Raw genomic sequence first — 44,626 nt, forward strand, 5'->3', positions numbered from 1 at the left:
TTAGTAAACAGTATTAAAATTTAAATTTATGTGTGGAATTGTTGGTGCTTTTGAATTAAAGCCGTTCTCCTCGGAGAAGTTGAGACCGCAGGTGTTGGAGATGTCGAAACGTATTCGTCACCGCGGACCAGACTGGTCAGGTATTTTTACCAGTGAAAAAGCTATTTTGGCGCATGAACGTTTGGCTATTGTTGATCCTAAATCAGGAAGTCAGCCGTTGTTCAGTCCAGATGGAAATGTCGTGCTTGCCGTCAATGGTGAAATTTATAATCATCAACAACTCCGAAATACACTACCTAATTACGAATTTACCACACAGTCGGATTCAGAAGTTATTTTGGCATTGTATCTGGCAAAAGGCTCTTCGTTTATAGAAGACTTAAATGGAATATTTGGCTTTACCTTGTATGACGCGCGCGATAATTCCTTTTTAATCGCACGTGATCACATGGGGATCATTCCTTTATATTATGGTAAAGATGAAGAAGGGCAGTTGTTTGTCGCCTCCGAATTGAAATCGTTGGAAGGATTTTGTGTAGAAATAGCGCAATTCCCTCCGGGGCATTACTTGTCAAGCAAAGAGGGACGCGAGCCCAAGAGATGGTATGTACGTGATTGGGAGTCTTACGATGCAGTGAAAGATAATGAAACTGATTTAGCTAAATTACGTCAAGCACTTGAGGATGCAGTACAACGACAGCTTATGTCAGATGTTCCTTATGGTGTTCTGCTATCTGGCGGGCTCGATTCTTCCGTTATTGCAGCCATCACGAAGAAATTTGCGTCCAAGCGTATCGAGACAGGAGGAGAAGAAGAAGCTTGGTATCCACAGTTACATTCTTTTGCGGTAGGACTAAAAGGTGCCCCCGATTTGATTGCAGCGAAAAAGGCAGCAGACCACATCGGTACGATCCATCATGAAATCAACTTTACTATCCAGGAGGGTTTAGATGCTATACGTGATGTCATTTATCATTTAGAAACCTATGATGTAACGACTATTCGTGCTTCAACACCGATGTATCTTTTGTCGCGGGTCATCAAATCTATGGGTATCAAAATGGTATTGTCTGGTGAGGGATCTGATGAACTTTTCGGCGGATACCTCTATTTCCATAAGGCACCCAATGCGCAAGAATTTCACGAAGAGACAGTTCGGAAACTGAAAAAATTGTACCTGTATGATTGCTTGCGCGCAAATAAATCGCTGGCAGCATGGGGAGTAGAAGGGCGTGTGCCGTTCTTGGACAAAGAGTTTATGGATGTTGCCATGACGCTTAATCCGGCAGATAAGATGATTAAAGATGGGCGGATGGAAAAATGGGTAGTCCGGAAGGCTTTTGAGGATTACCTGCCTGAAAGTATAACTTGGCGACAAAAAGAACAGTTTTCTGATGGCGTAGGGTATAGTTGGATTGATACGTTGAAGGAGTTAGCAGAAAATAAGGTTTCCGATGTCGAATTTGAAACAGCTGCTGTGCGTTTTCCTGTTAATCCGCCAAAAAATAAAGAAGAGTTTTTGTACCGTTCTATTTTTGAGTCACACTTCCCGTCAGAAGCTGCGGCCAAGACGGTACCCTCTGTGAAGTCAGTTGCGTGTAGCACGCCGGAGGCGTTGGCATGGGATGCTTCTTTCCAAAATATGAACGACCCATCTGGTAGAGCTGTTGCCCATGTGCACAACGATAGTTATGAAAAGATATCACAAACGGCTGTTTAATAAAGGGAAGATTAATCAACCTGATAATAAATACATAGAGATGCCACGAGTGGACGTCTCTATGTATTTATTTTTTTAAGTGTAGATCAAAATAATGCGCAATTTTCTCATACATATGTATGCGATCTTTACCCATTACATTATGCTCGTGTGTTGGATAGAGAAAATAATCTACCTGCTTGCCTGCCTTTATACATGCTTCTATAAAATCCATGCTGTGCTGCTGTACAACAACGGGGTCCTGCGCTCCATGGATAATAAGTAAATTTCCCTTTAACTGCTTTGCCTTATCTATAAGTGATGTTAAGGCATAACCATCCGGATTTTCCTGGGGAGTATCCATATAACGTTCACCATACATAATTTCGTAATATTTCCAGTCTATTACAGGGCCTCCTGCAACCGCTGCGTTAAATACTTCGGGATGGTAAACCATCAAGGATGTGGTCATGAATCCTCCGAAGCTCCAGCCGAAAATCCCTATGTTTGTCGTGTCTACAAAATTTTTTGTTTTCAAATAAGTAATTCCACAGAGCTGATCGGCCATTTCAGCTTGTCCTAATTGTCGGTGGGTCACTCGTGTGAAATCCCTTCCGCGTGCATCCGAACCCCGATTATCCATGGTAAACACGATATAACCTTGTTGTGCCATATAAAGATCAAAGTAACCTGCGCCGTATAACCATCTGTTTTGAACCAATTGTGCGTGTGAGCCACCGTATAGATATACCATGACAGGATACTTTTTATTGGGATCAAAATCGTTGGGGTATATAATGCGCCCATTTAATGGTGTTTTGCCATCTGCAGAAATCAGGGAAACAGGCTCGATTTTAGGGAGTGTAACCTCTCCTTCAAAAGGATTTTCCGCAGTTAAAATATGCTGTGCCGTTTTACCGTCTGCTTGTAAAATATTTATCGTATTTGGTGTCGATATGTTTGCATATTGGTCGAGCACAAACTTGCCTGTTGAACTTATGGAAGCGTTGTGTGTTCCCTGCGCTTGGGTTAGTTGTTTTGTTTTTCCCGAGGGGATTTCTACTTTGAAGAGTTGCCGATCCAATCCATTATTTGTAATACCGATATAGGTAAGACTGTTGCCTTTAGGAAGAAAATCTCTTACGTCTTCGACGATGACATCTTGAAAACCTAAATTCTTAATCAGTTTTCCATCTGTATTGTAAAGATATAATTGATTATATCCGTCTTGATCTGTTTGATAGAGAAACTGGTTGGGTTTGTTGGGTAAAAATAATAAAGCATGTTGCGGTTCTACCCAAGTAGAAGATTGTTCTTCAAATAATGTCTGTACAAGATCTCCTGTTTCTGCATTATACTTGTTTAATTTAAGGTGGTTTTGCTCGCGATTCAGTACACCTACGTATACAAATTGACTAGAGGGATCCCAAGTACATATCGTTAGAAATTGTTCTTTGGGTTCTCCGGTTTTCAGCGTTGTTTTCCGTCCGCTCTTACTATTGTATACAACCAATGTTACTTCCTCACTCTTCATGCCGGCCATTGGATAGCGGATATCCTTTACAGATGCCACTCGTTCCTGCCATTGGATTAAGGGGTATTTTGTAACCATGGTTTCGTCCTTCCGATAGTATAATAATTTATCATTGTCGGGGCTCCACCACATACCTTTGTTGATTCCAAATTCTTGACGATGTGTATAGTCGCTTCCGTTGACGATGCCATCGAGTGTATCCTGTGTTACTTTCGTTTGCGCTCCCTTTTGATCTATGATCTCAATGTTGTTTCCAATGAGGTAAGCCGTCTTACTGAAATCAGAAGCTATTTCGATATTAGTGCCCTCATTGGGAGCTTTTGTGAGTATAGCGGCCTTATTGTCTTTTAATAGATAGCTAATAGTATATTTCCAATTTTTTGCGTTAATCTGAAATGCAAGCGTATTTTGATCTTTCCACTGGTAGTCGTAAGGGAAATATGTTAATATTATTTCGTCTTCAGTGCCAAGCGTTTTCTTGATGGCTTCTGCTATTTGTGAAGTAGTCACTAATGTTTTGTCCTGCCAGTTTGATTTGCTGTCCCGGATAAGGAGGTTTTGATATTTTGCATCGAGATAGGTGAATGCATCCGTATCGGGTATCCACTGTGGGGCCACCAACGTTTCCGGTGCAAACTGTCGAGGGCCAAATACGGTCTCTTCTATTGTAAAATTACGTTGTGCGTAAGCAAACGTCGAACCGAATAGGAATAATACGAGGAGTTTTTTCATTTTTTCTTCATTAACGGCTGCTAAATTAGAAAAATGAATGCAAACTAAAACGTAGCAATTCCTTCGTTTAAATAAAGTTACAGAGGCCTAATCCATATATTGCGGAAACTCACCGGATCGTTGTGATCCTGTAAGATAATAGGGCCGCTGCCATGTGCCTTCATCTTTGGTAAACCAATATATTCTGTCGTGCCCTCGATCTGTGTATTATTCTGTATCAATACACCATTATGTAATATGGTAACGCTACCTTTGCTGATTAGCATGCCATCTTTATTAAAGCGTGGGGCTTTATAGACGATATCATAATTGTGCCATTTATCTTCTGTTGCTCTTACCTCCACCAATGGAGGGTTCTGTTTGTATATGCTCCCAGCTTGCCCGTTGACATAGGTGGGGTTGTTGTCGTTGTCCAGCACCTGTACTTCATATCTGCCTTGAAGAAATATGCCACTGTTTCCACGTCCTTGACCTTCGCCTTTTACCATCTCCGGACTTTTCCATTCTACATGGAGTTGAAAATCTTCAAATGCTTGTTTGGTCTGGATGTCACCTGTTTTAGGTTTAACCGTTAAAATATTGTTTTCTACAATCCACGTAGCGGGTTGTTCGGGATTATTACGGCTTACCCATTGGTCTAGATCTGTTCCGTCAAAGAGAACGATGGCATCACTGGGTACCTGGTTTTTAAGTGTGACAATAGGAGGTTTAGGGGAATAAAACTCTGTATCTTCCGGCTTGAATTTTGTCTGCGCCATACTGCCTAAGGATAATGTCAAAAATAGTAACGTGCTTCCGAATTGAATATGCATGGGATGAATATTTTTTGGTGCTTATAGTAAAACAATAATATATATTAATTTACAGGTTTCATCTAATTATTTTTTCTTTTATCATATTATTTACATCCCGGTTTCATTTTTTATATGTTTGTATATGGGTTCTATCACACAGGAAGTAGCACTTAAGGATGTGCGTTTCTTTTCACCGATCGGGTACTACCATGAAGAACGTATTTTGGGAAATGAGTTTTTCGTGGATGTGTCTGTCTACTTTCCCTTTGACAATACCGACGCGGAGGATCTGTCGAATACGGTGAATTATGCCGAACTTTATAATCTACTATGTGAGGTTATGAAAAAAGAACGTAAGCTTCTGGAGTCCGCTGCCCACGAAATTCTTTCCAATATACAGGACCGTTATGCTTTTATTCAGGAAGCACGTATCTCCATTCGTAAAACAACGCCTCCGTTCGATCATGATCACGTGCATTCGGTTGTGTCTTTATGTTATAAGATATAAGATATTTCTTTTTTATCTAAATTAATGACATTGTGTCGTTGTTTTTTTGTTTTTTAAAGACATAATGTCTTGTTTTTTTATTTTTTTGGCTTCGGTATAACGTTTGATTAATACCAAGCATAAAATAAACAAGAAAAAAATAGGAGGATATAAACATGGCATTAATCAAATTCCCAAACAAAACTGTAAATTCAGACGTTGTCAATCCGTATGTAAATAGCTTTTTTGACAACTTTTTCAACGATTCGTTCATTTCAGACCGTTTAGTAACGCGTGTTCCTGCCGTGAATATCGCTGAAACTGAAAAGGCATACGAAATTTCCTTGGCGGCACCAGGATTACAGAAATCAGATTTTAAAATCAATGTCGACAAGAACTTGATCACTATTTCTGCTGAAAAGAAAGAAGAGTCCGTCTCGGAAGACAAATTGTACAGCAAAAAAGAGTTTAATTTTAGCTCATTCACCCGTTCGTTTTCCCTTCCAGAATCCGTCAATTACAATGATATCGAAGCAGTGTATACGGATGGTGTATTGCAGGTAACAGTCGGTAAGAAAGAAGATGCAATCGTTGCCAAAAGACTTATCGACGTCAAATAATGGGTGAGTAGTGTGATTTAAGGTGAGGAGAAAGCCCCTGCAGTTTTGCAGGGGCTTTGTTTTTGTTCAAAATCGATAGACGAACCTTATAGCTTTTTAATTATTTTAGGGTAATATTTTAAAAAGTTAACACTGTTCACTATTTTTGTTCTGTAAAAAAAGTTACATGGGTATACAAGAACGGAAGACCAGGCATAAAGAAGATTTGCGCAGGCGTATTTTGGAAGCAGCTAAAAAGTTGTTTCTCACAGCAGGCTATGAAGCGACTTCTATTCGGAAAATTGCCAAGGAAATCGAATTTAGTCCAACGACCATATACCTGTATTATAAGGATAAAAGTGATATTATCTATGCATTACATCAAGAAGGGTTCCAGCTGTTACGACAGAACTTTCAGCCCTTGATGCAGGTGGAATCTCCTTTTGAACGATTGAAAGCACTAGGCAGATGTTATATTAAATTTGCATTTGAACACCCGGATTTTTATGAATTGATGTTTGTTATGAAAGACCCGATGGAGCATTTGGAAATCAATTGTGTAGAGGCATCATGGGAAGACGGAGAACGTGTTTTCGATTTTCTTTTAAGGACAGTTCGAGATGGTCAGGACCAAGGTTATTTTAAGGGACTGGATGCTACACATGTAGCAATGGAGGCTTGGGCTTCCGTGCATGGTATGTGTGCATTATACGTTTCGGGACATCTTAGAAGTATGATGCATGTTGTTTTCGGAGACGAGGATCAGGAGCGTATGATTGAAAGTGCATTTCGTGTCCTTGTGCATTATCTCGAATCCACTAAATAAAAAATTTTAAACGTAAACTTAACACTGTTAATAATGAGAACGGTATTCATAAGTTTGATTTTCATTTATTTTTCCGGCGCGAACATCTTCGGACAGACATCACCACTATCGGATTATATTGAAGAAGGGCTAGATCATAATTTGGTGCTCCAGCAGAAAAATCTTTCCCTGCAGCGGGCGATGAATGCCTTACAGGTCGCAAGGTCTATGTATCTACCTGCTATTGACTTAGACGTGGCTTATACGCATGCAAAAGGGGGACGCTCCATTAATTTACCGGTGGGCGACATGCTTAATCCCGTTTACAATACCTTGAATGCGCTCACGCAGTCGCAAGCATTCCCGCAAATACAGAATGAAACGATTAATTTTCTTCCGCAGAATTATTACGATGCTAAGGTCCGTACTGTAATTCCGCTTATCAACACGGATATTGCCTATAACAAACAGATTAAAACGGATGCCGTGCGTCTACAGGAATCGGAGGTAGGGGTTTATAAACGTGAACTAGTTAAGGAAATTAAGGAGGCATATTATCGATATATTAGCGCCTTGGAGGTCGAAGGCATTTATAGATCGTCGTTGGAATTATCCCATGAAGGGCTTCGGGTTAATCAGAAGCTGTTAGAAGCAGGTAAGGGATTACCCGCTTATGTCGTTCGGGCAAAAGCGGAAATAGCACAAATTGAATCGCAACTTGCCGAAGCAGAAAAGAACATAAAAAACAGTTCCTTGTATTTCAATGCATTATTGAACAGGGATGCCGATGCGTTTATTGAACAGGATAGTACGCTTTTCATAGAAGAGAAATGGAGTTTACAGGACGAAAGTGAAATCGATATCTCCCAGCGCGAAGAGCTGCTTGCCTTGCAGACCGGGATAGCGATGCAGGAATCTGCATTGAAGATGAACAAACAGTATCTGGTCCCTAAAGTAAGTGGATTTCTTGACTTGGGATCCCAGGCTGAGGGTCTAAAATTTAATCAGGATTCGCGTTATTTTATGGTTGGGCTGACCTTGTCTATGCCTCTTTTTCAAGGCAATAGAAACCGTCTGAAGATTGAGGAGACAAAAATCGACCTCGCTGAAACATGGAACAGAAAAGCGCAAGCAGAGCAGCAGTTGACATTGGCCGCACAGGTTGCCCGGAATGACGTGCTGGCAGCACTCAAAAATTATGAAAAATCAAAAGCGCAGTTAGAAGCTGCATCTACTTATCAGCGACTCATACAGCGGGGCTACAACGAAGGCGTTAATAGCTATATGGAAGCCATTGACGCACGTAGCCAATATACTGCAGCAAAACTTTCTGTCAATATCAGTCAGTTACAGATGCTGGCAGCATTGGCTAAATTGGAACGTGAATCTGCAACCTTTCAAATCCCTCAACCATGAAAATATCATTTTTAAATCTTTTAGTTTCTGCAGTTTGTTTTGCCTTCTTATTTTCTTGTGGCCAAGCAAATCGCTCATTGGCCATTCCAGATACCGATACCATTCCGGTGACACTGATGACCTTACATGCAAACGAAATCAATGCTACTTTTGAGGCCACAGGCACATTTACTACGGACGATGAAACCCTGTTAGGTTTTAAAAACGGAGGTGTTATTGAGCAGATTTATGTCCGCGAGGGCGATCCTATTAAAACGGGGCAGTTACTCGCCCGCGTGCATAAGGATGAAGTGGAGACAATGGCTTCTCAGGCATCGCTGGCGTTGAAAAAAGCGCAGCGTGATTACGAACGCGCTCGTAAACTGTATTACGATAGCGTTGCTACCTTGGAACAGATGCAAAATGCAAAGACAGCGCTCGACCTGGCACAGCAAGATATAAAGCGTACACGTTTCCACGAACAGTACACCGAAATACGGTCGACAAGCAATGGCTACGTATTGGCACGGCTGGCCCAGGAAGGGCAAGTGGTTGGCCCCGGTACACCCGTTTTGCAGATAAATGGAGCAAATGACGGGAACTGGCAATTGAAAGTAGGGGTGTCCGACCGGCAATGGGCGGCTGTCCAGGAAGGGGATAGTGCCCGGATTTCATCAGATGTGTTAGGGGAGGGAACCTATCGTGCGGTTGTCCGGAAGAAATCTAAAGGGCTAGATCCTAAAACAGGTACTTTTAGTGTGTTTCTATCGCTAACGGCCAATGCTCCAGCCAAATTAGCTGCAGGTATGTTGGGCAAGGCCTATATGCAACTACGGTCAGCGCAAAATTCGGCATGGACCATTCCATATGAATCTCTTTTGGAAGGGAACGGAAAAGAAGGATACGTGTTTGTGACGGATGATAGAAAGACGGCCCGCAAAGTAAAGGTACGGATCGCATCCATCAACAAGGATGATGTACTGATTTCCTCCGGACTGGAAGGAGCGACTGCATTGATCGTATCGGGTAGTCCGTATCTAGTTGACAGAAGCCCTATAAAAGTGATAGAAAAATAAAGGAAATTCGATATGAACTTCATCAAATATCCCATCAAAAATTATCAGTTTACGCTGATTATGGTCCTCATGGTTGTAGTTGTAGCCATTAGCACTATTTTGACTATGCCAAGGGCAGAAGATCCAGAGATGAAACCAGTGAGTTTTCCTGTCATCGTAGTATACCCCGGAACAAGTCCTAAAGATATGGAGCAACTGGTTGTAAAACCGTTGGAAAGCCGGTTTTATGCTTTGGATGGGATAAAGCGTATCAAGACAACGATTACCAACGGTGTAGCTGTTATTTTTGTGGAGTATGTGTATGGAGAAGATTATGAGGCAAAATATCAAGAACTGATACGGGAACTGAGCGCCGCTAGCGGAGAGCTTCCAGAAAATATTTATCGTGCGGAGGTAAAGAAAGTCGACCCGACCACGGTGAGTGTGATCCAAACCGCTTTAATTTCTGAAAACGCATCGACATCGACGATGAAACGTTTGGCCGATGATTTGAAATCTCGCCTAGAAAAAGTAAAGGGGCTGAAAAATGTGGAGATCAGCGGTTTGCCCGACCAACTTATTCGGGTGGATTTAAACCTGTCAGGGCTGGCCAGCTTAAAAATACCTATGGATCAAGTGGTGCAGGCCATACAAAGCGAGAATCAAAATATTCCCAGCGGTGCGGTCGTCGCCGGCGGAAAGTCCTTCAGTGTGACAACCAGTGGCGATTATAAAAGTATTGAACAAATTAAGAATACAGTTGTTTCGAGTGCGGAAGGGCGAAACACTTTGCTCAGCGATGTTGCCGAGGTATATCCGACATTTGGACAAGCTGCACATGTCACAAGATTAAATGGATATCATGCGGTATTGGTGAATGCGGCCCAAAAAGGGGGCATGAATATCAGCGATACGCAGAAAGCCTATCATCAAGTGTTTGAAGCATTTCGAAAAACACTTCCCGCGAATGTTGACTTTATCGTAAACTTTGACCAAGCCGAGCAGGTCAATAGTAGATTAAGTGGTCTTGGAGTGGATTTTGTCATCGCTATTACCCTGGTGCTTTTTACATTGCTACCGTTAGGTTCACGTGCATCGCTGGTCGTCATGATCGCTATTCCGCTGTCGCTGGGTTTAGGGCTCATTACGCTGAATCTCGTCGGTTATTCGCTCAATCAGCTTAGCATTGTCGGATTTGTCGTTGCCCTGGGACTGGTCGTGGACGATAGTATTGTAGTCGTTGAAAACATCGAGCGCTGGATGCGGGATGGATATTCACGCTTGGAAGCTGCGATTAAAGGAACGCATCAAATCGCCTTAGCTGTTGTTGGTTGTACGGTTACACTGGTAATTGCTTTTCTTCCGTTAATGTTTATGCCAGAAATGGCGGGGGATTTTATACGCAGTATGCCGACTGCTGTTATCGCATCCGTAATTGGTTCTATGTTTATTGCTTTGCTTGTTGTTCCTTTTTTAGCAAGCAAATTGTTGAAACCTCATATTTCCGAAGATGGTAATGCTATTTTACGCGTATTGAAGAAATTGATACACAATACTTATGCGGTGTGGTTGGACAAAGCTTTGAAACATCCGAAACGAACTGCTGTCATCGCATTGGGTATATTCTTGGCTTCCCTAGCTTTGATTCCTGTTGTGGGCTTTTCGTTATTTCCGCCATCTGAAAAACCGCAATTCATGATTCACATTGCTGCACCGTTACAAGGCAGTTTAACAACAACGGATAGTATCACCCGGGAAATAGAGGATGAGCTTCGCCAGATACCGGATATTAAATATTTTACGAGCAATGTTGGTAAAGGGAACCCAACGATTTATTATAATATGAGCCAGGCGAGCGAAAACGTTGGGCATGCTGATATTTTTGTGCAGCTGCATAATGATGTGAAGGCAAAAGAAAAGGAATTGTTGATTGAAGCATTGCGCCAGAAATGGACAAATTATTTGGGTGCCAAAATCGAAGTCAAAAACTTTGAGCAGGGCGTACCCGTGATTTCACCTGTGGAAGTACGTTTGTTTGGAGATGATTTAGATACCTTACAACGTTTGGCTGCTGATGTAGAAGAGTTATTGAAAAAGACGCCGGGCAATGTCTATATAAATAATCCACTAAAAAATAAGAAAACCGATTTGCATGTCGTGGTGAATAGGGAGAAGGCCATGGCTTTAGGCGTGCCCACGGTACGTATAGATCAAACGGTACGGATCGCGTTGGCCGGATATGAGGTTGGAACATACACGGATCCCAAGGTGGACGACAACGAATACCGTATTATGATCACCGTTCCAAGACCGAATATGCCTGATATGACGGTGTTTGACGGTATTTTTGTCAATAATGTTGAAGGAACGGCTATTCCGCTTACACAGTTGGCAACTTTGGCATTCGAATCTTCTCCTTCTAATATCTATCACCAAGACAAAAACCGGGTGGTCTCTGTAAATGCTTCCGTTGCCAAAGGTTTTTCAAATGATAATGTGATTCAGGAGATCATCAAAAAGATGGATGCTTTTCCTTTTCCGAATGGTTATGCTTACGAAATGGGGGGTGAGGTAGAAAGTAGAGAGGCCGCTTTCGGTGGATTTGGTACCATTATCATGGTGACCATATTTTTGTTTATCGCTGTGTTGGTATTGGAGTTTAAGACGTTTAAGAGTACGTTGATTGTTTTGTCTGTGATTCCGTTGGGTATCGTAGGTGCGGTTCTGGCATTAATGGTTACGGGAAATACCCTGTCTTTTGTCGCCACCATTGGCCTGGTGGCTCTGGCGGGGATTGAGGTGAAAAACACGATCCTGTTAGTGGATTTCACGAATCAGCTAAGACGGGAAGGAGTAGCATTGAACGACGCTATTGAACAGGCTGGTGAAATCCGCTTTTTGCCGATTATATTGACGTCGCTTACGGCTATTGGTGGTTTGTTGCCCATTGCTTGGTCGAGTAATCCTTTGATATCTCCATTGGCCATCGTGATGATTGGTGGGTTAATCAGTTCCACATTATTATCCCGAATAGTAACACCAGTTATCTATAAGCTTATTCCGCCAGTCATTGAAAAAAAATAATATATGAATGAATTCTTTTTCTTACTTTTGCTCGTATCATGAAGATTACTTCCCTATATAGGATATTTACTGTACGCGACAGAATAGCGTAAGTACCGGGCATCCACCGTGCCTAGATATCTGTTAAAATAAGTCGTTTCAAGCTTATTTTATTTGTATTCCCACTTATTTTTGATTACAAGACGCTCAGAAGACTGCGTTGTTTAGAGAAAAGTTTATGCAAGAAAAAGAAAACTGGAAAAAGAAATTCCTCGTTATATGGATCGGGCAGTTTATATCGTTGATTACAAGCTCTGCCGTCAATTTTGCCATTATTATATGGCTAAGTATCGAACATGGCTCTGCCGAGGTGCTTGCTTATGGTGCCATTGCAGGGATGCTGCCTGCTGCGGTTATCGGTCCGTTTGCAGGGATATACATTGACCGTTGGAACCGGAAGAAAACAATGATGTTTGCCGACGGCTTTGTAGCACTATGTACATTGGTCATGTCGATTAGTTTTTACCTCGGATACGAAAGCCTTATTTTGATATACGCCATGTTGGCATTGCGCTCAGTAGGATCTGCTTTTCACATGCCTGCTATGCAGGCATCTATTCCGATGATTGCACCAGAAAGCGAGTTGTTGCGCATCGCGGGTGTCAACCAGATGATACAGTCTATTTCTGCGATTGCAGGACCGGCATTAGGGACCTTAGCCATTACCTTGATGTCTATAGGTAACGTGTTATTATTGGATATTGTCGGCGCTGTAGTAGCAATTAGCGCATTGTTGTTTGTATATATTCCGAATCCGGAAGTTCCGGAAAAGGCGAAAGCCAGTTTTCAACAAGCTTGGACTGACCTGAAATGGGGATTCAAGGCGATTTTGGATAACAAAGGACTGACCTGGCTTTTCGCTTATTCTACTATTGCTACCTTTTGTATTATGCCTGTTGCAGTGTTGTTTCCGTTATTGACATTACAATATTTTGGTGGAGGCAAATGGGAAATGAGTATTGTCGAAATGGTATGGGGGATTGGTATGTTGGTGGGAGGGAGCGCATTAGGAATCTTTAAATCCACCACCCGAAAAGTTATAATGATTAATATGACGACGATTATTTTGGGGATAAGTTTAGCATTATCGGGTGTTATTCCACCACATACATTCTGGATTTTGGTCGGATTAACAGCGATAGGTGGCGTGGCAGCAACGATTTATAATGCGAGTTTTATGACTGTATTACAGGAGGAAGTTCGCCCCGAAGTGATGGGACGTGTTTTCTCCCTCTATTTCAGTATGGCCATTATACCCACCGTTATTGGATTGCTCGGTACGGGCTGGGCGGCAGATTTCTTTGGCGTAAACAATATATTTATTGCTTTAGGGTGCATCATTGCCGTCGTTGGCGTGTTTTCTTTCTTCAATCGTTTTATTATGGGGTTGGGGAGGCATTCTAAATAATGTTATATTTGTGCATAGGTCATTCAAATTAGTCCCCGACCAATCGTATCGTAAAAAATGAATAAAAAGAGTTTTCAACCTATTCAAGCACAGTTAACTGTAAGCAGGAAAAAACAGCTTACCCCGCATTATATCCGAGTTTATCTCACGGGGGAAAAGGTACCGCTATTTGCTAATACGACGGTAGGTATAAATAACAAGATTTTAATTCCACCCAAAGGAGTTAATACGGTATACTTTCCGGAGTTGGATAAGGAAGCAAACACTTGGAAACACCAATCGGAAGAAGTTCAGCCAATCCGGAGGACCTATACGCATCGCGGTATTGATCTTAATAAGAATGAGATCTGGATCGATTTTGTCGCGCATGGCGACGAAGGGCCGGCCTCAGCATGGGCAATACAAGCGAAAAAAGGAGATGTGTTAGGTGTCCTGATGAAAGATGGAAAGATGGGACTCTATAGAAAAGCAGATCATTATCTGTTGGTGGGCGATGCGACAGCCATTCCTGTATTAGGAGCTATTTTAGAAGATCTACCGGCAGAGGCCAAGGTAATTTGTATTATTGAAGTATACGGAGAAGAGGACGAACAAGATCTTAAAACAAAAGCTGATATGGATATCATCTGGTTGCACAATGAGCATCCACAAAACGGTAGCCGACTTGCAGATATGGTTAGGAAGCAGCTATTACCGAAAGGATCACGTTCAGGTTATGTTGCGGCAGAATATTCTTCGGTAAAGGCCATTCGTCACTATTTACGTAAAGAAAAGGGATGGAAGCAGGATGAACTATATGCTTATTCTTATTGGAAAGCAGGGGTAGCAGAAGATAAATCCACCACCGATAGACAGCAGGAAAAGCGGGAGTCGTAATTATTCAATGGAAAGGAGCCAGTTGCCGGAAACCGAACAGCAAAAAATACAAAAAAAACCGTTGACATCGTAATCCGTGGAGCTTACTTTTGCATAGCGGACTCTGTAGCTCAGTTGGTAGAGCACCAGACTCTTAATCTGTGGCTCGAATAATTATAATTTTCAATGTATATTTGGATAATTGTCATGATACTTGACAGCTAAAATTACTATACGTCTAGCTTATGATAACATACGGTACCGCTGCTTTGCTTTTTCCGGCTATCAGTTTGATCATGCTTGCATACACCAATCGTTTTTTGGCGTTGGCTGCTTTGGTGCGGAGCCTGCACGCCAAATATCTTGAACATAATAAAAAAGGTGTATTGCAAGGCCAAATTGGAAATCTTCGCTACAGACTTAGATTACTGCGGCATATGCAGGGTATGGGCGTATTAAGTTTTATAAGTTGTATCGTGTGTATGTATGGAATTTACCTAAGCAACGTGGTGGTTGCCGAAATCTCTTTTGCATTAAGTCTTTTATTTTTTACAGTGTCGTTAGTGATTTCTTTTGTGGAAATTCAGTTGAGCAACAAAGCGTTAGAACTTGAATTGAGTGACATGGAGGAACATGCTGATCCTTCCTTCGTTAAATATTTAAAGAAAAAATTGGATCCTCGAAAAAAGTTGGATGATAAATCGGAAGAATAAAACAGATTCGTGTCTACTGACCACTACATCGTATATCAAGGGGTTAAATCCTTCAGTGACGTAGGCCTCTCACCAGTATCTTTTTTGATAACACTAAAAGTTCCATTTATTTCCATGATGACCGCACGCACTTCGCTCAGTTGTTCCAAACGGTAGCTTCGGATCTCAGCAAGTATTTCTTCCTCAGTAATTCTTTCCTTTTCCAAGGCATCTTTAATAAATTCTCCATTATAAAAAAGAATGGTGGGGGTAGAGTTAATCGTTTTTTCGATGGTTTGCGAGCGTTGCGCCAAATAAGCTATTAGATATTGTAAAGATACAATGATAAATACGACTATAGTACCATCAAGTATGGGAACCTTGTTGAGTAACATCGATGACAAAGTTGATCCTAAGGTTACGGTGACTACAAAGTCAAATGCATTCATTTTAGCCAATGTTCTTTTCCCCATAATCCGGATAACGGCCAAAATGGCAAAATACGACACAACGGTTGCAATAATGATTTTTACCGTCGCTAAAAAACAGGTCTTCCATATCAATTTATTTAAAAGCGGTAAGATTACCACGAAAAATTAAATCTTGTACTAGCGAACAATGTAAGCATCTGTAAGGTTCATTTCATTTTTATTTTAAAAGGAGAAATATTGATCGATCTAACTCCTGTTGTAACGTGCTCTGGAATATGACGCCTGTCTGTGCCGGAATATGTACGAAGCCACCATTCAATACGGCTGGAGAGAGTCCACCCCACATGTTATCGCCTGTATCCCACACTTTTTCCCAGATTTCATCTTCTGGAATAGTAAACCGTTGCGTAGACGGAGAAAAATTAAACAAGCAAATGAGTTTTTCTTTTGTATGTTCAACATATAATATGAGCGAACCTTTCTGCAGATCGCTATTTACCCGTATATTTTCTCTCTTTAGGTTCCGAAGTACAGTATTGGACTTTCTTAAGGCAATTAGGTTTTGATAGTAACGTAACATACGTTGATGCGCAGCTTTATCCTTTTCCGTCCAATCTAACACGCTGTTGTCAAAAGTTTTTTTGTCCTGTGGATCGGGGACCTCTCCATCGCCATGAAAATCCGAAAACTCTTCGCGACGTCCTTTGCGGACAGCAGCGATTAAATCAGGATCACTATGACTGACAAAATAAAGGAAGGGTTTTTGTGAAGCCCATTCTTCTCCCATAAATAATAAAGGCGTAAATGGAGATACCATAGCAGCCATGGCCATCAAACGCTGTAAATCGGGCGTAAACAAGATACTGCTCCGTTCGCCAACCATGCGGTTACCGACCTGATCATGGTTCTGTGAAAAAACAACGAATTTCTCTCCGGGAATCCCCTCCGCACTACTGCCAAAAAACTTTTGACGGTGGGTAGAATATTGGCCCGTAAATACGTAAGCGTGTTCATAGGCTTTTGCTAAATGTGTTATGCCCTTAAATTCTTCGTAATAGCCTTTTTTTTCTTCGCCGGCAGTGACGCGCAATGCATGATGGAATTCGTCAAGCCATTGTGCATCCATGGCAAAGCCGTTTTGCTCCAGCGGTTCTAAAAAGCGTTTATCATTCAGGTCACATTCCGCTATCAGATAGTGTTTCCGGCCCGTTTCCCGCATCAGAAGATCTGTTGTACGCCTTATGTCTTGAAGTATATGAGACGGACTGAAGTCCTTTATAGCATGTACAGCGTCTAGACGAAGTGCATCGATATGAAAATCCCGGAACCACATCCGCACATTTTCACAGACGAAATCCCGTACACCGTAGTTCCATGCATCATCGTAATTGATGGCTTTTCCCCATGGAGTTTGATATTTATCGGTAAGGTATGGACCATATTGGTGGAGGTAGTTACCTTCGGGGCCAAAATGATTGTACACGACGTCGAGGATTATCGCCATACCTTCTCGATGGCAGGCGTCTACCAGCCGTTGCAATCCCCGGGCACCACCATAAGAATGTTGTACTGCAAACAAAAATGTACCATCATATCCCCAATTTCTTTCTCCGGGAAACTGTGCTACGGGCATAATTTCGATGGCTGTTATGCCCAGGTTCTTAAGGTAAGGTAATCGCTCAATAATACCATTAAAATCATGTGTCGAAGAAAAAGTACCTACATGAACCTCGTAAATAATGAAATCACGTAATGTTGGACAGTGATAATCTTTATCGGTCCAATCGAATTGAAGATCAACAACGGCCGATGGTCCGTGTACGCCTTCCGGTTGGGAATGGGAGGCAGGATCGGGAAGTACTTCGCCGTCCACAATAAAATGATACCGTTGTCCAGCAGTTATTTCGTCACTTTGCGCATACCAATAACCGTAGGCTTGCTGCGACAAAATAATATCTACATTGGGCTGATAGGTGCGGCATATAACTTTTTTAGCCTTGGGTGCCCAAACCGTAATCTGTGCTTTATTGTTGTGGAGTGTAATTCCTAACGGTTTTGTTCTTTCTGTATCCATGGGCAATTTAGCATTGTAATTCAATAGTAGAAAAATTAAGTCGACATAAGAACAATAATGGAGCGCCCAGGCACATTGATAGACGAATCAGATACATAGGTTTCATGCGTATCAATATTGTCGATATTGGTATCTATAACCATCGCCCATTCTTTACCATATTTTGCACCCGGTAGTTTATAGCTGATATCTTCCCAATACGCGTTGAACATGATATAAAAACTATTGTCTACGATTTTAGTTCCATCATCGCTCAATGAACGGATACCATTGCCATTCAGATAAACAGCTAAGGATCGGGCAAAATCATTTTGCCAATGCGATTCTTCCATTTCCCGTCCTTTAGGGTCAAACCATGCTATATCTTCTAAACCAATACCTTTTATGGGAATACCTTGAAACCATTTTCGTCGGCAGAATGTCGGATGCTCTTTCCGGAAAGCGATCAATTGGTGGCAAAACGTCAACAGGCGCTCATCTTTGCCCACCCAGTCGAGCCACGATATGTCGTTGTCCTGGCAATACGCATTGTTATTTCCTTGTTGGGTACGTCCGAACTCATCTCCGGCAACAAGCATCGGGACACCTTGTGAAAGGAATAATGTAGTCAATAGATTTCTTTTCTGCTTAACCCGCAGTCTATTGATTTCTTCATCCTCTGTTGGACCTTCTGCACCGCAGTTCCACGACCGATTATGGCTATCACCATCGTTGTTGTCTTCTCCGTTCGCTTCGTTATGCTTCTCGTTATAAGAAACAAGATCGTGTAAGGTGAACCCGTCATGTGCCGTAATGAAGTTAATGCTAGCAGTCGGTCTGCGATAATCCCCCTGATAAAGATCTGATGACCCTGTCAGCCTATCGGCGAATTCCCCAAGCATGCTATCCGCTCCTGTCCAATAATCGCGCATACAATCACGGTATTTGCCGTTCCATTCCGCCCAACCGGGAGGGAATTCGCCCACTTGGTAGCCTCCTTCTCCGATATCCCAAGGTTCTGCAATGAGCTTTACTTGCGAAATAACAGGATCTTGATGGATGACATCGAAGAATGAACTCAGTTTATTTACTTCGTAAAGTTCACGGGCAAGGGCAGAAGCAAGGTCAAATCGAAACCCGTCAATATGCATCTCTTGTATCCAGTAACGCAGGCTATCCATGATTAAGCGAAGAACATTCGGCAGGCGTGCGTTAAGCGTATTTCCCGTACCCGTAAAGTCCATATAGTAACGTGAATCTTCGGTCAAACGGTAATAGGAGGCGTTGTCAATGCCTCGGAAGGAAAGGGTCGGTCCCATCTCGCTTCCCTCGCCCGTATGGTTATACACGACATCCAATATAACTTCTATTCCAGCGCGATGGAGTTCCTTCACCATATTTTTGAATTCTATGACCTGTTCACCTTGGCTACCGATAGACCCATACCGAATATCCGGGGCAAAGAATCCTATCGTATTATAACCCCAATAGTTTGTTAGACCCTTTTCTTCGAGATGTCGGTCTGTAATAAAATGATGTATAGGCAGGAGTTCTATTGCCGTTATACCAAGCGATTGTAAATAAGAAATAGTTACGGGATGTGCCAGTGCAGAATAAGTACCCCTTATCTCTTCCGGTATTTCTGGATGCTGTGCCGTAAAGCCTTTAACATGGGCTTCATAGATAATACTACGGTGCATAGGGATGCGAAGAGGTTTATCCCCTTCCCAGTTAAAAGATCCGTCTATCACAACACCCTTCGGGATATAGGGTGCGCTATCTTTTTCGCTAAAACTTAAATCAGCATCCGGGTGACCTACTTCATAACCAAATAAGGCGTCGTCCCAACGTAATGTACCAGCTATAGCTTTGGCATACGGGTCGATAAGAAGCTTATTTGGATTGAAACGATGTCCTTGTGTAGGTTCGTAGGGACCATGTACCCGATAGCCATATAGCTGTCCGGGACCTATGTCGGGGATATAGATGTGCCACACCTGATGTGTCCGTTCTTTGATCTTGATTTTCAAAGACTCCTTGTCATCTGTTTCGTTTTCGAAAAGACAGAGTTCCACAGCTTCTGCATTTTCAGCGTAAATAGCAAAATTTACGCCGTTGCCATCAAAGGTGGCTCCTAAAGGGTAGGGTGATCCCACAAGTACTTTCATATTCATATTTTACTGCTAGTATTCGTCATATCCGGTCGTATAATTTCATATAATGACGTAATGTTTTTTTGATATCATCACCGAAAGCATCTTGTGGTGCTATCCAACTCCAATTTCCCGTGGTGCTTGCTGGGTTGTTCATGCGATACATTCCCTGAAGGGATAATAGATCTTGCAACGGTACAATGACGGTGTCTGCTACCGAAGCGTATGCAGTTTTCAACATGATATCAGCGATATTCGTTTTATCAGCCGTGACGGATGTATACTGGGAGAGCCGTTCCTTGGCATCATTATCCAGTTCGTCTGTAAACCAACCCACGACAGTATTATTGTCGTGCGTACCCGTATAAGCAAAGGAATTCCGATCGTAGTGATGTGGAATATGAGGTGAAGATGCCATGTCATCACCGAAGGCAAATTGAAGAACTTTAGTCCCCGGTAATTGGAAAACATCCCGCAATTCGTACACAGCGTCGTCTATGTCACCCAGATCCTCTACAACAAAAGGTAATTTACCTAATTCCGCTTTAACCCGGGTGAAAAAATCTTTTCCCGGACCAGGTTTCCACTGCCCATTTTGAGCTGTCTCGTTTGGAGCAGAAACTTCCCAATAGGCTGCGAACGCTCTGAAATGGTCCAGCCGAATCTTATCAAAAAGTTTGTTGTTATGCGTCAGTCTTGCTATCCACCATGCAAAATCATCCTGTTCGAGTGCTTGCCAGTTGTATACCGGCATCCCCCAAAGCTGACCGTCAGCGTTGAAATAATCCGGAGGCACCCCCGCTATAAACTGAAGACTTCCGTTTTCTTGCAACGAAAATAAGGGTGGATGTGCCCATACATCCGCTGAGTCGTGTCCCACATACATGGGGACGTCTCCTAAGATACGCACACCACGTTCCCGGCAATACATTTTCAATTTTTTCCATTGCCTAAAGAAAATATATTGCGTCCATTTTTCTTCGAGAAGTTGAGAATGATGTTCGGTTTCAAATTTGGCAAGCGCCTGTGGATTACGTGATTTCAACGGTTCCGTCCACGTAAACCAAGGAGCATCTGAATAAGCATTCTGTAAAGCGACAAATAATGCGTAGTCATCCAGCCAATACGCTTCTTCCGCACAAAAAGATTTAAAATCATGGTTATTGGCAAGATCCGCCCGTTCGAATGCAATGTGTAGCCATTCTTTTTTTATGGATTCTACCCTCGTAAAATCAATCCCTGTGCTTCTATCGATCGTTGCTTTCTCTAATTCTTTTTGCGTCAGCAGGCCGTCATCTACTAATGCCTCTAGACTTATTAATAAAGGATTCCCAGCCATCGCGCTGCGGGTACTGTAAGGAGAATGACATTGTTCATTAGCGGTCGGCCCTAACGGTAATATTTGCCACCAGCGCTGTCCGCTGGATTGGAGAAACCTGGCAAAATCATACGCTCCTGGACCGAGATCGCCAATCCCAAAACGAGAAGGTAAAGAGCTAATGTGCAGTAATACGCCCGCGCTTCTAGGATTTGGTGGTTCACTATAATGAACAACGGCAAGCGGAAAATTCTGAAAAACAGATGATAGTTTTAATGCTGTTCCCTCTCCTGTAATAGCGCATAATAGGTGCCGCCAGTGAACCGGCAGCCTATTTGGCAAAATAACGGTTGTATCCTTCCAATCCACACGTTGCACTACACCGTTTTGTATTTCTGCGATGGCGGCAAGATGGAGGGGTACTATAACGATTAACCAATCTCGTTGATGTTTACGGGCGTAAGCCAATATATGCTCACTATATTTTCCCTTCACCTCTAAAGGGATATATTCCCCTTCTGTAAATAATAGGCGATACTGTTGACGAAGATGGAGCAAGGTATTCAGCAGCCAAAGCTTGATTTTTCCATTATATCGTTCTTGCCAGAGTGCAGGAAGGATACTATTATTATCTAATTCGCCGATTTCACGTAAATATTGTTGCCGTATAGTATAGTCAACTTGACGTCTGTTATCGGGATCCACAAAACTCAAATCCCATAGTTCTGTTCCCTGATAGGTGTCCGGTACGCCCGGACAGGTGAATTTTAATAGGAGCTGAGCCAACGCATTTAGGATACCAAAATCTGCCATGCGTTTTAAGTAAGCATGGAAAACGGGGAAGAAAGGTCCTTGCTTAGCTAATAGAAATTGGGCAAAACGTTGAACACACTGTTCGTAGGATTCATTTGGTGCTGCCCAATCAGAATGTTCTTTTCCTTCTCGTAAGTATTTCGTTAGGTAATTTAAAAGCCGATTCTCAAAATCGTCGTCCAGACAATCGGGCATCGGAGAGGATCCAAATATCGCTTGATAGATGGCATAAATGTCATTAGGATACGGTAAATCTCCTTCATAGTGGTCTTTTATAATTTTTTGCCAGATTTCAACTTGTTCCATCCAAGCTTCGGGCCAAGCGGTCAATACCTGGAGACGGGCCCTTACATCTTCGCCTCGTTTAGTGTCGTGTGTAGCCGTGGCATTTAGTGCAGAAGGCCAAAGCGCTTGCCGTTTCTGCATAGCGCTATGAAAAGCAGAAACGCTGATACCAAAGTTTGCTGGATGATCACCGACTTCGTTATGGCCAACGAACCGATTATACGTGTACATTAGCGTATCTTCGACACCCTTTGCCATGACGGGCCCCGTGAATTGCATACAGCGTTGAAAGAAGATTATGGCGCTTTTCCGGTAGGGGAGATCCGACTCGTGCTGTGCCCGCTTTATAACGTCCCGCAAATTTAACGTTCCTCGAATAGTATCAGCCTCTTTCAGCAATATGGTGTCGAAAACAGCCATTATCGCGTGATAAGCCTCTGCTGAGAAGGGGAAGTTTTCTTCGTAAAGCCGATATACGGGAAAATATACCAAGAATGCCTGTATGGCGGATCGAAGTTCTTGTACACTAATAGGAGGCGCATGAAGATCAAGGTTTAAATCAAAAAATAATTGACATAGGTTGTCAGCTTCTCCTTGCATGTGTTTGCATAAAATGGCCCTTTTCTTCTCGATTTGTTCTTCTTTTATCGAATGGCTTTGTCCGACGAATCCTTCGTAAAAATCAGTGAGAAGTCTTTCGCTTTTGATGTATGTACAAACGTTATTACACAGCGCCAGAAAATCATAACCTGTTGTACCTTGGATGGGCCAATCTTGTGGGAGTTCTTCCTCTTGCTCTACTGTCTTTTCAACAACGATATACGTGTTCGATCCACACTTTTTCCGTAGATCTCTTGTATATTTTGCTGGATTATAAAGACCGTCTATGTGGTCAATACGAAAGCCATCTATAATTTTTTTAGCGTGGAGTTCTCCGATAAAGCGATGTACGTCGTTAAATACGGCATCATTTTGTACGTTCAAACACATCAATCCGTTGATGGTAAAGAAACGCCGATAATTTATACGCTGATCTGTTTCTGTCCAATGACAGAGCTGATAATGTTGTTTGGATAGGATATCCACTATTTTTTCTTTATTATCATTGATGTTATCCAAACATTGGTTTATTTCGTCGTAAGTGGAGGGGTTAACGGGAAGGCGATGATCGAAATAGGTAACATACAGCTGCTGCTTCTCAAGTATAATGTTAATTTCTCCCGATTGGACAGTTTCATGGAGATCCTTTCCCAGAATAGGAATCATTAGCTTTCCGTTCTCAAAGAATATACTATGATGTGTCGTGTCAAAATGGATGCTGTATGGGGACAGATCGCCATATTCTAGGACGTCCATAAGCCAACTATTTTCAGGATGAAATGCCATGTGGTTTGGAACGATGTCTTGCAACCACTTTATATTACGGTCGGCTAGCTGCTCTTTAAGTTTTATCAGCTGATCTAGTGTTCCCAGTTCCGGGTTAATCTTATTAAGTTCCGTTCCGTCGTAGCCATGCACACTACCAGGCACCGCTTGTAGGATAGGAGAAGCGTAAATGGTGTCAATACCGAGATTATGCAGATAATCTATAATCTGCTCAAAATGTTGAAAATCAAAGTTTTTATTAAACTGGATACGGTACGTGCCGCTTGGTATGTCCATTATAGTTTTGCTAAAATAAAGTTATCCTGAACTGAAGGAGATATTGTGATTTACTCCCACGTATATTGAACGTTGAAGAGATGGTTTAGTTTGGAGACAAGTAAGCATTTAGTCATAAAATGATAAAAGAAAAAATTTTCAAAACGAGATTAACATAACTGTGTTCTCTATATACCTATGTGAAACAGCGATATACTAATCTTGCGATAATATTAGTTATATCGAGTTCTCATTAGCCAAAAAAAAAATTGGACAGATAAAATTGAAACTAAATAATTTACCATGAAGATCGGAATAACTTTTTCTGCTTTTGATTTGTTGCATGCAGGTCATATTAAAATGCTGGAAGATGCTAAAGAACAATGTGACTTTCTCATCTGCGGCGTGCAGACGGATCCTACCTTGGATCGCCCGGAAAAAAATAAACCCACGCAGACGGTTTTTGAACGTTACATGCAATTGTGGGGTTGCAAACACGTAGACATGATAATCCCATATGCGACGGAACAAGATCTGGAAGATATACTGCGTTCGTATAAAATCGATGTGCGGATTTTGGGAGACGAGTATAAAGACAAAAATTTTACGGGAAGGAAGTATTGTGAAGAAAAAGGTATCGAACTTTACTTTAATCGTAGAGAGAACCGGTTCTCCAGTTCGTCGTTACGAAAAATCATTGCGAAGAAACAGTGTGAGGAGCCTGTTTCCATCGTCCATCTAAAAGAAAATATGGAGCTGCCGTTACAACGGCTAAATGCATAAGAGAGACAGCGTAAAAGAATAATAGGATTTAATAGTAAAAAATGAAAGTAGGAATTATTTTTGGAGAATTTGATCTTTTACATTTAGGTCATCTCGTCATGTTGGAAGAGGCTAAACGGTATTGTGACCATCTAATTGTTGGATTAAAAACGGATACCGCAGAACGGGATCGAAATAGTTCACATCCGGCACAAACCGTTGTCGAGCGGTTCATTAAACTGGAGGGTTGCCGGTATGTAGACGAAATTATTCCTTATGGATCTGACGAAGAATTAATGGATATGTTGCAGTCCCTGCCTATCGATATTCGTTTTGTAGAGGGGATGGTTTCGCATTTTCCGGGAAAAGATTACTGTCTGAAAGAAGGGGTCGAAATTCATTATACGAAGCGAAAACATCGTTTTACAAGTGATAGGCTACGAAAGGTAGTGACAGAGAAGGAACTTACGAAAGAGCAGCTTGTTAAAACGATCAATTAGAATCTTAGCAAAAAACAAGAGCAAGGTATGAACAGGGTAACAGTAGGCATTGTAAGCAATAACAGGAGGTTGCGGGTCGCATATAGATTATTATTTGAAGAAGAGACGGAAGGGAATGTGGAGGTTCTGTGGGATGCCGTTTTGGGTGACGAGGTCAAGGCATGCCAAAAATACTATGGACAGCCGGATGTGCTCGTGGTGGATTATGAAGGAATGTGCGATCAGGCTTCTTTCGGTCTGGAAGAGCTAAATTATATTTTTCCCGAAAGCAAATTTTTATTCGTCTGCGACGATTCTAATGCAAGTCGGACTCGGGAATTGGGAAAGAATCTGCAACAATTTCTAATTTCAAAATATTGTTCTGTTCAGACTTTATTGTCCGCTATTTCCAGTCTTATTTTGAAAACTTCTCCTTTTCTATTTCAATCCAAAAAACCAACTTCATTTTCTATGAATAATTAGAGAACACCTTCCGCAACTTCTTTCCAGAAACGGATATAACTCATCGTACCAATCTATTAAATTAAAGTTTCGAAATTACGTTATTGTTTATGCTATTTCAATATGCTATTTCAAATTATCTATTACCCGGGGTAAGGCAATCTTAAACCATTGCGTATAATTTTCTGGATTTTGATTGATATCGGCTAAAATTTTGTTCAGATCCACCCATTTATAATCTTGAACTTCATCTTTGTTGATCTTCGGTTCCTCATTGGAGTAACCGATAAAAACGTAATCGTATTCATTTTCTATTAAATCGTTTTCAACTTCAATTTTATAAATAAACGAATGCGAAAACTCCAAATCACATTCCAATCCCATTTCATACACTAAACGCTCTGCAGCACTTAGCAATACATCTTCTTCCCATTGGGGGTGGGAACAACAAGTGTTGGTCCAAAGTCCAGCGCCATGATATTTATGGTTTGCCCTTTGCTGTAAAAGAAGTTCACCTTTATCATTAAATATAAATACCGAAAATGCCCTATGAAGTTGGCCTTGTTGGTGGGCTTTCAATTTTTCCATTTCACCAAGCGCGACGTCGTTATCGTCTACTAATATGACTTTATTTCTTTCCATTTTTGCAGTTCAACATGGTTCTGCATAGTTCATTTTAACGCTTCTCCATATACACGCAGCGCTCTGTCTCTTGCAAAGCTGTGTTCAACTATTGGTGGAGGGTAAGCATCGGTTCCGAACTCAGGCAACCATTTTTTTATATATTCTAAATTTTTATCGAATTTTTCTATCTGGGTAGTAGGATTAAAGACCCGAAAATAAGGCGCGGCATCGCAACCTGATCCTGCAGCCCATTGCCAATTTCCATTGTTTGCAGATAGATCGTAATCGTTAAGTTTTTCAGCAAAGTAGGCTTCGCCCCAACGCCAGTCGACAAGCAGATGCTTGCATAAAAAACTGGCAGCAACCATTCTTACACGATTATGCATATACCCCGTTTCATTAAGTTGTCGCATACCTGCGTCCACCATTGGAAAACCCGTTTTACCAGTACACCATTTTTCAAATTCCGTTTCGTCATTCCGCCATTTAATACGATCATATTGCTTTTTGAACGACTCCTGCTCAACGGCTGGGAAATGATAAAGGATTTGCATAAAAAACTCCCTCCAGATCAGTTCGGACAGCCAGATTTGATTGTGCTTGATAGCAAAAGTTACACACTTTCGAATGCTTATGGTGCCAAATCGTAAAGCAATGCCTAACCATGTTGTTTTTTGCAGAGCAGGATAATCCCGAAATTTGTCGTACTGGTCAATGATGGCAGCTTCTAATGTAGGATTTTCAAAAACCATATCTGTCTTTTTAAAACCAATGTCATGTAAAGAAAGGATTTCCGAAAAAGATAGAGGATAAAGATTTTCTAATTGTATGTTGTACGATTTATAGTGTTCAGCTTTTAATTTTTCCCTCCACTTTTTGGCATAAGGCGTGTATATTGTATAAGGCGAGCTATCGTTTTTTACGATATCATTTTTGTCAAAAATCACCTGATCTTGGAATGCTTGAAAACGAATGTCACGTTCATTTAAAAAATTATATATTTCTCTATCGCGCCGGATAGCACTAGGTTCATAATCCCTATTGCAAAAAACGGTTTGGATCGCAAATTCATCGACCAGCATCTTAAAGATATCAAGCGGGGCTCCATAAAAAGTTTTGAGGGCAGAACCCCGTGATTTTAAAAGCATATTGATGTGTGTAAGTACTTGATGGATATAATCTACCCGCCTATCATTTTTATTGGTCAATCTATCCAATATATTTTGATCGAAAATAAAAACAGGCAAAACAGGAAATTCTGAAGAAAGGGCCTGATATAGGCCTACGTTATCCGTTAAGCGTAAATCTCTACGAAACCAAAAAAGAGAAATTTTACTTTTTGCCACCATATTTTTTACGTTGAAATAGTTTGAAAAAATAGAGAACCAACAAAAACTGTGTGTAACCATAAACAGCATCTTCAATGGGAATCGTCAGGATTCTTATTCCTAAAAAATCAGTAGGGTTATAGTTTACGATTGGCGCATCTAGCCCTGTGCCAGTTAGAATACCATTAACCGGAAAAAAACCTAACAATAATACGGTGAATACCAACGATGCTTTGCCAATCCAATCCACTCGGGCAATAAGATGTAAATACACGAGTGTGGCTATAGCAGTGATTGCTGTTACAAGGGTGTATATTTTATCATCGTTCAATAAGGCTGTAACAGATAATATAATCACACTCACAAAGACAATGATGTTGTTAAAAGCACTAAACCACGTTAAATTGAAAAATTTATCCAAGCAGAAATAAGTGAAGATGCAGGAAAAAGGAATACAAATAAAAAATAGCCATTCTTCAATAGGTAATCCGGCTAATATAATTCCCAGCGTATAATTCGTATTGAACCACCAGACACCACGGGCTGTAAACCAGATATCCCAAGCGATATAAGGGATGGCGACAATCGTAACTGAAAGCAGAAAGGTGCCGAAGTGTTTGTGAAATTGAATTCTCCTGTCAAAAGATGCGATAAAGCAAACAATGATCGTGAAGAAGTTAATCAATAGATAAGTATAGGGCTGTAACATTATTTTTTGTTGAAGTACATTTTAAAATATTTGATAGGTACCCATAAAAATCCAAAACACTCGCCGTGTTCCTTTCCCGTGTGTTTGTGATGTTGCTTATGTGCTCTCCTGATAGATAGTAAATACGGATTCTTGGTATCTCTCAAAACTTTTATACGTTGATGTATAAATATATCGTGTACAAAAAAATAAGCCGTACCGTATAATGTGATACCAACCCCCATGTAAAATAAATAATTGTATCCCGCCTCTGCTCCGAAGTACATCAGTGCAATAGCAGGCATGGCAAATATGACAAAGAACCAATCGTTCCGCTCTAACGAGCTATCGTGGTTATGATCGTGATGGTCTTTATGTAAACGCCAAAGAAAACCGTGCATAATATATTTGTGAATAAGCCAGGTCGCGCCTTCCATCAATATAAAAACGAGGAGTATGATTATAAAATTCATCATAGGAAAGCCATTTTATAACGTAAATAACTGGTGAGTGCAACGAATACTTTCTGCGTATTTGGAATTCTAATTCTGTTTGCCAAGATATCTTCAGATGATTTCTTTTTAATCTTGCAGAACAACGAGAGATAGTATTTGTAAGCTAAGTATACACCGAACATAGAGGAAGTAGGAAGTTTCTTAATACCAAGTAGGGCCTCCTTAAATTCCGTTTCAATTTCATTCTCGATTTGACTCTTTACGCCGTTATCAAATGCACACATATCGATACCCGGAAAATAAGTGCGTCCCAATGTCTGATAATCGTCTTTCAGATCCCTTAAAAAATTCACTTTCTGAAATGCTGAGCCCAACTTCATAGCATAGGGTTTCAACTCTTCGTATTGCTTTTTATCACCTTCGATAAACACCTGCAGGCACATCAAGCCCACCACCTCGGCAGATCCGTAGATATAATCCTTGTACAGTTCCGAGTTGTAATCCATCTTTTGTAGATCCATTTCCATGCTGTGAAGAAACTGCTTGATGAGCGTTTTATCAATGTGGTATTTATTAACCACTTCCTGGAATGATTGTAAAATAGGGTTTAATGCAATGCCTTCTGCTAACGCAATATCCGTTTCTATTTTGAGCCTACCAAGTAACTTTTTTTTGTCATAACCATGAAAACTGTCCACAATCTCATCCGCCAATCTTACGTATCCATAAATAGCATAAACTGCTCGGCGTATCGTAGGGCTTAGGGCTAAGATGCCTAACGAAAAACTGGTGCTGTATTTTTCAGTCGTTTTTTTACTTACTTCGTAAGCTAACTCATCAAATAATCTTTTCATAGCTTTCTATTTTTAGGTGTTGGATTTCGTTGGCCGCTATTTTTCCCGAAATAATAGAAGGTGGTACTCCTGGACCGGGAACGGTCAATTGACCCGTATAAAATAAGTTGCTTATTTTTTTATTTTTAATCTTGGGCTTCCATACGGCTGTCTGTGTTAAGGTATTGGCAAGACCATAGGCATTACCACCATAAGCGTTATAATCGGATATAAAATCACTAATGCAATAACTTCTCTTATATTCAATTTTCGAAAATAAATCGGTTGTGCCTGTATGGCGTTCCACTCTTAAGAGCATTTCTTTCAAGTATCTTTCCCGTGTTTCTTCTCCATCTTCGATTCCGATAGCCAAAGGCATGAGTAGAAACAGATTTTCGCTGTTCTGCGGAGCAACATTTGCGTCTGTTTTTGAAGGACAACAAGAATAAAACAACGATTTTTCCGGCCATTTTTTTTCGTTATAGATGCAATCGATATGCTCGTCCAGATCATGTTCAAAAAACAGGGTATGGTGTTTTAGATTTGGGATGGGTTCCTTGATCCCTAAATAATAGAGCAGACAGGATGGAGCAAAAGTACGCCGGTGCCAATATTTTTCATCATAGTTCCTGCGTTCTTCGGGCAAAAGAGTCTCTGTATGGTGATAATCGGAAGAAGCAATAACCGCGTCAAATTCGTGATATGCTCCATTAATAGTGAGTGACGTTATTTTGCCATTTGCCACATTTATTTTTTCGACCGTGTGATTGAAATGAAAAACCGCTCCTTGATTCTCTGACACTTTCTGCATAGCTAATACCAATTGATAAAAACCACCCATAGGGTAGTGTGTCCCTAAGGCGTATCCTCCATAATTCATTAAGCTATATAACGCCGGAATATGTTTAGGAGAAGCACCCAGAAATATCACGGGAAACTCCATTAAAGCCCGTAATTTTTTATCGGTAAAATATTTAGCAACGTACGTCCTAAAATTTGTTAGTAAATCAAGTTTGAAAACACTTTTGGCAATTTTTGGAGAGGCAAATTCTAACCAGTTGTGGCAAGGCTTATTAACGAAATCCTGCATACCGACTTCATACTTAAATTTTGCAGACCGCATAAATCTTTCCAATTGACGATCTGCTCCAACCTCTATCCGTCCAAACAAGTCTTTTAAGTCTTCGTACCGCTCCGGTATAGAAATTTTATCGTCAGCAAAAATCATCTCAAACTGTGGATTTAAAGAGATCAATTCAAAGAAATCAGCTGTTTTGCACCCAAAATCAGTAAAGAAATTTTCCATAATGTCTGGCATCCAATACCAACTTGGTCCCATGTCAAAAACGTAGCCCTGTTCTGTGGAAAATTGTCTTGCCCTACCTCCCGGTTGAGCATGCTGCTCAAAGACGTGCACCTCGTTTCCTGCTTTTGCAGCATACGCAGCAGCAGAGATTCCGGAAAAACCAGACCCGATGATCGCTATTTTTTTACTCATCTTTTACCTGTTTATCTGATAAATATGCTCTCGTTACGCTATCCAGCAATTCGGAGTTTTCGATATTTCGTAGAAATATAGGTTTGTGAAAATGATCCAGTTTATGTAATAACCTTATCAATTCCATTTTCTCTGCATGATCCAGGTTTCCCGTTACAATCTTGGTAGCCTGCCGGATTTTATCCATCTGCTTTTCCAATGCGTTTATGCCAGAAGCTGAAATAGTGATTATTTTACTTCTTTTATCCGTTTCCGAATCTTTTTGTATTATCCAACCTTGCGCGATAAGCCTATTGATAATTTGCATACCGGTAGGCTTATCTTGAATGTTTTTTTTGATAAGTTTCATCTTCGTCATAGCACCAAAAGCTTTCAGATTGATGAGGTAAATAAACTCCTCTTGTGTAGAAAATTCGGAATTATGTATGGCAGATTTGGAATAGGTTTTTGCATACCTATTCATGTGTACAATCAGGGTATTGATAACACTCTCCGGACTGCGGCCGTTTTCTTTACCTTCCCAATCAGGCTCATATATGATGTTTTCCTGTAGGCGCATTTCATCATATATCCAATGTTTGAAACCTGATATATCCGTTGTATAGTTTTTGTTTCCCATCTCAAACTTTTCCATTAGGTTTATCATGTCCTTTAGAAGCGTGTAGTTCATTTATTAGTATATTTTAATACTTTAATTCCCGTTATTAGAACGTAAATATACCTTATTAGTTTTGGTAAAGAACTTTTTTATACTATTTTTTTGTAGAAAAAAAATAGCCCGATTTGGGCTAAAGATGTATAATGGAAAAATAGGATTTCCGCAAGGTAAAATGGTTAATCGTTAATCGTCGCAACCCACGGGTGTATACAGCAACGTATAATCTGCACGCTCGTCAGTTTCCTGTACACCTGTACTGGTATTAACCTTTAGTGGTTTTTGAGCCAATTGATCGGGTGCGAACTTGAACGCTACCGCCATAGAATCATTCATCCCTTCTTGCATATAACGCCATACCGCCGCGATCTCATCTCCGGTAATAGTCCCTACTAACACGCCTTTGCGGCTGTCTTTTTCTTTTGGTATCCAATTCATCTCGCCTTCGACCTTATCAGCATTTATAATTAGCTTTACGGTGGTTGTATCCTGTTGGTCAGCACCTTCGGTTCGGATAAAACAGTAGGATTTTTGCACCGTTCCGTTGTGTACGGTTGCATTGACGGTATCGTCATCAATCCGTTCTGACTCCTCGTTGTTGCTATTTCCGCTACCCGTGCATGAAGCTAACGCGATAGCAAATATTAAGAGATATTTCATCAATATATAGATTTTGTTTTATAATACTTTACAATAGTAGTGCCGCAATTTAAAAAACCTTGTTTTCGTGGATTGAATGCGTTCGAATTCCATAGTAACTTTGAAGTAGAGATTTAAAGGTTTAGAAAAGATGAAAAAAATAATGTTGTTTATGGTATCTATTCTACTTTTAGGATGTACCAAAGAAGATAATCCAGCTCGGGAAAACGAAGATTTTAATAGCCTCTATGGTGGCATACCCTATAAAGGAACGGTTCAAGGATGTATTTCGTTGGATGAAGGCAATGCACTTGATCTCTCCGGAGACGGGAGTATTGCCCTTATCGAAGCAACAAGTGATTCCGTTTCTATCGTTTTTCTGTCGGATATCGACGACTTGGGTGAGATCAATATCAAGATACGCGGAGAATTCAATAGCAAATCCTTCCATATGGGAAAAGAAAGTTCCGGTATCTATTTTAGGGTTGTTGATCAGATTATAAATGGAAAATTCACTTCCGAACCACAAGATATGGTGTTTGAAGGGAAATTGGAGAAGGAAAGTGGGCAAATGGAAATGGTGGCCATATTCAAAGAGGAAACCGAGAGCTTTCCCGAGGGAACAAGGTTAGAACTTAATTTTGATACCAGTCGTAAGATCACGGAAAATGACGACGATGGACCTGGCTGTCAGATGCGCATGGTTCCCATATGGGGCCCTAACGGTATGACTATGGGTATGGTTCCCGATTGTTAGTTTGGGTATTTATCTGTAATTTCAAAAATAATCAGTGATTACATTTCTCACATGACGCAGAAACTCGGATTGCTTATTTTGTATTGGTTGTTTATAATAACATCTGGATTTAGTCAGTCGAAAGATGAACTAAAATACTACAACGATAGTGTGTACCGGCAACTTCAGCAAATACAAGACCACGAAACAAAGGCGCAGGCTTTATTCGATCTGAGTTTTTTTTGGTCAGACTACGATACAACGAAGGCATTTTCGTATATACGCGAAGCGGAGAATGTTTTAGGAGGAATCGGTAATTCCACGTATTATCGGGGATTGAAAAGCTTTTACCGTGCCGCAGTCTATTTTGAGACCGATCCTGCCAAAGCCAAACAAAAATACATGGAGGCAGAAAGCAGTTTGAAAGATGTTGGTGCAGAAAAACATCTGGAGGCGTCACGTTACCGTGCACGGTTATGGGGGAGCTATGGTGCTTTATCGCAACGTGAAGGTAAAGCACACGAATATGTAGAAATTCTAATAGAAAAAGTCATTCCCTTAGCCAAGAGTATCGGAGATTCATCCTTATTAGGGAATAATTATCAGAATGTCGCCATGAATTTAATGAATTTAGGCGATTATGAGAAAGCAGATGAGTATTATAACAAAGCGCTGCAGTTACTTAAAGGGAAGAATGAGGCCTTAGAGGAGCGTTTTACACTATTTATCAATGCAGCACGCAATGCTTTGCTGCACAAAAATTATCGTAAGTCGGGTGAATTTATAGACAGTGCAGCGGTTTTGGCTGTTCAGATTCCGAATTCATCCTATATTCCTATGTATCATGCTGTTTCGGGAAGTCATTGGGCGGCAGTCAAAAATTATAAAAAAGCAGATGCACATTTTGAAAATGGCCTCTCCGCAGCAAAGACGCGGAACAATGAGGATATGGTAGCCACCCTACTTTTTGATCAATTTACGGCCTATCAGATGAACAACCAATATGCCGCAGCAAGGGAAAAATTATTAGAAGTATTGCCTTATGTACAGCAGCAATCTTCTTTGCGAAACAAGCAGATGGTATATTACAATCTCGCTAATACCGTAGCGAAATTAAACCAATACCAAGAGGCTGTGAAATGGTACGAAGCATATAAAAATGTATCAGATACCCTTTTTTCTGATCAAAATCAAGCCCACATAGAGGAATTAGAAAAAAAATACGAGACAGCAGAAAAGGAGAAAGCGTTTCTCCAGATAAAAACAGAAAATCAAAAACAGCAGCTTTCCCTGCAAAATACCCGCATGCTGGCCGGCGTTCTGTTGTTAACCAGTATTATATTGGCCGCAGTTAGTTATAGTTGGTATAATGCCTTGAAGAACAAAAAGAAATTAGCGGCACACAAAGAAATGCTGTTGCAGGAAGAACTTAAAAATCATCGACAGCAAGAAAAACTGAATTTGTATCATGCTATGCTGCAAGGACAGGAACGCGAACGTAGTCGAATAGCTAGAGATCTGCACGATGGCTTGGGTGGAATGTTGGCTAGTGTTAAATTGAAATTATCCGCAGTTGCCACCAATGTTGATAAACAAGAGATTAATAAGGAATCCCATATGGAATTATATACCATTATCAATCAATTAGACCATTCGGTCAATGAACTGCGTCGGGTAGCACGTAATATGATGCCCGAGTCCTTATTGTACATGGGGCTGGAAGCGGCTTTGAAAGATCTTTGTAATGCCATGAAGAATGCTGAATTAAAGGTCGATTTCCAGGCGTCAAACTTGAACGACAATTATCCTCAACCTTTTCAGATCGCGGTGTATCGTATCATACAGGAACTGTTAACCAATGCCGTAAAGCACAGCGGAGCTTCGCAGGTTTGGGTGCAATGTAGTGAAGAAGAGGGGAAGTTTTTCATTTCTGTGGAGGACAACGGCCGCGGATTTGATGCCAAGAATGATCTATTGGAAAAAGAAGGGATAGGAATTTCTAATATCCGCAACCGCGTAGAAATATTAAATGGACAGTTTGATATCGATACAACATTAGGTCGGGGAGCATCGTTTCATATTCAACTCGATATATATGGATAATGTTATCTCCGTCATCATTATTGACGACCATCCGTTGGTATTAAATGGGTTTGAGTTTATTTTAAATAGAAATGCCAATATTTCACTCAAAAAAACGTTTACCCGCGCGAAGGATGCGGTAGCCTTTTTGGAGACCGAACAGATAGATGTCGCGCTGATGGACATTAATATGCCCGATATGAATGGAATCGACGCGACTGAAATTATACGAAAGTCGTACCCCGAAACACGGATAATCGCCATTAGCAACCTAAACGAAGGAAGTATTGCTTCGCGCATGATGCAGGCCGGCGCGGCTGGCTATCTACTCAAGAATGTGTCCGCAGAAGAATTGATCGACGCCATACAAGCCGTCTCCCAAGGAGAACAAGTGTTAAGCAAGGAGATGAGCGAAGTCTTGTCTGATAAACAGGATAGCGTACCTAAAATAACAGAAAGAGAACGGGAAGTACTTGCTTTGATGGCTAAAGGATATACGACGCCAAAGATCGGCGAACTCATGTTTATCAGTCCGCTAACTGTAGAAAGCCACAGAAGGAATCTTTTGCAGAAGTTTCGCGTGAGTAATGCCGTGTCCTTGATCCATAAAGCCACCGAAATGAAGTTTATCTAACTTTACCAACACCATATTTTATCGCCATTTTTAATATTCTTACTTTTTTCAGACGCGATAAAGGTTATTATATCGTAAATTTAACCTATGAAGAAAGCGGAAAGAAATAAGGGATTTGTTTTCAAGCAGTACGAAGAACCCTTTCAGACGCCTTTTGATAAGTTATTTGAGATTTTCAAGGAACTCATCACCCATACTTCCGGTGATTTTGACGAAGCCATTGATTGGTTGCGGGAACTGGATAAGGAATTCAAGCTGACTACCCCTGAATATACGATAGACGATTTTATTGAAGATTTGAAGAATAAGGGATATATTGTGGAGCGTATCGGTTTCGGTGGAGAAGGCGGTACCGACCTCACTTCGAAGATGGAGAAAGCCCTCCGGCAAAATGCCCTGGATCAGATTTTTGGCAAGATGCGCAAAGGTAAGTCCGGGAACCACAAAACGAATTACCAAGGACGTAGTGATGAGAACACGGGCGATTTTAGGGACTATCAATATGGGGATAGCTTGGAAAAGATATCCGTGACCGAGAGTTTAAAAAATGCGCAGATCAATCACGGAATAGGCGATTTTAGCTTATCAGAGAATGATCTGGTTGTCGAGGATACGCAATTTAAATCACAGATGAGTACGGTATTGATGATTGATGTCAGCCATAGTATGATTCTGTACGGCGAAGACCGTATTACACCGGCGAAGAAAGTAGCCATGGCGTTGTCGGAGCTTATCCTTACACGCTACCCCAAAGATTCGCTCGATGTCATCGTCTTTGGAAACGATGCCTGGCCGATAGCAATCAAAGATTTGCCGTACCTGCAAGTCGGTCCGTTTCATACCAACACTGTCGCTGGCATACAACTAGCTATGGATATACTCCGGCGGAAGCGCCATGCAAATAAGCAAATATTCATGATTACGGATGGTAAACCGAGCTGCTTGAACATGCCGGATGGCACGTACTATAAAAATCCCATGGGTCTCGATCCTTTTATTACCAGCAAATGCTACAGTGTGGCGGCGCAGGCACGAAAGTTGGGGATACCGATTACGACATTTATGATCACTACTGATCCATACTTACAGGAATTTGTTGATGAATTCACCGCGTCGAACCGGGGTAAAGCCTACTATACTGGATTGGGAGACTTAGGCGAGATGATTTTCGAAGACTATGAGGAAAATCGCAAAAAGAGAATACGGTAAAACGATTGATTTTAAGAACATTTGAATAAACGATCTTTCGCGCATTTGTGCGCGTCTTTAAAAAGAACATATGAATTATACGAATATTAAAACTTTTGGAGAACTGAAAAATACAGGATATACACCCAAAACGATCAAAGAAGAGCTACGTCAAAATCTAATTGCCAAAATACGGAAGGGGGAAACCGTTTTTGAAGGGGTACACGGATATGAGGATACGGTTATCCCAGAATTGGAAAGAGCTATTCTCTCCAAACACAATATCAATTTGCTCGGGCTTCGGGGTCAGGCAAAGACACGACTGGCAAGATTGATGGTCAATTTGTTGGATGAATATATTCCTGTTGTGGAGGGCTCAGAGATCAATGACGATCCATATCATCCCATATCACGTTATGCTGTAGAATTGCTGCGCGAGAAAGGCGATGATACACCCATCAGCTGGCTTCACCGAAATGAGCGTTTCGCAGAAAAATTGGCTACACCAGATGTAACGGTAGCCGATCTTATTGGCGATGTTGATCCTATTAAAGCAGCAAATTTGAGACTGAGCTACGCCGACGATCGTGTGATCCATTTTGGAATGATTCCCCGGGCAAACCGTTCGATATTTGTGATCAACGAACTGCCGGATCTGCAAGCCAGAATTCAGGTGGCGCTCTTTAATATTTTGCAGGAGGGCGATATACAGATTCGGGGATTCAAGTTGCGCTTGCCGTTGGATGTACAATTTGTGTTTACGGCTAATCCAGAGGACTATACCAATAGAGGAAGTATTGTGACGCCGTTGAAGGATAGGATAGGTTCGCAGATTTTGACGCATTACCCAACGTCGGTAGCGGTGGCCAAAACGATCACGGCGCAGGAAGCAGACTTGGAGGCCGGGCAAAAGGAACAGATTTATGTTCCAGAGCTGGCACGAGAAATCGTGGAGCAGATCAGTTTCGAAGCTCGAAGTAGCGAATATATCGATGCGAAAAGTGGGGTCAGTGCGCGCATGAGCATTACGGCATTCCAAAACTTGCTGAGTACAGCTGAGTTGCGTATGTTGCGAAACGGAGACGGGACCACAGCGGTGCGGTTGAGCGATTTTATGGGGATCGTACCGGCTATAACGGGAAAAGTAGAGTTAGTATACGAAGGCGAGCAGGAGGGAGCTGCGTCAGTAGCTATACAATTAATCGAAAATGCTATAAAAACCCTTTTTCCTATCTTATTCCCTAAAATAGAGAAACTGGAAAAAGAAAACGAACAATATCCTTACGATGAAATTGTGCGCTGGTTCTCGGATTCGGATGGTATTGAATTACCCGATGAATTAACTGATAGAGATTATCAGCAAGTATTGGATCAAGTGGAGCCTATCCGTGCATTGATACAGCAGTATCAACCAGAGACGAAACCGGAAGATATCTATTTTCTCAGTGAATTGGCGCTTTGGGGATTGACTCTGTACAATAAACTAAGTAAATATAGAGTAGACAATGGACTGCAGTTTCAAGATAATTTCCAGAAATATCTTAGAAATAATATATAGAAATTGCTAAATATTTTGAAAGTTATGTTAAGCTGTAGGCAAACAATCGCAACTTTACTTTTTTTACTGATTGGTCTTACATCTTTTGGACAAATTTACGACCGTAAGCTAGAAGACCACAAAGAAAAAAATAAAGAAGCTTATTTTCGACTTCTTCCGGAAATAGCTGATCAGGTTTCTGACTCAACACTAACAATTGAGCAGGAGTATGCCTTGTTCGATCCGATTGTCGATTTCGCAAATAGGGATGGAAGTACTTTTATTGGACTACGTAAAAAATATTTACAGGAAGTTCCTCAACCACCTATAGGTCTTGTAGAAATACGTTTAGATACGGTTCAAGATAGTGCGCTAATCGCTATGTTAGGCAATCCGAAGTTTACAACCATTACTTTATTACAATGTTATAAACCTATAGAGATTGGTAACCTTATTCATAGTTTAGTGCAGCCTAATATTTATCAAGCTACGGGAATTGGGATTAAAGAAGCAAGTATTTCCCATACATTTGGTCAGCAAGTCTTTGCAACGAACTTAAAAGATGACAAATGGCAGATCTGGGTAGTCAATAGAGCTTATGCACTTCGGTTTGATTTAGATCTCCATACGATGGTCGTAAGCGATTTGTTGTATACTGTGCCAAATACGCCAGCATATCTGCAGCTTCAACTTCCGTTTATACCCTATACACAACGTTTTGAAATGGATGCACTTTACCAAGATATAAATGAGCTGCGTTGGAATACGTATTCAATCGATCTCTTACGGGAATCGGACTCTTATGCTTGGCAAGATACTGTCAATCGACGCCTCCGCACATTTTATTCACAAAAAAAAGTACGTTTTTCCAAAGTAAGAAACGGGATACTTAAAAACCTTGAAACCGGTGCGGCCTTAGAGGCAAATTGGGATGAACTTGTAGATCTATCCATGGAAGAAAAAGAACGGTTAAAAGAAGTATTGCAATTGCGTATCATTCAACCGGATGAAGCGGCTTATTATCTGTTTTCTGTTACGAACGGGATTTTTCCGTTCAACGAAGATATAAATGAAATCGGGAAGAATGCGATGTGCGGTTTCCAGCATTATATACGCAGTAACAAAACGGATGATACGTATAAAATTCAATCTAAGGGATACTCTATTGCATTTGAATACGATTGGAATATAAAAACCGGTGATTTTTCGACGATTAGGGTTTTCCGAAAAAAATAGGTTTACTAAATTTTATCTACAGAACCTCTGGGAATATAACGGAAACGTATGGAAAAGAATCAAATAAGTGCAGACGAATTTGTCTCTAAGTTCATGAACGGCAGCGTAGATCACCTGACCTACATCCAAACTCCCATTAAAATATTTTCATTAAAGGACATTGCACCGTACCTGAAAATACCCATTCCGCCGATTTTTTTTGGCTATAATCTGTTGATCTATATTACAGAAGGGTATTTCACACAGCAAATTGAATCAACAACTTTTATGGTACAGGCTCCGGCCGTGTTAATCTGTAATTACGGACATATATCCGCTATCCACTCGGTTGATAAATCAGCGCAAGGCTATTGTGTCTTAATTAAAGAACAAGCCATGACGTCCTTGTTCAGAGAACAGGAAATCTTAAATATCTTTACGATTTCTCCTCTACTTAATCTAACGGTATCCGATAGTGCGGAACTGAATACGCTGCTTGGCCTCTTATATAAGGAAATCTATAATGAATCGCCTTACAAAGAACTGTATGAAAGTATCTTCAAGACGGTTGTTTTGAAGATTATCAAACTTTCTGAAGCGAACAAGTCCTTGGAACGGCGGCAGGAGATCGCTATTGCTTTCAAACAATTGGTACATCTACATTTTAACAAATATAAAAAAGTCGATTTTTATGCAGACCGACTTGCCGTATCGATCAATTACCTCAATCGATGTGTTTCTTCTGTATTTAAAAAATCCTCAAAGGAGCTCATATTGGAGGTTACGATTATTCATAGCCAACTCTTGTTATTGGAGACTAATAAGAGCGTAGCAACCATAGCGTATGAACTGGATTTTGCCGATCCTTCCTATTTTGCACGTCTTTTTAAAAAGATCGTGGGTATGTCACCTTCCGATTATAGGGAAAGTGTTAGCTGATTAAAAGGGCTGTATGCACGATTTGTCCTATATAATATCCAAGTCCTCATGATCTTTTTTTTCTTAACTGCTTAATTTTGTTTCTGAAGTTGCTGCTGTCTTTTTATTAAGTGATGGCAGCAGACATTTTTTTAAGAAATATAAAGATTAACATGAACGCAGTAAGAGAACAAATTGACTTTAATACGTATATCACCGATTTCAGAAAGCATCTAAAGCATTTGTTTCGTGAAGAATTTGATTATAATGCAATGAGTCTGCATCGGGATCTTCCGGCCGACTTTCTTTCGAAGATTATGGACAAAAAGCCTTTGGCAGTTGCGATTCCTACACTTTATGGCGGGAGGGGTATTTCTGTTAAAGAATGTCTGCGTGTTCTTTCAGCAGCGTCTTATGAATCATTGGCACTTTCCCTAATGTTTGGGATTAATATCGCATTGTTCTTAGAACCATTGGCAAAATATGGTGATTATGCGGTTCAGGAACGCGTGTTTAAGCAGTTTATCGAAAACAAGGCTATGGGTGGGTTGATGATCACGGAAAAAGCTTACGGAAGTGATGCGTTGAACATGAAAACAGCTTACCAACAAGTAGGGAACGGTTACCATATTAAAGGACAAAAGCATTGGCAAGGCTTGAGTGGTGCAGCAGACTTTTGGTTAGTAACTGCCCGCAAATTTAACCCAAATGGTGATTTAGCCAGAGATATCGATTTCTTCGTTACGGATAATAGTGTACCTGAACAACATATTCCGATGGTACATCGTTATAATAACCTCGGATTATATGCTATTCCTTACGGTATCAATGAGATCGATGTGGTGGTACCGGAGGAACAGAAGCTACTAGCAGAAAGTACCGGGATCAAATTGATGTTAGATATGCTCCACCGCAGTAGGTTACAGTTCCCTGGTATGGGTATGGGGTTCATTAAAAGGTTATTAGACGAATCGTTGCATCACTGTCAGACAAGAATAGTAGGTGGTGTTCCGTTATCAAACCTTGATTCCGTAAAATACCAGCTGGCAAGAATCCAGGCAGCTTATACTATCTGTTCGGGCATGTGTGCATTTAGTGTGGGACAAAGTGGCATTGAGCACAATCTAGCAGCCCTTAGTATTGAAGCCAATACATTAAAGGCTCTGGTAACCGACCTGATGCAAGAATCGGCACAGGTTAGTCTACAATTAGCCGGTGCAAACGGGTTTCGCCTAGATCACGTGGCAGGTAGAGCTACCGTCGATAGCCGGCCATTTCAGATTTTCGAAGGCTCCAATGAGATGTTATATGCGCAGATCGCAGAGGGCATACTTAAATTGATGCGTAAAGTAAAAGAGGACAATTTATTAAGTTTTTTGACCATGTATAACCGTACGAATTTAAGTGCGGATTTCTTTAAGACTTATTTAGATTTTAATATTGATAATGCCGTAAAACAGCGTGATTTGGTAACGCTTGGTAGTATGATCGCCCGTGTTATTAGTTTCCAATTTGTCTTAACGTTAGACGGATTTAATACACAGTTAGTTGAAATTACACGGCAGTATATTCTTAAAGATTTAGCGATGTTCCACGGACAACTGTATTCGAAAAACGATGCGGATCCCGTATTAGATTACGAGGCCAATTCAGATTGGGCTAATTTTTTAACATAGAAGCTACATTTTGATCATTTCAATATGCGGAATTCCATCTTCGATATAAGGTTCACCGGTTTCTATAAAGCCTAGGGCATTGTAAAATTTTGTCAAATATGTTTGCGCACTTATACGGATAGCTGAACTTCCAAAAAGTTCTTTACAAGAGGCTATGGAATTTTCCATCAGCTTTTTTCCTAATGTCAGTCCCCTGAAATCTGATCCAATCACCACTCTTCCGATAGAAGCCTCATCATACGATACATTCGGCGGAAGAAGCCTGGTATATCCTGCTAGCTTATCATTTACAAAGCACATCAAATGATAGCTATCAAGATCTTTATCATCAAGATCCTGATAAGCACAACACTGTTCTACAATAAACACTTCATTTCTAAGTTTCAATATCTGGTAAAGCTCCATGGTGTTTAATTCATCAAACACTTTGATAAAATATTCAATCCTCATAATAGCAATAGCTAAATTTAGGGTCGAAGATAACAGTTTTTAATTATTATTATTATTATTATTATTATTATTATTGTTACTGTCGCTCCGATGCTTATAGCGAATGATCTGACTTAGGCTTATATAATGTATATTAGCATAATATAAAAGACTAACAAAAATTGAGCAGAAGAATATGCGTTATACCCCCAATCCAGACAGATACCAACAGATGGTATATCACAAATGCGGAAATAGTGGCCTGAAATTACCAGCGATATCACTAGGTTTATGGCATAATTTCGGTGATGACAAACCGCATAACATCAAGCAGCAGATCTGCCGGACAGCTTTTGACCTTGGAATTACCCATTTTGATCTTGCCAATAATTATGGTCCGCCTCCCGGAACGGCCGAACAGGCTTTCGGCAGGATACTAAAAGAGGATTTTGCGGGTTTGCGGGACGAACTTCTTATTTCTACAAAGGCTGGTTATGATATGTGGCCCGGGCCATACGGCGAATGGGGAAGCAAAAAATACCTGATAGCTAGCTGTGATCAGAGCCTCAAACGAATGGGACTGGATTACGTCGATATTTTTTATTCCCACCGCTTTGATCCCAATACGCCATTGGAAGAAACCATGCGGGCCCTCGACCAAATTGTACGATCCGGTAAGGCATTGTATGTGGGGCTTTCTTCTTATAATAGCAGACGTACAAAAGAAGCCGTAGCTATACTTAACGATCTGGGAACGCCGTGCCTTATCCATCAACCAAGCTATTCCATGCTTAATCGTTGGGTTGAAGATGATGGACTGATCGATGCCCTCGATGAACTTGGAGTAGGTTCTATTGTTTTTTCACCACTTGCCCAAGGAATGCTCACTACAAAATACCTAAACGACATACCTGAAGGCAGCCGTGCCAGTCAACATAAGTCGTTAAACCCAAATTTTCTAAGTAATGAAAATCTAGAAAAGATAAGGTCGTTGAACAGCATTGCTGAAAGCCGCGGTCAAACACTAGCGCAAATGGCTATTGCCTGGGTTCTCAAAAAAGGACGGATTACATCTGCCCTTATTGGAGCCAGCAAACCTGAGCAGGTTATTGATTGCGTAGGTGCTATAAATAACCTTGATTTTACCGACGCTGAACTTGTGGAAATAGATCATTTTGCAACGGATGGCGGACTGAATATCTGGGCAAGATCGGCAGAACTAGATTAAGTTCGCCGTCTTGCTTTTAGGGAAACAATTCAGACGTTTTCTGTCTTCGGGATAAAAATAGATTGCAGATGGCGGATGTATTCTTCACGGTATCGTTCAATCCTCTCCGAAGTAGCATTTTTTTCCAGATCGTGAAAATGAAATCCCGGAATACGATTCATGCCGGTGAATTGGTTCATTTTATGAAAACCGAATAATACACCTTCGTCTACCGATGTTTGGTCAAAAAATTCTCCGGGAAGTGTAAAAGCTGTTTCGGGAGCATTCCAACTGGTCGTGACCATGTAGTTCTTACCTTGCATTAGTCCCCCTGTGCCATAATTGATGGAAGGATTTTTCCGGCTTCTTCCGTCACTGGCATAGATGCCGTTTTGATGCCCTGCGGTAAATACCTCATCAATATATTTCTTCAACCGGTTAGGTACTTGAAACCACCAAATAGGGGTGTGGTAAATAATGATCTCCGCCCATTTGAAATTTTCAGCTTCTAACATAACATCAAAATCGTCATTGATATTGGTCATGCGAACATGGAAATCATTTTCTCTCAAAAAATCACTGGTCCAATCCGTGAGTGTACTATTAAAACTTCCGCCAGAATGTGCAAAATGTTGTCCGCCGTTGATGATGAATATATTCATTTTTGTATCATTTAAATAATTAATACTGCAAATTTCTATTATAATAC

38 protein-coding genes are annotated in these 44,626 nt (G+C 40.9%); 22 read left to right on the forward strand and 16 right to left on the reverse strand.

The features are described 5' to 3' along the window. Positions 1–28: 28 nt before the first annotated feature. Positions 29–1,720 carry an asparagine synthase B gene (gene asnB / locus FXV77_RS20485; protein WP_148921112.1) on the forward strand — a complete coding sequence of 564 codons (1,692 nt, stop codon included), beginning with the start codon at positions 29–31 and terminating at the stop codon, positions 1,718–1,720. A 67-nt stretch (positions 1,721–1,787) separates the two neighbouring features. Here the strand turns inward: asnB and FXV77_RS20490 are convergent, their stop codons facing one another. Together FXV77_RS20490 and FXV77_RS20495 are read right to left on the reverse strand one after the other, a co-directional pair. Continuing rightward, positions 1,788–3,965, reverse strand: coding sequence for a S9 family peptidase (locus FXV77_RS20490; RefSeq protein ID WP_148921113.1), 2,178 nt, complete (start codon positions 3,963–3,965; stop codon positions 1,788–1,790). Between the two features lie 77 nt (positions 3,966–4,042). Continuing rightward, entirely contained in the window at positions 4,043–4,777 is a 735-nt protein-coding gene (locus FXV77_RS20495; protein WP_148921114.1) for a 3-keto-disaccharide hydrolase, read from the reverse strand. 124 nt (positions 4,778–4,901) lie between these two features. On the opposite strand from FXV77_RS20495, the gene folB reads away from it, so the two are divergent. The 9 genes from folB to FXV77_RS20540 all read left to right on the forward strand — a co-directional run bounded on the left by folB (position 4,902) and on the right by FXV77_RS20540 (position 15,199). Beyond that, positions 4,902–5,267, forward strand: coding sequence for a dihydroneopterin aldolase (folB, locus tag FXV77_RS20500; protein WP_148921115.1), 366 nt, complete (start codon positions 4,902–4,904; stop codon positions 5,265–5,267). A gap of 155 nt (positions 5,268–5,422) precedes the next feature. Then, the gene (locus FXV77_RS20505) at positions 5,423–5,866 is read left to right on the forward strand and encodes an Hsp20/alpha crystallin family protein (protein ID WP_148921116.1); all 444 of its coding nucleotides are present in this window, start codon (positions 5,423–5,425) and stop codon (positions 5,864–5,866) included. Between the two features lie 166 nt (positions 5,867–6,032). Then, positions 6,033–6,671, forward strand: coding sequence for a TetR/AcrR family transcriptional regulator (locus tag FXV77_RS20510; protein ID WP_148921117.1), 639 nt, complete (start codon positions 6,033–6,035; stop codon positions 6,669–6,671). A gap of 33 nt (positions 6,672–6,704) precedes the next feature. Beyond that, positions 6,705–8,066 carry a TolC family protein gene (locus tag FXV77_RS20515; protein ID WP_148921118.1) on the forward strand — a complete coding sequence of 454 codons (1,362 nt, stop codon included), beginning with the start codon at positions 6,705–6,707 and terminating at the stop codon, positions 8,064–8,066. Continuing rightward, the gene (locus FXV77_RS20520) at positions 8,063–9,121 is read left to right on the forward strand and encodes an efflux RND transporter periplasmic adaptor subunit (RefSeq protein ID WP_148921119.1); all 1,059 of its coding nucleotides are present in this window, start codon (positions 8,063–8,065) and stop codon (positions 9,119–9,121) included. The genes FXV77_RS20515 and FXV77_RS20520 overlap by 4 nt, the downstream gene beginning before the upstream one ends. Before the next feature lie 12 nt (positions 9,122–9,133). Further along, the gene (locus FXV77_RS20525; RefSeq protein ID WP_148921120.1) at positions 9,134–12,184 is read left to right on the forward strand and encodes an efflux RND transporter permease subunit; all 3,051 of its coding nucleotides are present in this window, start codon (positions 9,134–9,136) and stop codon (positions 12,182–12,184) included. A gap of 217 nt (positions 12,185–12,401) precedes the next feature. Then, entirely contained in the window at positions 12,402–13,631 is a 1,230-nt protein-coding gene (locus FXV77_RS20530; protein ID WP_148921121.1) for an MFS transporter, read from the forward strand. Between the two features lie 57 nt (positions 13,632–13,688). Further along, positions 13,689–14,507, forward strand: coding sequence for a siderophore-interacting protein (locus FXV77_RS20535; protein ID WP_148921122.1), 819 nt, complete (start codon positions 13,689–13,691; stop codon positions 14,505–14,507). 224 nt (positions 14,508–14,731) lie between these two features. Then, positions 14,732–15,199, forward strand: coding sequence for a DUF2721 domain-containing protein (locus FXV77_RS20540; RefSeq protein ID WP_148921123.1), 468 nt, complete (start codon positions 14,732–14,734; stop codon positions 15,197–15,199). Positions 15,200–15,234: 35 nt separating this feature from the next. Here FXV77_RS20540 and FXV77_RS20545 read toward each other — a convergent pair whose 3' ends face one another. The 4 genes from FXV77_RS20545 to treY form a co-directional block, all read right to left on the reverse strand. Beyond that, positions 15,235–15,741 (reverse strand): DUF421 domain-containing protein, encoded by a 507-nt coding sequence (locus tag FXV77_RS20545; RefSeq protein ID WP_148921124.1) that lies wholly within the window; start codon positions 15,739–15,741, stop codon positions 15,235–15,237. Between the two features lie 85 nt (positions 15,742–15,826). Next, positions 15,827–17,683, reverse strand: coding sequence for a malto-oligosyltrehalose trehalohydrolase (gene treZ / locus FXV77_RS20550; protein ID WP_148921125.1), 1,857 nt, complete (start codon positions 17,681–17,683; stop codon positions 15,827–15,829). Between the two features lie 35 nt (positions 17,684–17,718). Next, positions 17,719–19,836 (reverse strand): glycogen debranching protein GlgX, encoded by a 2,118-nt coding sequence (gene glgX / locus FXV77_RS20555; RefSeq protein WP_148921126.1) that lies wholly within the window; start codon positions 19,834–19,836, stop codon positions 17,719–17,721. A 19-nt stretch (positions 19,837–19,855) separates the two neighbouring features. Beyond that, positions 19,856–23,893 carry a malto-oligosyltrehalose synthase gene (gene treY / locus FXV77_RS20560; protein ID WP_148921127.1) on the reverse strand — a complete coding sequence of 1,346 codons (4,038 nt, stop codon included), beginning with the start codon at positions 23,891–23,893 and terminating at the stop codon, positions 19,856–19,858. 282 nt (positions 23,894–24,175) lie between these two features. Between treY and FXV77_RS20565 the strand changes: the two genes are divergently transcribed. From FXV77_RS20565 to FXV77_RS20575, 3 genes are read left to right on the forward strand one after another with little or no spacing between them, the layout of a single operon-like run. Continuing rightward, the gene (locus FXV77_RS20565; RefSeq protein ID WP_148921128.1) at positions 24,176–24,655 is read left to right on the forward strand and encodes an adenylyltransferase/cytidyltransferase family protein; all 480 of its coding nucleotides are present in this window, start codon (positions 24,176–24,178) and stop codon (positions 24,653–24,655) included. Between the two features lie 41 nt (positions 24,656–24,696). After that, positions 24,697–25,134, forward strand: a complete 438-nt coding sequence (locus FXV77_RS20570; RefSeq protein WP_148921129.1) for an adenylyltransferase/cytidyltransferase family protein — start codon at positions 24,697–24,699, stop codon at positions 25,132–25,134. Positions 25,135–25,161: 27 nt separating this feature from the next. Next, positions 25,162–25,596, forward strand: a complete 435-nt coding sequence (locus FXV77_RS20575; RefSeq protein ID WP_148921130.1) for a hypothetical protein — start codon at positions 25,162–25,164, stop codon at positions 25,594–25,596. A gap of 105 nt (positions 25,597–25,701) precedes the next feature. Here the strand turns inward: FXV77_RS20575 and idi are convergent, their stop codons facing one another. From idi to FXV77_RS20615, 8 genes are all read right to left on the reverse strand, one after another. Next, positions 25,702–26,217 carry an isopentenyl-diphosphate Delta-isomerase gene (idi, locus tag FXV77_RS20580; protein ID WP_148921131.1) on the reverse strand — a complete coding sequence of 172 codons (516 nt, stop codon included), beginning with the start codon at positions 26,215–26,217 and terminating at the stop codon, positions 25,702–25,704. A gap of 29 nt (positions 26,218–26,246) precedes the next feature. Beyond that, positions 26,247–27,548, reverse strand: a complete 1,302-nt coding sequence (locus FXV77_RS20585) for a cryptochrome/photolyase family protein (RefSeq protein ID WP_148921132.1) — start codon at positions 27,546–27,548, stop codon at positions 26,247–26,249. Next, positions 27,532–28,236, reverse strand: coding sequence for a lycopene cyclase domain-containing protein (locus FXV77_RS20590; RefSeq protein ID WP_148921133.1), 705 nt, complete (start codon positions 28,234–28,236; stop codon positions 27,532–27,534). Before FXV77_RS20590 ends, FXV77_RS20585 begins: the two co-directional genes overlap by 17 nt. Continuing rightward, positions 28,236–28,691, reverse strand: a complete 456-nt coding sequence (locus FXV77_RS20595; RefSeq protein WP_223857404.1) for a sterol desaturase family protein — start codon at positions 28,689–28,691, stop codon at positions 28,236–28,238. The genes FXV77_RS20590 and FXV77_RS20595 overlap by 1 nt, the downstream gene beginning before the upstream one ends. Continuing rightward, a complete protein-coding gene (locus FXV77_RS20600) occupies positions 28,688–29,524 on the reverse strand; it encodes a phytoene/squalene synthase family protein (protein WP_148921134.1) in 837 nt (278 codons plus the stop codon). Before FXV77_RS20600 ends, FXV77_RS20595 begins: the two co-directional genes overlap by 4 nt. Beyond that, positions 29,508–31,001, reverse strand: coding sequence for a phytoene desaturase family protein (locus tag FXV77_RS20605; protein WP_148921135.1), 1,494 nt, complete (start codon positions 30,999–31,001; stop codon positions 29,508–29,510). The genes FXV77_RS20600 and FXV77_RS20605 overlap by 17 nt, the downstream gene beginning before the upstream one ends. Continuing rightward, positions 30,994–31,671 carry a MarR family winged helix-turn-helix transcriptional regulator gene (locus FXV77_RS20610; RefSeq protein WP_148921136.1) on the reverse strand — a complete coding sequence of 226 codons (678 nt, stop codon included), beginning with the start codon at positions 31,669–31,671 and terminating at the stop codon, positions 30,994–30,996. The genes FXV77_RS20605 and FXV77_RS20610 overlap by 8 nt, the downstream gene beginning before the upstream one ends. A gap of 171 nt (positions 31,672–31,842) precedes the next feature. After that, the gene (locus FXV77_RS20615) at positions 31,843–32,316 is read right to left on the reverse strand and encodes a hypothetical protein (protein WP_148921137.1); all 474 of its coding nucleotides are present in this window, start codon (positions 32,314–32,316) and stop codon (positions 31,843–31,845) included. Between the two features lie 130 nt (positions 32,317–32,446). On the opposite strand from FXV77_RS20615, the gene FXV77_RS20620 reads away from it, so the two are divergent. From FXV77_RS20620 to FXV77_RS20655, 8 genes are all read left to right on the forward strand, one after another. Next, the gene (locus FXV77_RS20620; RefSeq protein ID WP_148921138.1) at positions 32,447–33,052 is read left to right on the forward strand and encodes a hypothetical protein; all 606 of its coding nucleotides are present in this window, start codon (positions 32,447–32,449) and stop codon (positions 33,050–33,052) included. Between the two features lie 51 nt (positions 33,053–33,103). Next, positions 33,104–35,134, forward strand: a complete 2,031-nt coding sequence (locus tag FXV77_RS20625) for a tetratricopeptide repeat-containing sensor histidine kinase (RefSeq protein WP_148921139.1) — start codon at positions 33,104–33,106, stop codon at positions 35,132–35,134. Continuing rightward, positions 35,127–35,747 carry a response regulator transcription factor gene (locus tag FXV77_RS20630; RefSeq protein ID WP_148921140.1) on the forward strand — a complete coding sequence of 207 codons (621 nt, stop codon included), beginning with the start codon at positions 35,127–35,129 and terminating at the stop codon, positions 35,745–35,747. The genes FXV77_RS20625 and FXV77_RS20630 overlap by 8 nt, the downstream gene beginning before the upstream one ends. 87 nt (positions 35,748–35,834) lie before the next feature. Continuing rightward, positions 35,835–36,956 carry a vWA domain-containing protein gene (locus tag FXV77_RS20635; RefSeq protein WP_148921141.1) on the forward strand — a complete coding sequence of 374 codons (1,122 nt, stop codon included), beginning with the start codon at positions 35,835–35,837 and terminating at the stop codon, positions 36,954–36,956. Positions 36,957–37,026: 70 nt separating this feature from the next. Further along, positions 37,027–38,493 carry a sigma 54-interacting transcriptional regulator gene (locus FXV77_RS20640; protein ID WP_148921142.1) on the forward strand — a complete coding sequence of 489 codons (1,467 nt, stop codon included), beginning with the start codon at positions 37,027–37,029 and terminating at the stop codon, positions 38,491–38,493. 24 nt (positions 38,494–38,517) lie between these two features. Then, positions 38,518–39,708 carry a hypothetical protein gene (locus FXV77_RS20645; RefSeq protein ID WP_148921143.1) on the forward strand — a complete coding sequence of 397 codons (1,191 nt, stop codon included), beginning with the start codon at positions 38,518–38,520 and terminating at the stop codon, positions 39,706–39,708. 48 nt (positions 39,709–39,756) lie between these two features. Further along, on the forward strand, positions 39,757–40,626 hold the full coding sequence (locus tag FXV77_RS20650) for a helix-turn-helix domain-containing protein (protein WP_148921144.1): 870 nt from the start codon (positions 39,757–39,759) through the stop codon (positions 40,624–40,626). 152 nt (positions 40,627–40,778) lie between these two features. Next, entirely contained in the window at positions 40,779–42,281 is a 1,503-nt protein-coding gene (locus FXV77_RS20655; protein WP_148921145.1) for an acyl-CoA dehydrogenase family protein, read from the forward strand. 3 nt (positions 42,282–42,284) lie between these two features. On the opposite strand, the gene FXV77_RS20660 is transcribed toward FXV77_RS20655, so the two are convergent. Then, the gene (locus tag FXV77_RS20660) at positions 42,285–42,731 is read right to left on the reverse strand and encodes a GNAT family N-acetyltransferase (protein ID WP_148921146.1); all 447 of its coding nucleotides are present in this window, start codon (positions 42,729–42,731) and stop codon (positions 42,285–42,287) included. A gap of 175 nt (positions 42,732–42,906) precedes the next feature. Here FXV77_RS20660 and mgrA point away from each other — a divergent pair, with 175 nt between their 5' ends. Next, a complete protein-coding gene (mgrA, locus tag FXV77_RS20665) occupies positions 42,907–43,938 on the forward strand; it encodes an L-glyceraldehyde 3-phosphate reductase (RefSeq protein ID WP_148921147.1) in 1,032 nt (343 codons plus the stop codon). Positions 43,939–43,967: 29 nt separating this feature from the next. Here mgrA and FXV77_RS20670 read toward each other — a convergent pair whose 3' ends face one another. Further along, entirely contained in the window at positions 43,968–44,579 is a 612-nt protein-coding gene (locus tag FXV77_RS20670; RefSeq protein ID WP_148921148.1) for an NAD(P)H-dependent oxidoreductase, read from the reverse strand. Between the last annotated feature and the right edge of the window lie 47 nt (positions 44,580–44,626).

The organism is Sphingobacterium phlebotomi (genome assembly GCF_008180195.1).
GTDB lineage: Bacteria > Bacteroidota > Bacteroidia > Sphingobacteriales > Sphingobacteriaceae > Sphingobacterium > Sphingobacterium phlebotomi.

Coding starts and splice junctions, on each gene's coding strand:
- FXV77_RS20625 (WP_148921139.1), top strand. CDS start 33,104: ATGACGCAGAAACTCGGATTGCTTATTTTGTATTGGTTGTTTATAATA.
- idi (WP_148921131.1), bottom strand. CDS start 26,217: ATGGAAAGAAATAAAGTCATATTAGTAGACGATAACGACGTCGCGCTT.
- FXV77_RS20620 (WP_148921138.1), top strand. CDS start 32,447: ATGAAAAAAATAATGTTGTTTATGGTATCTATTCTACTTTTAGGATGT.
- FXV77_RS20515 (WP_148921118.1), top strand. CDS start 6,705: ATGAGAACGGTATTCATAAGTTTGATTTTCATTTATTTTTCCGGCGCG.
- treZ (WP_148921125.1), bottom strand. CDS start 17,683: ATGGATACAGAAAGAACAAAACCGTTAGGAATTACACTCCACAACAAT.
- FXV77_RS20645 (WP_148921143.1), top strand. CDS start 38,518: ATGTTAAGCTGTAGGCAAACAATCGCAACTTTACTTTTTTTACTGATT.
- treY (WP_148921127.1), bottom strand. CDS start 23,893: ATGGACATACCAAGCGGCACGTACCGTATCCAGTTTAATAAAAACTTT.
- FXV77_RS20585 (WP_148921132.1), bottom strand. CDS start 27,548: ATGGTGGCAAAAAGTAAAATTTCTCTTTTTTGGTTTCGTAGAGATTTA.
- FXV77_RS20505 (WP_148921116.1), top strand. CDS start 5,423: ATGGCATTAATCAAATTCCCAAACAAAACTGTAAATTCAGACGTTGTC.
- FXV77_RS20525 (WP_148921120.1), top strand. CDS start 9,134: ATGAACTTCATCAAATATCCCATCAAAAATTATCAGTTTACGCTGATT.
- mgrA (WP_148921147.1), top strand. CDS start 42,907: ATGCGTTATACCCCCAATCCAGACAGATACCAACAGATGGTATATCAC.
- FXV77_RS20670 (WP_148921148.1), bottom strand. CDS start 44,579: ATGAATATATTCATCATCAACGGCGGACAACATTTTGCACATTCTGGC.
- FXV77_RS20530 (WP_148921121.1), top strand. CDS start 12,402: ATGCAAGAAAAAGAAAACTGGAAAAAGAAATTCCTCGTTATATGGATC.
- FXV77_RS20640 (WP_148921142.1), top strand. CDS start 37,027: ATGAATTATACGAATATTAAAACTTTTGGAGAACTGAAAAATACAGGA.
- FXV77_RS20535 (WP_148921122.1), top strand. CDS start 13,689: ATGAATAAAAAGAGTTTTCAACCTATTCAAGCACAGTTAACTGTAAGC.
- FXV77_RS20510 (WP_148921117.1), top strand. CDS start 6,033: ATGGGTATACAAGAACGGAAGACCAGGCATAAAGAAGATTTGCGCAGG.
- FXV77_RS20575 (WP_148921130.1), top strand. CDS start 25,162: ATGAACAGGGTAACAGTAGGCATTGTAAGCAATAACAGGAGGTTGCGG.
- FXV77_RS20590 (WP_148921133.1), bottom strand. CDS start 28,236: ATGTTACAGCCCTATACTTATCTATTGATTAACTTCTTCACGATCATT.
- folB (WP_148921115.1), top strand. CDS start 4,902: ATGGGTTCTATCACACAGGAAGTAGCACTTAAGGATGTGCGTTTCTTT.
- FXV77_RS20495 (WP_148921114.1), bottom strand. CDS start 4,777: ATGCATATTCAATTCGGAAGCACGTTACTATTTTTGACATTATCCTTA.
- FXV77_RS20600 (WP_148921134.1), bottom strand. CDS start 29,524: ATGAAAAGATTATTTGATGAGTTAGCTTACGAAGTAAGTAAAAAAACG.
- FXV77_RS20490 (WP_148921113.1), bottom strand. CDS start 3,965: ATGAAAAAACTCCTCGTATTATTCCTATTCGGTTCGACGTTTGCTTAC.
- FXV77_RS20630 (WP_148921140.1), top strand. CDS start 35,127: ATGGATAATGTTATCTCCGTCATCATTATTGACGACCATCCGTTGGTA.
- FXV77_RS20660 (WP_148921146.1), bottom strand. CDS start 42,731: ATGAGGATTGAATATTTTATCAAAGTGTTTGATGAATTAAACACCATG.
- FXV77_RS20615 (WP_148921137.1), bottom strand. CDS start 32,316: ATGAAATATCTCTTAATATTTGCTATCGCGTTAGCTTCATGCACGGGT.
- FXV77_RS20650 (WP_148921144.1), top strand. CDS start 39,757: ATGGAAAAGAATCAAATAAGTGCAGACGAATTTGTCTCTAAGTTCATG.
- FXV77_RS20655 (WP_148921145.1), top strand. CDS start 40,779: ATGAACGCAGTAAGAGAACAAATTGACTTTAATACGTATATCACCGAT.
- FXV77_RS20635 (WP_148921141.1), top strand. CDS start 35,835: ATGAAGAAAGCGGAAAGAAATAAGGGATTTGTTTTCAAGCAGTACGAA.
- FXV77_RS20565 (WP_148921128.1), top strand. CDS start 24,176: ATGAAGATCGGAATAACTTTTTCTGCTTTTGATTTGTTGCATGCAGGT.
- FXV77_RS20540 (WP_148921123.1), top strand. CDS start 14,732: ATGATAACATACGGTACCGCTGCTTTGCTTTTTCCGGCTATCAGTTTG.
- asnB (WP_148921112.1), top strand. CDS start 29: ATGTGTGGAATTGTTGGTGCTTTTGAATTAAAGCCGTTCTCCTCGGAG.
- FXV77_RS20610 (WP_148921136.1), bottom strand. CDS start 31,671: ATGAACTACACGCTTCTAAAGGACATGATAAACCTAATGGAAAAGTTT.
- FXV77_RS20520 (WP_148921119.1), top strand. CDS start 8,063: ATGAAAATATCATTTTTAAATCTTTTAGTTTCTGCAGTTTGTTTTGCC.
- FXV77_RS20595 (WP_223857404.1), bottom strand. CDS start 28,691: ATGATGAATTTTATAATCATACTCCTCGTTTTTATATTGATGGAAGGC.
- FXV77_RS20605 (WP_148921135.1), bottom strand. CDS start 31,001: ATGAGTAAAAAAATAGCGATCATCGGGTCTGGTTTTTCCGGAATCTCT.
- glgX (WP_148921126.1), bottom strand. CDS start 19,836: ATGAATATGAAAGTACTTGTGGGATCACCCTACCCTTTAGGAGCCACC.
- FXV77_RS20570 (WP_148921129.1), top strand. CDS start 24,697: ATGAAAGTAGGAATTATTTTTGGAGAATTTGATCTTTTACATTTAGGT.